Raw genomic sequence first — 57,671 nt, forward strand, 5'->3', positions numbered from 1 at the left:
GGGCGCGAAGAGAGGGAAGGGTGCTTGTCTCGAGAAGAAGGAGCCTCGAGAGCGGATCTGCGCCTGGTTCTCCGCCTGGAGTCGTTCTTCTCGAGTCCGACCACCTAGTTGATCAGCTCAGGCAAGTCATCGCCACACTGAAACTCTCCGAGGGATTCTCGCCGCGATGCACTATTTGCAACGGCGAGCTCGACATCGTCCCGCGAGTCAACGCCGACGGCAGAGTTCCGGAGTTCGTGTACCGGACCCAGAGTGAGTTTGCCTTCTGTCACAACTGTGACAAGTACTACTGGAAGGGAAGTCACTGGAAGAACGTGCACGACGCGTCAAGACCTCTCTTGAGCGAGTAAACCGGCTCGACCGAAGGGAAGTGGAAGACGGGAGAGCGAGGAGGGCGGAACGGCGCGGAGAGAGAGGAAAGGGGGAGGGTTCGCTCCCGTGAACTTGAGAGTGATTTCTGCAAGCCGTCGCATAGACATGGTGGGAACACAACCGCGGAAGCTTGTGGAGACTCTGCGAAGAAAGCATCCACCGTCGGAAGTGCACACTCTAGTGATATGGACCAAGAACCCGGTCGCCCTCCTTCAAAACAAGCTACTCCGTGAAACCGTCGCCGGCTACACCCAACTCTTTGTACATTGTACGATCACCGGGATGGGGAATACGTTACTGGAGCCTGCCTGCCCGCCGATCGAGGAAGCTCTCCATTCACTGCCGGGATTGATCGCGCTCGTCGGTTTGCCGGAGAGAGTGAGATTGAGGTTCGACCCGGTAGTCCATTTCGTATTCCCCGACGGAAGGAAATATTCAAACCTTCAGCATTTCAGAAGAGTCGCGTCCGTTGCAGGCAGTCTGGGCATTCCCGAGGTGATCGTGAGTCGGGTGGAACTCTACCCGAAAGTTGTGAGCAGACTCGAAAGAGAGGGGATAGCGGCGGAGATTCTACCAGAAAAGGACGTGGCGAGAGAACGAGAATACTTGCGGCAGGAGTGTTCTGCGAACCGTCTGAGGTTGCTTGGCTGCTGCGTGCCGGGCCTAACGTCTTCCCGCTGCATTGACGGGGCGCTCTTCAACGGGCTTCACCCCCTCGGGCTCAAGTGTTCCGAGGCGAAAGCCAGGGGGCAAAGGCCGCTCTGCACGTGTACCGACAGTATTGACATCGGCTGGTACACGCCTTGCTCGCACGGGTGTCTTTACTGCTATGCCAATCCCAGCATTAGGGTGTCGCGGGACGGCAAGCCGTGGCCGCGCTAACCGGCTTGAGGGCGGCGGAACGCCGCTCCTACTGCCCCTGTGCCGCCGTCTGTTTCAGGTAATCCTCGATCCCCTTCGCGGCCTTTATGGCAGCCGGCGTTTGCGGGGATGATTTGTCCTGGGCCGCCAGATTGTACTCCTTGAGGGCAAGTTGCCACTGTTCTTTTTTGTGATATATTCTCCCGAGCTCGAAGTGGGCACTTCCGTAGTTCTGCTTAGTCTCGATCGCTTTCTTGTAAGCCGCTATTGCGTCGTTGTCCTTGGCCAGGTTGCTCAACGCCTTCCCTTTCACAAAGTACGCCTGGGCCATGTCGGGTTTTAGGCTCACGGCCGAGTCCGCAGCGGCGACGGCCTGCTCGTTTTGCTTCAATGCCAAGTACATCTTCGCGAGATAGAAATACGCCACGGGGGCGTTGCCGTGCGTGGGACCGAGCTCGAGCGCCTTCTTGTACGCCGCGATCACGTCAGGATAGTCCTTGTCCGAGGCGGCCTTTCGAAATCGGGTGGCCGCGAGTTGGTAGTGAGCGTCAACGTAGCCCGGCTTGATCTGAATTGCCTTCTCCAGTGCAGCCAGGGCACCGTCCAGGTCGTTTGTCTGGTCGAGCGCGGCCCCCAGGCTGAAGTATGCGTCGGCAGACATGGAATCAAGTTCGGTCGCCTTCCTGAGGTGGCTGACGGCGGTCGCGTAGTCCTGCTTCCGCAGGGCAACCGTGCTGAGACCGAAGTGGGCCGCCACGAGGGTAGAGTCAAGGGAGAGTGCGGCGGCGTAGGCGATTCCGGCGGAGTCAACAACGCCAAGCCGTTCGTACGTGAAGCCCAAGTTGTACTGAGCTTCGACAAAATTGGCAGAATCCGACACGGCTGCTCTTAACAGGGGCAAAGCGTCAGAATAGCTGCCCTTCTGCACGTATTCCATGGCGTCGAGATACGCTTTCGCGGCGGAATACTCGGACTGGGAGATCGCACCTCCAGACCAGGTCAAGATCGCCAAAAGCGCAATTGCAAGACAAAACCTTCGCTGCATGCTCTCTCTCCTCCTTGTCGGCCTCAAACGCGTTTGTCCCTACACTACCCTTGCGTCTCTGCTAATTAAGTTACACTGCCCGGCGGAACGTGTCAACCCTTGACTGCCTTCAGGCGCTAACCTATGCTAGTCGTGAATTGCTCTTCCCTTCGTCCCTTGCCGTTCGTTTCCCGTGGCCAAGGAATTCGGAATGGTCGAATGGTATAAAGAAGCCTTTGACGAGTTCTATGCGGAAGTCTATTCGCACAGAGACGAAAAGGAAGCCCAGGAGTTTGCCGCTTTTCTAGGGAAGGTGGTTACCCTGGAGGGCGCCGAAATGCTCGACGTCTGCTGCGGAGGCGGCCGTCACATCAGGGCTTTCGGGGCGGCGGGCGCAACTTGTTTTGGGCTGGACCTCTCGGAGGTCTTGCTCTGTCAGTGCAGGGCCGAAGGCTCGCGGGGCATGTCGAGAGTCGTGAGGGGGGACATGCGGAGTTTCCCTTTCAAGAGTGAGTCCTTTGATGTCTGCATCAACATGTTCACAAGTCTGGGATATTTCGAGGATGTGCAAGAAGAGCTCGAGGTCTTGCGCGAGGTGTACAGAGTGCTCAGACCGCGAGGTCTTTTCATTCTCGACCACGCAAACCTGAATTGGGTCAAGTCCAATTTCGAAGCCCGCACAGTCAGAACGAAGGGAGAGCTTCTCATCGAAGAGACGCGCAACTTGCTTTCCGACGGAAGACTCGTCGAGAAGAGGACTATAATACGATCTGCAGAAGACCCCTCCGTCGCCGTGAGCGATCACACCGAGAGACTGGTTCTTTTCGCCAAGACCGAGCTCGAAGGAATGCTCGTGAACATCGGCTACGATCCAGTCGGTTTCTACGGCGATTATGCCGGCGCTCCGTTTGAAGAGGAAGCTTCTCCTCGACTCCTGATTCTGTCGAGGAAGCGCGGTGGTTGATCAGTCTGAAAGGATGTATCCGTGAGTGAACAGTTTGCCAGGGTAGACCTTCGGACCTTTAAGTTTCCGGAGCTTTATGTGGACTACCTGTCGGAGAGACTGCCCGCCTCCATCGACGCTCCGGAGTTTTTCGGCAAGAAGCAAAGGGAGGAGTTTGAGACAAGAACGGCCGCGGCAGTTGAAGAGCCGTTCTGGAGAGATGTTCTCGAGTACAATGCACGTCTTGGGGCGAGCAAAGCCAGTCTGGAGGGGATAGAGGCGCTTTCTCACGGAAGAGCAATCCCAATCGTGACCGGACAGCAGCCGGGCCTTATGGGAGGGCCGCTCTACACGCTGTACAAGGCGTTGACCGCCGTGTCTCTTGCCGAACTGCTCTCGGAGAGCGGGCCGTCGCCAGCGTCCGCCTCCGGAGGCGAGACATCCGGGACGGGCGCACTCCAGAGCGACAAGCTGCGTGTAGTGCCGGTGTTCTGGAATGCCTCGGACGACAGTGATTTTGCCGAAGTGTCGAGCGCGACATTCTTCGACAGCGATCTCTCCCTCAGAAAACTCTCTGTTGCGGCGTCTCACCACTCGCCCGGAGGCATGGTGGGCGCGATGGGCACACAAGCTCTCAGCCGTCCCGTCGAAGCGCTGATGCGCGGTCTTGAGAAATCCCCTGCGACGACCTTCCTGATGCCCTTGATCGAGGACGGTCTCTCGGTTGCCGGTGACTGGGGCGAGTTTTTCTCGGCTCTTCTCGTTCGCCTGTTCTCCTCTTCAGGGATGGTGGTCGTAGATTCCAGGCTTCCCTCGGTGGGAAAGTACTCGAGGCCCACAATCGACGCCTATCTCAGGGAAGCAAGCTCAGTCGAAAGCCGGATTGCGGAGTGTCTCACTGAGCTGAGGGAACGCGGCTACGGCGAGCCGGTGTCGCCACGCAGCGGAGAAACCTGCGTGTTTCTCAAGGACGGAATGGCGAGAAGAAAAGTCTCGAAGGAGGAGCTTCCGGCAGTTGCAGACTCGTGGAGCAAGGGCGAGATCGAGCTTCTTCCGAACGTTCTGTTGGGTCCCGTGGTGCGGGACAGACTCATGAGGCCCGCGGTGAACGTCGTCGGGCCTTCCGAGGCGTCCTACTACATTGTGGCCCGAACGTTGTATGATGTACTGGGTTTTCCGCAAAGCCCAGTCTTTCCCCGAGTGAGCTTGACGATTGTGCCTCGGCGTTTGACCTCCCTTGTCGGCGAAGACCCAGGCAGGTTCAAGGAGCTGGTCGTTTCCTTTGACAAGGTGGCACGGGATTACTTTGAAAAGCAGGTTCCGCCTGAAGTGATGAGGGAGCTGGAGATTTCGCAGAACGACATGCGTTCCGTCGCGGGGAGAGTGGCCAGACTGGCCGCTGTGTCGGGAAAGAGCACGGAGGAAGTCGCCGCATCTGCTGCCAGGAAGATAGACTTTGAACTCGGGCGAATACGTGAGGGGTTGATCGCTGCTCACAGGAAGAGAATCCTGAGCGAAAATCCCTTTCTTCGAAAGGCCGGAGAATTTCTTCTGCCGTCGGGGGCGCCGCAGGAACGCTCGCTCTGTAGCCTGTCACCTCTCATCTACGGAGGACGATCTCTAATTCAGGCGCTTGGCTCGTTGGCGGGAAGTCACGTTCGTGAAAGTCTTGAACGCCACGTGCATCACTACGTCGCCGGCGTGGCAATTCCCTAGGAGGGATCTATGAAAGTAATGGCAATCGGCGCCCATCCGGACGACGTGGAACTGAGCTGCGGCGGTTTGGTTGCGAAGTTGGTGTCGCTGGGGCACGAAACGGGAATAGCAGACCTCACTGGGGGTGAACTTGGGAGTTCAGGCAGTAAGAAAACCCGGGCCGCGGAGAGCATGAAGGCGGCCAAGATTCTGCGCGTGGCCTGGAGAGAATGCTGCGAACTACCCGACACCGGGCTTGACCACACGAACAGGGGACACATGCGCACCGTCGTGGAGCTTCTCCGCAGGCACAGACCGGCGCTCGTGTTGTCACCCCACGGAGGAGACTCCAGACATCCAGACCACGTGGAGGCAAGGGAAATCGTGAGGAGGGCCGTCTACCTGGCGGGCCTCAGGCAATTCGACGCAGGGGGAAGGCCGTTTTCTTCGGGGAGACTTCTGTACTACATGAGTGACGTCCAGTTTGAGCCGACCCTCATCGTTGACGTGGGGGAATTCTTCGACAGAAAAATGAAAGCCATTCGTGCCTATCGAAGTCAGTTCTCGGGCAACAGATCCGATTCATACCCGACGCGCCTTAACAACCCCGGCTTTCTGGACAGGATTGAAATGAGAGCGAGATTTCTCGGAGCGATGATCGACAAGGCCTATGCAGAGGGCTTCCTGCACGAAGGCCCGCTCCAGGTGGACGATCCCGTGACGCTTCTGGCGAAGCCCTGAGTAACTGCGGCGGCTGCAGCGAGATCGTGCGGCCGACGAGATGTCACAAACGGAGAGAATTGCCATGAAACCATACTGTGTGGCGATCACATGCTATCCCACTTCGGGCGGCAGCGGAATCGTTGCCACCGAGCTCGGGATGGAACTTGCGAGGAAGGGTCACCAAGTGCATTTTGTCACCTACTCCGTTCCCGTGAGACTGAAGAGATTCGAGAAGAACATCTTCTTTCATCAGGTCGACACGCAATTCTACCCTCTCTTTGTTGACGCACCTTACAGCCTGAGTCTTGCTGCCAAGATGTGCGAGGTGGCGGAGCTTCACTCGGTGGAGATACTCCATGTCCACTATGCCATTCCTCATGCCGCGAGTGCATACCTCGCTCGAAGCATGTACAAGTCAAGGAGGCTTCTGACCGTGACCACGTTGCACGGCACCGACATCACGCTCGTCGGCCACCACCCCTCTTTTCACGGGATTACGAAGTTCTGCATCGAGGAGAGCGACGGCGTCACGGCCGTGAGTGAGTACCTGAAGGCCCGCACGCAGGAGAGCTTTCAGATCAAGAAGGACATAGAGGTGATCCCCAATTTCGTGGACAGCTCGAAATTCCGGCCCGACGGCGCGATAGTCCCCAAATCTGACTTCTGTCCGTCGGGGCAGCCGATGATCATTCATATCTCTAATTTCCGACCAGTCAAGAACATACCTGGTGTACTTCAGGTATTTGCTAGGGTGAGGGCCGAGCTTGCCTGCAGGCTCGTTCTCGTGGGTGACGGTCCCGAAGTCGGGCACGCCGAGCGGCTCTCCGAGCAGTTGGGCGTGCAAGATGACGTGCTGTTTCTTGGCAATCAGGAGTGCATTGAATGTCTTTTGCCGCTTGCCGACGTTCTTCTCCTGCCGAGCGAACAGGAGAGTTTCGGGCTCGTTTGCCTTGAGGCCATGAGTTGTGCCGTTCCCGTGGTCTCCACCAACGTGGGCGGCGTCAAGGAAGTTGTTGAGCACGGCAAGACGGGTTTCTTGCACGATCCGTTCGACACCGAAGCCATGGCCGCTTCTATCATCCGGCTATTGCGGAATCGAGACGAGCGGATTGCCATGGGGCAGGAGGGAAGAAGAGTGGCCCTCGACAAGTTTGACATATCAGACGGAGTGAAGAGGTACGTGGAGCTCTACGACAAGGCCAGAAACTCGGTCTCCGTTTGATGCGACCGCCGCCCCTCGGCTTTGCTGCCGGCTGCCGTTCACGCGCGGGGCCGCCTCACTGTGATGCGCCACTGCTCCTGTCCCGGCCGATCTCCAATCCCCCATGCCTTGTGATTGCCATCTGCCTTCCGGCCTTGCCTCTTTGTCCCCTGTGAGAAAAGAACACGTCCTTTCGGCAGCACGTGCATGCAGGGGGCAGGATGATGCTCTCCTCGGGAACACCTTCTTCCAGGGCCTGGGCCGCGTTGGCACTCCATAGATCAAAGAAGATCTTTCCCTCCCTTTCGGTGACGAACGTCTGACGCAACCCGGAGGCTGTGGTGGAATCAATCTCGTAGCAGCAGGGCCCTATGGAAGGACCCAGGGCCACAACCAATTGACCTGGTGGGAGATCGAAGGCTGACTTGACTTGCTCTATCAAGCTCCCGGCAATGCCGGCGTGAGTTCCTTTCCTTCCGGCGTGGGCGAGGCCGACCACGGAGAAATCGCGGTTGAAAACAAAGACGGGCACGCAGTCCGCGACGAGAACCGCCGTCCAAAGTCGAGGGTCTGAGATCACGAGTCCGTCAGCGGCCTTGTATCGGCCGGGAGCACCGGCCAGTAGGACCGTGCCCCCGTGTACCTGCTCCGGCTGAGCAAGCCGATCCTCTCGAAGGCCCAGTTTATTGAACAGGAACTCCCTGTTGTCTCTGACGTCGTCTGTGTCGTCACCAACGTTGAAAGAGAGATTCAGCCCTTGGCACCGGTGGGTGTCGGGCCTGCCCCCGCGAGTTGTGACAATCGCCGGGCTCCGTTTGCCTCCGTGGGCCAAGACTGCGTAGAACGCCGGAGTAGTCCCTTCACTGATTTCTCTGGTGGTTTTGTCAAGGGGGCGCCATGAGAGTTCCATTGCCCGAGGATTCTATGGGTCGTTGCCGGGGGTGTCAAGCGGGCGAATCACTGCCATCTGCTCGGTCCGCACAATCACACACCGAGGTGGTGCCCCAGCCTTGGTGCTTTGTAGTGGACTGTATCTGGTGCCTGTGGCATACTGTCCGGAGGTTTTTGGCATCTCTCAACACAGTTTTCTTAGCCCTTGTACGCGGTGAAGAAGAACAGAATCGTCATACTGGCAGAGGGGTCGTTCGGCCTGCTCGGCTCCAAGACGGCGGCTTGCGTCATCAGATACAGGCAGGACGACGTGGTGGCCGTGATTGACACGGGCAAGGCAGGAATGACGGTAGGTGGAGTCTTGGGCTTCGGTGGCTCCATTCCCATAGTTCGGGGGCTTGCCGATGCGCTCCAATACTCGCCGGATTCCCTCCTCATAGGAATCGCCCCCAAGGGAGGACGCCTGCCCGCCGAATGGAGAGCCGTTCTCATTGAGGCCATCTCACATGGTCTGGACATCTACAGCGGTATGCACACCTTCGTTTCGGAAGACCCTGAACTTGTGAGGCTCGCCTCGGAAAGGGGCGCGCGCCTCACGGACTTGAGAAAGGTCCCGGACGATATCCCGGTTGCGAGATGCCTGGCCGGGAAGGTCGGCGCGTTTGTTGTTCTCACCGTCGGTACCGATTGTGCAACCGGCAAGATGACAGTCGCGCTCGAGATGGCGATCGAGGCCGGAAAAAGGGGAGTGAGAGCGCATTTTGCGGCCACGGGTCAGACGGGCATCTACATCGCCGGCGAAGGGATCGCAGTTGACAGGGTCGTGGGAGATTTCATTGCCGGTGCTGCGGAGAAACTCGTCATTGATGGAGCCAGAGGCAACGACGTCGTCTTACTCGAGGGCCAAGGCTCCGTCTTCCACCCCGGGTACTCCGGCGTGGCGCTTGCACTGTTGCACGGCGCTCTTCCCGACGCCCTCGTCCTCTGCCACCAGCCGAGCAGGCGATTTTTCAGCGATTATGAAGTGCGTGTTCCTTCCGTGTGCGAAGCGATCAGGGTGCACGACGTGTTGTCGGGAGTTCTCAAACCTGCACCGGTGATCGGAATTGCGCTCAATTGCTTCGATTTGAGTGAAGAAGAAACGTTGGCGGAGATTGCAGGGACGGAGAAAGAAACGGGCATTCCCACCACCGACTGCATCAAGTTCGGAGCGGGGAAGCTCGTTGATGCGATGCTCGAACGAATCAAATCGTGAGGGAAAGGAAGATGCGATTTTCATACGAACCTCTGACGTTGAGAACACGTCACGTGTTTGCCATCTCCAGAGGTGCGTCGGACACTTTTGGCGGGGCGATCGTCTCGATAGAGCATGACGGACTGGTTGGGCTGGGGGAGGCTGCGCCTTCGCCTTTCTACGGCGAGAACCAGGCCACGGTCCTCGCCGTCCTCGAAATCCTGAGGCAGGACATTCCTGACGATCCGTTTCTCCTGGAAGAGGTCCAGCAGAAAATGGAGAAGAGGATATGCGGCAATCCCGCGGCAAAGGCCGCCGTTGATATTGCGCTCCACGACCTAGTCTGTAAGAAGCTCGGGATTCCTCTCCACCGTTTCTTTGGCCTTTCAGCAGAGAAGACGCCGTGCACTTCCTTCACGATCGGAATCGACGAAACCGATGTCATGAAGCAGAGAGCTCTTGAGGCGGGCGAGTTTTCGGTTCTCAAGATAAAGGTTGGCACCGACAGGGATGAGTTCGTGCTCGATGCCATAAGGAGCGTGACGGACAAGACTCTGAGAGTAGACGCGAATTGTGCCTGGACACCGCGAGAAGCGGTGGTCAAGATTTCGAGGCTCGAGAAGTTCGGCATCGAGTTCGTGGAACAGCCCATTGCTCCAGGCGACGCCCACGGTCTGAGGTTTGTGAGGGAGAACGTCGCAGTGCCCGTCATTGCGGACGAGAGCGTCAGGACTTCACGTGATATCGAGGCGTTGATAGGTGCCGTGGATGGGATCAACATCAAGTTGATGAAATGCGGCGGGCTCCGCGAAGCACTCAAAATGATACACGTTGCACGGGCGGTGGGAATGAAAGTGATGCTGGGCTGCATGGTGGAATCTTCCGTCGGCATAACGGCGGCTGCTCATCTTTCTCCGGCGGTAGATTATGCAGATCTCGACGGTAATCTCCTTCTGGCGAAGGATCCCTTCAGCGGCGTCGGGGTCAGGCAAGGCAAGCTTGTCCTGCCTTCCGAACCCGGTCTGGGTGTGAGAGCCCAGGGAAAGTAGCCGTTGCGACAGGCCGTGAGGTCGGATTCTTGTGAAGGATAACGGAGGGAAAGCTTGATGGCGCTTCTCAGATTGCAGAAGGCGATCGTGTACGGACCGGTCTCCTCCAGGAGGTTGGGGTGCTCTCTGGGCGTGAACGTCCTTCCTTTCGACTACAAACTCTGTTCGCTCAACTGTGTCTACTGCCAGTACGGCTGGACAGAGGCGTGCGCCGTAGATGCCAGTTCGCACTTGTCTGATTTGCCGAGCGCGGACGACGTGGCTCTTGCACTCAGGGAGTCTCTTCTCAGGCTTAAGGACGAAGGCGTCGGTCCTTCATACATCACCTTCTCCGGCAATGGTGAACCGACCTTGCACCCTCGATTTGGGGAGATAGTCGACGTCGTCAAGAAGACGCGTGATGAGCTTGCTCCCAAGGCGCTGGTTGCGATTCTGTCCAACTCGACGACGGTCGGAGACGAATCGGTGAGGAGAGCGCTCGAGCGGCTTGACGTCAGAGTGATGAAGCTGGATTGCGGGGAAGCCGGTACATTCGGTCTGTTCAACAGGCCGTGCGCCGGGGTGGCCTTCGAGAAGATTGTCGAGGGATTGCTCAAACTTCGCCGGTTCAGCGTGCAGACTCTTTTCACAAATCTGAACTCCGACGAGCGTTGCATACAAAGATGGATCGGAGTAATCAAGACGCTCAAGCCGCTGGATGTCCAGGTCTACACGCTTGATAGATCTGCTCCCTTGGCGGAGCTGCGACCTGTCGGCAAAGACAGGCTCGAGGAGATAGCACGCAGGGTGTTTTCAGAGACGGGCGTCCCGGCCAATGTGTACTGAGCGTCGGGCGCGTGGAGGCCCTAGATGCGTGTAAGCTGCGCTGATGCGACCGACCGCGTCGGCCCATTGAGGAGGTTGCCATAGAGTCTGGATTCTTTCTCTGGAACTGGCCGGGCGCACTCCGATTCTTACTTTGTGCGTCTGCCTTCTTCTACGCCGTGTCTCTTGTTTCTCTGGTGGCCGGCCGCTCGGTCCGGAGCCTTTCACGCCCCGTGGTGTTCGAGAGACTGCTGGGGCTGGCTCTCGTCTGTCACACCGGGTTCACCGTCTGCCGGGCATGGGTGGCGGGCAGGCCTCCGTTTTTCGGAGGAACCGAGCTTCTTTCCTGGTGCGCCCTTTGCTGCGGAGCCCTGTGTTTGTTCGGCAGCAGGAGATTCGGCTCAAGGTTTGTGATTGCATTCGGCGTGTCGTGCGCCTTTGCCGCCACGCTGGCGCTGGGTGTTTCCTACCGGGCGCAGATACTTCCCGGCATGTTCGCGCTGCGCGACGTCAGGGTGTGGTGGTATGGATTCGCGACGCCGTTAAGCTGTGCGGCAGGGATTCTGGCATTCGCCGCTCAGTTCAGAGGGATCCTGGCAGTCCCTCAAGACACGAGATCTCCCGCCATCAACGTATTCCCTGTGAGCGAGGAGACCATGAACTGGCTGGCTCTTTCCCTCGTGAGATTCTGTTATCCTTTGCTTCTGTCGGGTTTTCTTGCTGCTGCGATCAGCTCTCTTGATGCCGTTGGCCGGGCGTGGTTCTGGCAGAGGTCGATAGCCGCGCAGCTTTTCACCCTCGTCGCCTATTGTGTCTACATGCACGTCTGCAGTTCCATGCCGGGACACAGAGGGAGAATCGTTGTCGCTCAGTTTGCGGCGTTCAGCGGCCTGCTCATATCCGTTCTATCATTTGAGCTTCCGCAGGGACTCCTGAGAGGGTTGGGTCTCGATCTTTTCCTGTGAGCCAACGGTTTGTGCGGCGGTCACGGGAGAGTTAACCGGGGAATTGCGCCAGAAAGAGATCGATAAGCGTACTGAGGACGAGACGGGGCAGGACTTTCTATGAGGAAAGGTTTTGACGATACTCGCGTTCGTGAGGCAGGGCTCGGAAGAAACCCGCTTTACAGGACGCTTTCGTCCGTAGAGTTTTCCGTCGTTCTGATGTTGTTGATCGGCATTGCCACCCTGATTGCAGCGTTGTTTCCGCAGGGGATGGACGAGGCGTTCTACGTCGCTCGATTTGGCGAAAGGCTTTATCGTGTCTACGATTCCCTCGGGTTGCTCGCCGCCCTGCGATCTTGGTGGTTCATGCTCCTCTTCGCACTCCTTTTCGCGGCGCTGGTTTTCTGCACTCATTCGCGAGTGCGAGAGGGAAGGCCGAGGGGAACCAAGGGAACGAGGCTCTACGAGACAGAATTTTCCGTTCCCACGTCGACCGAAGAAGTACTACTCATCTTCCCCGTGCTGTTGAGTTCGATGGGATTCACCAAGAAAAGGATCATAACAGGGGAAGGACACTGGGAAATTCTGGCCGAAAAAGGAATCCACCCTTTCCTGAGCTCACTTCTCCTCCACCTCAGTGCGGTCCTTCTTCTGTCGGGAGTTCTCGTGACCTACCTTTTTTCCTGGGGATGCTCTGTGAACCTGGAGCTTGGCAAATCCCTGACGGTTCCACTTCGCGGCGGAGGATCAAGATGGGCAAAGTTCACGGGAGCGCAGATCCTGGAGCAATCACATTCCGGCGAGCAAGAATCTCTCCGCATCGAGCTTGTCAAGCTAACCAGGCATTATGGGCCGGCGTCCGGGGCGCTGCCCGCGGTTCGGGACAGCCTTTTCTCGCCGCCTGGCTCCATACCTGCCCAGGAGCTCTTCGTGCAGAAAGACGGAAGGAGCTTTTTCCTCAAAGGTTGGACGAGTCGCCTATCGATAGCGAGAGGTACACGAAGCCAGACTCTGAACATATCGGCCGGAGAGAGCAAAATAGCGAAGGGGTTACATATTTCGCAAGGTGCCGTCTTGAAGACGGCGCGTATTGTCTTTCCTGCTCTTGGGGAGACTCTCCAGGCATCACTCCCGATGAACTTGACGTTCGGGGCCGCCCAGATTGCTGCAACTCCTTCTGAAACGCAGCCCGCGGGGCGAGTGTTTCGACTGGAGAGCCCCGGTGTTCCGGGACGGAGAGCAGTCAGGATCAAGGTCCTGCCTTCGAGTGCAAACGAAGACACTGCCGGCGCACCTCACGAAAACTCCGTAGACCTTCGAGTCGGGGAAGAGACCCAGCTCGGAGGATTGGACATGAAGGTGATCCAGATATCCGAGTGGAGCTTGATAAGACTGCGCTCGGATCCGGGATGGAGAATTGTGAGGCTGGGGGCGTTTCTCATCTTTCTCTTCACAATGGTAAGGCTATACGTATACTGTTACGTGCTCAGGGCCGAGATTTCGGGAGCCAAAGGGGGACCGTCGCATTTGAGCCTCAGAATAAGAGCGTCGGGTCTCTTTGCGTCTCCCGCCGGAGTTGCCCGGAAGATAGCGGGCCTCCTGGCGAAATGAATTGTTTGCACTGGAAGCGAGGTGTCCGTTTGACGGCAGAGAATAGTCCTCACGGCTGGCTCAGGGTTTCAGTGGGAATACTGGCTTTTCTCGCCTTCCTGTGGGCGTGCTACGCGGCCCAGGACATAATCATACTAGTCGTGGTTGCGATCTTGATCGCGTATGCCCTCAGCCCCGTGGTTGATGTTCTTGAGAAGCTCAGATTGCCCTTTACGCGATTTCGGCTCAGCCGTGGCGTTGCTTCCGGAGTAGTGGTGATCGGGGTGCTGGTCCTGTTCGGCGTTGTGTTGTCCAAAGTGGTCCCCGCCATTGCCACGCAAGCCAACAACGTAATGCGTGACACTCCCTTCTACGTCGCACGGCTCCAGGAGCTGATGGTTCAGGCGCGAGCACGAGTGGGAGAGAATGCTCTGCTGTCTTCGTGGCTCTCCTCTTTCGAACAGGAACTCGGCAGAATCTCGCTCGAGTCGGGGCGGTACGTAGGCAAAGGTTTGTTTACGGCCGTGAATGCGGTCGTCAAACTGGTGGGGCTCGTTCTTCTTCCGATCGCGACCTTCTACGTGCTAAAGGACGGCAAGAAGTTCAGGGATGGCTTCTTGAGAATCGTCCCGAGCGCACGGAAGGAAGGAGCAGAGAGAATCCTCTGCGACGTGGACACGGCCCTTTCCTCTTACGTGAGAGGACTGGCCAGTGTCTGTTTGATCATGGCCACGTCTGTCACCATCGCTCTCGCGGTCATCGGCGTCAACAATCCTCTGGTGCTCGGACTCTTTGCCGGCGCATGTGAAGTCATCCCTTTTGTCGGTTTCATAATGGCGTCAATTGCCATCGTCCTGGTCGGCTTCTTCGAGAGTCCGTGGATGGCACTCAAGGGGTTCTTGGCTTATCTCGCCGTGAATCAGGTCCTCTCTTACGTGATTACCCCGCGCGTGATGGGTGCGCGCATGAAACTCCACCCTCTCACCGCAATGGTTTCGGTGATGATAGGCGCGAGACTCGCGGGGGTAACGGGGGTGGTCTTCGCACTTCCTGCCGTTGCGGTGGGCAAGGTATTACTCTTACATCTCATTGTTGGAGGGAAGGTGACCGATGAAATCACTACCGTTAACCGTTAGGGTCTCATCCTCAGCCAGACTGCACTCTGTGACCAGGCTTCTTACCGTTGCCGGACCGTTCTTTCTTGCTGTCGTGGCAATTCTCGCGTCTCTCACGGGCTGCGCGACCACCGGAGTCAACCGTGGAGATTTCAATCTCATCTCCTCGGCCGAGGAAGTCCAAATGGGTGACAGCCTCGCGGTGGAAGTTGGAATCAAGTACCCGTTGCTCAAGAACGCAACGGTCGGCGCCTACATAAACGAAGTGGGGCAGAGAGTCGCTTCGATCTGCGACAGGCGCGACATCCCTTACTACTTCAGCGTGATCGCGGACAAGGAACAGGTCAATGCCTTCGCGCTTCCGGGCGGGCACATTTACGTGTACGCGGGGCTACTTCTCGAAGCTTCCAACGAAGCCGAGCTTGCGGGCGTGCTTGCTCACGAAGTGGGTCACGTGGTGGCGAGGCACGCCATGGAGCAACTCAGCAAGGAGTACGGCTATGACTTTCTCGTGAGTCTGGTGCTCGGCAGCCAACCCGGCTGGTGGGCGGAGACCGCCGCCAATCTCTTTGGTACGGCAGGTCTTCTCAAGTTCAGTCGCGACGACGAGTACGAAGGCGACAAGTTTGCCGTCCTCTACACAAATGCGGCCGGATACTCACCGGGCGCCGTCGCTGATTTTCTTGGGAAGTTGGAGTCTCTCGAAGCAAGCGAGCCGGGCAAACTCGAAACCCTTCTGATGACTCATCCGCCGACTTCAGAGCGGATGAGTAGAGTGAGGGCCCAGGTAGCTGCCCTTTCGTCTGCGTCTACGGGCTCCTTTGCTGAGAGATATCGCAGCAAGATTTCCTCGATAACGCAATAGGCCCTGATGGAATCTGCTTGCTCTCCGGTAGGCGCACTGTCGGGACTGCTGGTCGCGATAGTGCTGATCGTAATACTGCTCCGTTTCCGCGTAGACCTCGGGCTCTCCCTCTTTGCGGGGGCGGCCCTGATTGGTCTGTTTTCAGGGCTTGGTGCAGAGAGAGTCCTTACGACGCTTCTCCTCGCCTGCGTCAAGACGCCCACGGTTCGATTGGTCTTCGTGATCATCCTGATAATGTTCTTGGCCGAGCTCGCCTCTCACCATGGCTACCTTGAAACCTTCACGAAGGCTCTCGAAAAACTGATCTCGGACAGGCGCATCAACATGTGTCTCATTCCGGCTTTCGGTGGGCTCCTTCCCATGCCGGGCGGCGCCATGTGGTCGGCGCCTCTGGTAAACAGCGTCGCGGGCGACACGGACATCAGCCCGGAAGAACGCACTTTCATCAATTACTGGTTCAGGCACGTGTGGGAGTACGTTCTTCCCGTCTATCCCGGCGTCGTGGTCGCTGCCGCGATCCTCGCATTTCCGATCGAACGAGTCATAGCCGCCCAGGCTCCGCTTTCCGCCGCGGCGATAGTGGGGGGAGCGATCGTCCTTTTTCTGAGAATCAAGAAGGGAAGTCAGCCTGAGGCGAGACGCAGACCTGCGCTACGCGATTTGCTGCAGTTACTTTCTGGAATATGGCCTTTTGCATTTGTGATAGTGCTCGTCGTGGGTTTCAAGGCCGATCTTCTCACGGTACTTGCGGCAACGATCGTCTTGGTAGGTTTGCTCAAGAAGACGGGCGTGCGCAGCATGGCAGGCCTCGCGCGAAAGGCCTTTTCTCCGTCCACGATCTCGCTAGTTTTGGGTGTGATGGCGTTCAAGGAAGTAATGGAAGTCGGTGGAGTGGTGCGCGTGTTCCCCGGACTGCTGGGCTCGATGAGAGTGCCCGACGCGCTGGTACTCTTTCTGGTACCCATGCTCGTGGGCCTTCTTACCGGCATCACCCAGGCGTTTGTTGGCGTGACTTTTCCCGTTGTCATGCCGTTCATCTTGGCCGCGGGCTCGCCGGCCTCTGCGGCCGCGCTGGCGTACGCGGGCGGCTTTCTTGGCGTACTTCTTTCGCCCGTTCATCTGTGTCTGGTCCTCACGTACCAATACTTCAAGGCAAGGCTTAGCGGAGTCTATTACCTGATGATCTTCCCGTCGCTCTTTGTAGCGTTGATTGCTTTTCTGCTGGGCTTGCGCTAAATTGTCCAATGAACCCGATGCATTGTGTCTCAACCCACCACGAGGCAGCCGTCCGCAGTGAGCAAACAGGAAGAAAGAGGCAAAGAACTCGATAGGAACAGGACGCCGCGCGAGGACGAGCAGCGCAGCTTGCTCGAGGAGCGTTTCGCCGCCGTCGCTCCCGCGGGCCTACTTGAGCTTCTTTCGACGTTGAGACGGGGCGGATTCAAGGCGTACATCGTCGGAGGATGTGTGCGCGACATGCTCATCAAGCGACCCGTCACGGACTGGGACGTCTCGACTGACGCGACGCCCGACGAGGTGCGGGCGAGTTTCACCAGGACGGTCCCGACAGGCGTCGCGCATGGCACGGTCACGGTTCTGGCGGGGGAAGACGCCTTTGAGGTGACGACCTTCAGGCAGGACAGCGACTATCCGGACGCGAGGCATCCCGAAAAGGTCTCCTTCACCAGGAACGTGGAAGACGACGTATCTCGGCGCGACTTCACCATCAACGCAATCGCTTACGAGCCTCTGAATCATGAAGTCGCTGCGCCCGAAGGGGGGCTCAAGGACATAGCCGCGAGAATCGTGCGGACCGTAGGAAAGCCGCTGGACAGATTCCGAGAGGACGGCCTTCGTCCCCTGCGGGCGGTGCGATTGGCGTGTCAACTCGACTTCGAGATAGAAAGGAACACCTACGAGGCCATATCTCTTGCCCTGGACAGAGTGGCGCTCGTCTCCATGGAGAGAGTGCGAGACGAGGTCATGAAGATCCTGGAATGCAGGAAGCCATCGAGGGGTTTCGAGCTCATGAGAGAAACAGGGCTGCTCGGGCTTTTTCTGCCCGAACTCGAGCGGAGCAGGGGTGTCACACAAAACGAATTTCATGCGTACGACGTTTTCTGGCACAGCCTACATACTTGTGATGCCGCGCCTCAAGATAAACCGCTCGTGAGACTGGCCGGGCTGCTGCACGATGTGGGGAAGACTTCGACGTGGGAAGAGAGGGAAGGTCGTGTGACCTTCTACAATCACCAGCACGTGGGCGCCGAGATGGCGGCCGACATCATGGGCAGGTTCAAGTTCAGCAATGCCGACAGGGATTACGTGGTCAGGCTGGTAGAGAATCACATGTTCGACTACAAGAGTGCGTGGACTGACGGCGCCTTGAGAAGGTTCATAAAGCGGGTGGGGGTCGACACGATTGCCGACGCCTTTGACCTTCGCATCGCGGACTTCCTCGGAAACGGCCTCAGACAAGGCTTTCCTCATTACCTTGAGGAGATGAGAGACCGAATAGAAGAGCTTCTTGAGAAGGAAGACGCTCTAACCGTGAAGGACCTCGCAATAGACGGAAACGATGTGATGCTGGAACTCGGCATAGGTTCGGACGAGAAGGTGGGGATCGTGCTGCGGGAGCTGCTCGAACTCGTGCTCGATCGCCCCGAGTTGAACACGAGGGACGAACTATTGGGGCGCATCAGGGAGAAGAAGGGCTCCGCACGCGGCTAGATGACGGGCGCCTTGGCCCTGCGCGTGGCCGGCCTTGACGTTCGGCACTTTGCAGTTGACAACGTCCCGTTCCCTGAATAGCATTGCGGCAAGCCGGGGTCACGAAAGAGGTAGCATGTCGAATCAAATGCCGAGCTTGGCGAAGAAGCCTTCGAGAAGCATGGTGAAGCACGTCAGTTTGATTCTTCTTGTCGTGTTCGCGTTCGCATTTCTCTTCTGGGAATTCAAGGAACAGCAAGCCAAGGTCGTAGTCTTACAATCACAAGACTCGTCGTCGGTCGCGGAGACGACGGCGAACGGACTGCGGTCCAAAGTCGACACCCTGGGAGCGGGCACTTCCCTCTACGCATCTTTTCTCCAAAAAGACGTCCCGCTGGATCTCATAACCAGTCTGCTGGAGGAACTCGGCAAGGTCATGGACCTCAAGAAGACTCTCCCGGGAGAATCCTACGAGCTCGTTACCGACGCCCGGGGTGCGCTGAGATCGCTTCGTTATGTCAAGGCGCCGGGCGAGGTTCTTGTCGTGGAGCCGGCCGAGGAAGGTCTCACGGTCTTTCAGGAAAACGTGCCTCTTACAAAGATCGTTCGGAGGATCGAAGGTGAGGTAAAGTCCTCTCTGTACGACGCGGTGCGTGCCTCGGGTGGTGACGCCGAGCTCGCGATGCTCCTGAGCGACATCTTTGCCTGGGACGTCGACTTCTTCACCGATCCGAGGAGCGGCGATCGTTTTTCGGTTCTTGTCGAGCAGTACATGAGGGGCGAGTACAAACGGGGATACGGGGACATTCTTGTGGCACGCTACCAGGGCAAGGAGATTTCGAGAGAGGCTTACTTGTTTAAACTGGCCGGCGGGAACAGCGGCTATTTTGACGGAGAAGGGAAGTCTCTCCGCAGAGCATTTCTCCGCTCGCCGCTCAACTACAGACGAATCAGTTCGTTCTTCACCAACAGCCGCTTTCATCCGATTCTCAAACGATACAGACCACATCACGGCGTAGACTACAGCGCGAAGTACGGCACGCCGGTCGTCACGATAGGAGACGGCACCGTGAAGTACGCGGGGTGGAAGGGCGGTTTCGGCAGATTCGTGACCGTACGCCACAACTCCACGTACATTTCCATGTACGGTCACCTTTCCAGGTTCGGAAAGGGAATCCGGAACGGTGCCAAGGTGAGACAGGGGCAGGTGATCGCCTACGTCGGTTCGAGCGGCCTATCCACGGGACCTCACCTTGACTTCCGAATAACGCGCAACGGTTCATTCATCAATCCTCTCAAGCTCAGCGTCCCCACGCTTGACCCCGTTCCCAACGGGCAGATGACCGCATTCAGGGGCCGCGTGGAGCAACTCGCAAAGGCTCTGGACGGCATGCCGACCTCCGGGTGGATGAGCTCGAGCGAGTTTGGGCTCAAGTTCTTCCCGGATTCGGCCTCGGTTTCGTACGCGTCCGGTCAAGTATACTGAAACGACTCCGACCCCCGGCAGGCCTTTTCGCTTGACACTAGACGGGGCCGGTGTTAGCGTTCTGGAGTGATCCGCACGGAAGCTATTCTGGCCAGTGTTCGCATTTCCCCCGGGTGGTTATCGTAATGGAACTCAAGGGGCCGCAAGGTCCCATAGCAAGAGAGCTAGAGGAAGTCGAAGAGCAGATGAAGGCTGCTCTCTTTTCCAACCGTCCGCTGATCCAGAAGGTGGGAAGTCATCTTCTGGCCACGCACGGGAAGAGATTTCGGCCGACCGTTCTGCTGCTGAGTGCAAAACTCGACGGCAATCTTCCTCCTCTGGCGGTTTGCGCGGCCACAGTGGTCGAACTCATTCACACCGCAACTCTCATCCACGACGATTCGATTGACAAGAGCGAACTGCGGCGCGGTTGTCCGACCGTGAATTCCATGTGGGACGACGACGTCTCCATAGCCATGGGAGATTTCATTTACTCCAAAGCGTTCTCCATACTTGTGAACAACGAGATGTATGACGTGATGCAGGTGCTGGCGGAGGCGTCTCATCGAATGAGCGTGGGAGAACTGCTCGAGCTCGAGAAGCGGAACGACCTCGATATCACAGAAGAAGACTACATGACGATCATTGCCGACAAGACCGCCTCTCTCATGTCCGCTTCGTGCGAAATCGGCACAATGCTCGGGAGTCCCGGAGACGGAACAAGGGAGTGCTTCTCTCGATACGGCCATGCGGTGGGCGTCGCCTTCCAGATCACGGATGATCTTTTTGATTATGTCGGCCACGCAAGAGAGTTAGGCAAGAGCGTGGGCAACGACATCAGAGGCGGCAAGATCACTCTTCCTCTGATTGCGACTCTAAAGAACGCCACCTCGCGAGACAGGGCCAGGATACTGGATATCATCGCGTCGAGTGCCTTTGCCGACGGCAGGTGGGAAGAGCTTCTGACCTTGATGAACGAGTATGACGGCATAGGGTACTCCCGAAAGAGAGCCCTCGCCTACGCGGTTGAAGCGAAGCAAACGATACGGCCCTTTGAAGACTCGCCCTATTACACGCATCTTTGTTCTGCAGTCGATTACACGGTGGAGAGAAGACAGTAGTCTGATGTCTCACACTGTAACCCCTCTTCTTGTCACGAGAGACCGCCTCGAGATTCCTGAACACGACGAAGTAGATGCGGGTCGGACCGCGTCGGGAATCGTGTTTTTCTCTCGCAACGTGGGTGATTCGATGGGAGGTGTGAATCGTGGTTGAGGCCAAGCACTGGACTGTACTGGACGCCGGGAAGGTGCGCTGCGATCTCTGCCCTCACCACTGCACATTGTCGGGCGGGCAGGCCGGTATATGTATGGGCAGAGTGAACGAGAACGGGAAACTCTATTCCAGCAACTTCGGCCAGGTCGTCTCGGCATCGCTCGACCCAATCGAGAAGAAGCCGCTCTATCACTTCTTTCCTGGAAGCCTGATATTCTCCGTCGGCCCGAACGGATGCAACTTCAGGTGCCCGTACTGTCAGAATTGGGAGATCTCTCAGCGGGAGACGCACACTTCGTTCGTGCCTCCTCACGAACTCGTGAGAAACGCCGGGAGGGACGGTTCCGTAGGCATCGCTTACACCTACGCGGAGCCCCTGATTTGGTACGAGTACGTCCTGGAGTGCTCCAAACTGGCCAGGGAGGCGGGTCTCGTCAACGTTCTCGTTACGAACGGCTTCATTGAGAAGGCGCCGCTCGCGGAGTTACTCCCGCTCATCGACGCTCTCAACATCGACGTCAAGTCCGTCCGTGAAGAATTCTACAAGAAATTGTGCAAGGCGTCGCTCGAGCCGGTGTTGCGAACCTGCGAAACTGCCAAGAAGGTGTGCCACGTGGAGATCACGAATCTTCTTATTCCGGGCGAGAATACCGGCAAGGAGGACGTGACCGAACTCGTGCGTTGGATTGCTTCCAAGCTGGGCAAGGACACGCCACTTCATTTTTCGCGTTACTTCCCACATTACAAGTTTGCGGCAGAAGCGACAACCGAATCGACACTCTTCACCGCGTACGAGATCGGCAAGAAGGAGCTCTTCTACTGCTACGTCGGAAACGTCCGTTCGGCGAACGGGGCCAACACGTATTGTCCCAAGTGTGGGAACATGTTGGTTGAAAGGGCGGGTTACTCTATTAGAATCGCCGGCATCGAGGATAGGAAGTGTTCACGTTGCGGTCGGAACGCCGACTTCGTGCTTTGAAGACGGGAGTTGATTGAAAGGAGACATCATTATTAAGGAGAAAGAGAAGACTGCGTTGACGTCGCCCAAATTGGCGCGAGAGGCGGCCGACCTTGCCTTGTCGAAGAAGGCGGAGGACGTGGCCATCCTCGATCTGCGGGGCTTATCCACCGTCACCGATTTCTTTGTAATCTGTAGCGGTTCGTCCGACACTCACGTCAAGGCGATCTCTGACGCCATCGAAAGCGGACTGGAAGCGAAAGGCGTGCGCAAGTGGCACATCGAGGGCTACACGCACAAGCGATGGGTGCTGCTCGATTACGTGGACGTGGTCGTTCACGTGTTCCATCACAAGACTCGCGAATTCTACCTGCTCGAACGACTCTGGGGAGACGCCAAGATTGAGAAAGTGGTGGATTGAGGTGGGCCGCCGAAGTAGACGGAGTCGAAACTTGAACGGGGCTCGTCCAAGTAACTGGATGGCTTAAGAGGGAGAGGCTGGATTGAGAGACTCGATAGCCGACATTCTGCGTAATGCGATAAGGGAGGCCGCTCTCTTGACCGGACTTGTGACCGAGGAATCTCTGCCCTCCGTCGTCGTCGAAGTGCCGAGGGAGCGAGGGCACGGAGATTTCAGCACAAACATTGCGATGCTGATAGCCGGTAGAGCGGGCGCCGGCGCGAAAGACGCAAGCGGCGGTGCCCTCGGCGGAACTCGTGCGACCGACGTTGTGGATGCAGGCGGCGTCGAGCACAAGATCTCTCCCATCGTCGTCGCCGAGGCAATTGCCGGAAAAATAGACAAAGCCGCGGCGAAGCTCGAAGGGGTTCAAGTACAAGCACCCGGTTTCATCAACATGCACTTGAGCCACGACTACCTGGAGGAGAACGTCCGTTGGATACTCACCGAAGGCGAAAGATACGGGACGTCTGACTTCGGCAAGGGAAGCACGGTTCAGGTCGAATTCGTGAGTGCAAACCCGACCGGCCCGCTCAACGTCGTGAGCGCGAGGGCGGCGGCCGTCGGGGATTCGCTCGTGAGACTGTTCAGAGCTTGCGGATACGACGCAAGAAGTGAGTTTTTTGTCAACGATTCGGGCACGCAAGTGGAACTGCTGGGACTCTCTCTCAAGGCGAGAGTCGAGGAGCTTCTGGGAAGGGGGGAGGCCAAGATTCCGGACGAAGGCTATCACGGCCAATACCTGGTAGATCTTGCAAAAGAGATTCCGAGAGAGAAGGCCCTGGAGATGCTCGGCGAATCTGAGGGCAAGGCGGGCGCGAGTGGGCCGGCCGTCGCCGGGAACAAGGCCGCCAGTGGCTTCAGGGAGCTGGCCTTAGAGAGGATGCACGAGGCTCAGAAGAAGGATCTTGCCGAGTTCGGCGTGAAATTCGACCGATGGTTCAGAGAGTCTTCCCTTCACACTTCCGGCCACGTGGAGGAGACCTTCGGCAGGCTGAAGAGCTCCGGATTCGTCTACGAAAAAGACGGCGCAAACTGGTTCAAGTCCAGCGAGCTGGGGGACGACCAGGATCGAGTGGTAAGGAAGAGCCCCTCCGATCCCTCGAAGTCGATTGGCGAACCGACGTATTTTCTCTCGGACATCGCCTATCACAGAGACAAGTTCGAGCGCGGTTTCAACAAAGTGATCGACATATTGGGGCCGGACCACCACAGCCACGTACCCAGGATGAAGGCCGCGGCGCGGGCCCTCGGCTATCCCGAAGACTGGCTCGAGATACTCATTGTGCAATGGGTGAGGTTGATGAGGGGGAAGACGCCGGTGTCCATGTCCAAGCGGGCCGGCGAGTTCATCACGCTTGTCGACCTCATACGTGAGGTGGGCGTGGACTGCGCGCGGTTCTTCTTCTTGATGAGAAGACTAAACAGTCATCTGGACTTCGACCTCGACCTTGCAAAAAAGCAGTCCGAGGAAAATCCGGTGTACTACGTCCAATACGCCCACGCCAGGGTGAGCAGCATCATCGGGTTTGCCACGGAGGGCGGGATAGGTCTTTGCGGACTGGACGAGACCGACCTGTCGCTTCTCAAAGAGCCGGAAGAGCTGGAGTTGCTCAAGCTCATGGTCGGCTACCCCGAGCAAGTGCTCGCGGCCTGCCTGAGCCGCGAGCCGCAGAGAATCACGAACTATCTCACTTCAATCGCCACGGCGCTTCACCAGTTTTATCACAATCATCGCGTCGTGGGCGTGGAACCCGGATTGATGCAGGCCAGGCTGGTTCTCGTTCGAGCAGTGAAAATAGTAATCGGGAACGGGCTCGAGCTGATCGGCGTCTCGGCTCCCGAGAAGATGTAGTTACGAGTGTTTGGACGTTGACCGCGAGGTAAGAAAATGAGCATTCTGGTTGTCGGTTCAGTGGCTCTCGACACGATAGCGACACCTTTCGGTTCGTGCGAGGACGAACTGGGAGGATCGGCATCGTACTTCTCCGTGGCCGCCGGACACTTTGACAAAGTGCAACTGGTGGCCGTGGTGGGAACCGATTTCCCGAAGAAGCACATAGATTTTCTTGGCGGGCGCGGCATCGACGTCACGGGTCTCCAGGTAGCCGAAGGCCTGACTTTCAGGTGGCAGGCCGAGTACGGTTTCGAGCTGGGCGGGGCGAAAACCATCAGCACGTGCGTCAACGTCTTCGAGCATTTTCATCCCGTGATTCCCGATCAGTTCAAGCAGTCGGAATACCTCTTTCTCGCAAACATCGACCCGTGCCTTCAATTGGAAGTCCTGGACAAGGTGAACGGGGCCAAGTTCGTGGCGTGTGACACCATGAACTTCTGGATAACGAGGAGACGCGAAGAACTCCTGCGGACAATCGAGAGGGTCAACGCCCTCATCCTCAACGATGCCGAGGTGCGGCAATTGACCGGGGAGCCCCATCTCATCAAGGCCGCGAAATGGATACTGGACCTCGGCCCAAAGATTGTGATTATCAAGAAGGGCGAGCACGGTGCGCTTCTCATCACCCCCGAATTCAAGTTTGCCGCGCCCGCGTATCCCGTTGAGTCTCTCTACGATCCCACGGGGGCCGGAGATTCCTTTGCGGGCGGCTTCGTGGGCTTTCTCGCCCGCTGCGGCGAATGCTGCGAGGACTCGCTCCGCCTTGCCGTCATGTACGGCACCGTGATGGCCTCCTTTGCCGTCGAACGCTTTGGCGTGCGGAGACTTGCCGAGATAGACACGTTTGCCATCCTCGAGCGGCTCAAGGAACTTAAGAAGCTGTCGGACTTTCAGATAGAGCCGGTGTAAGGCTTCGGCCCTTGGGGAATGGGGCTGCATTTGGAAGGTGCCACGTCTGTGCCTTCTCCAAGCCTTCCGTAACTGTTTCCTTCACATACATAGCCCCATCGCTCGTCTCATCACAGACTGACGACCACATCCCGGCGCGTCCGAAACTGGGCGAGTTGCCACGGTGCTCTGTCAGTAGCCCCGGCGCACGTCACAAACTGACGGTTCAGTCCCAACTTTTTTCGTAGGGTTATGTTTTTCGGTTGACATGGGTGCAATGTGGTGATATCATATTTCTGGTTTCGACAGGAGACTCTTGCTACGTGAACGAGGTCAAGAGTTGCTTTCCTAGCCAAGAGAAGTTCTTTCGGTTCGCCGTGGGCTGTTTCGTCGGTTGTTTCCGGGTGTTTCAGTAGGGTTCAGGCCATTGGTGCGCCTGCTGCGCACATTGGGCCTTGTCGCGTTCAATCGGAAGAGATCCATCTTCCACCAACCGAAAAGGAGGGGGTATGCGGAAGTGGGTTGCAAAGTGTTCAGCGGCGCTTCTTACCGTGACTCTGATCGGACTTGCCGTTACCTGTATGCAGCTCGTCTCGCCGGCTCCGGCGTACTCGCGCCAGATTCCCAGTGGGTTTGAGGATGGCGGAGACCCGGATGGGCTTGATGGGGCTATGAGCGTGACGGACGAGTTTGGGGGGCTGGTATCTACACCTGAAGTTGGAGCTCAGGATGCGGGAGACCGTTCGGAAGTGGAGACAACTCTCGACTCTTCGTCTCGTTTTGTGTTCAGATTGTTTGGTGCGCGTGCGGAACAGAGAACGGTCGTATTGAAACTATGGTTCTCCATATCATCATTTGTTTTCACATTCTAGCGGGGAGGTCTCCATGGTTTTCGAAATTCCCGAGATCCAGAGAATAGAGGAGAGGCTGGAGACCCTTCGCAGTGTCTTCGGCAATCCAGAGTATTTGGAGCGTCTGGAGCTCTTGGCAGATCTGTACTTGAAGGAGGACGGCTACGAGCCGGCACTAGAGTATCTGGAAGAGATCTTGTCGGAAACTCACAGACTCCAGATCTCAGACAAGAAGAGAATGCGCCTGCAAATGAAAGTCATTGACTGTCTCCTGAAGCGCTCGCGTTGCACGGAGGCCCTGGAGAGGTGCAAGGCCATTGCCAACGAGCCGGGGACACTGGAGGATCAAGAGCTCAGAGCACAGCTCAATCTGCTTTTCTCCAAGACGTACTGGAAAACAGGTGACTATCCGAATGCGTTGAAAGCCAGTCAGGATGCGATTCAAATATTCGAGAGTCTTGGAGACGAACGCGGCGTAGCTCAGTGTCAATGCTGGTTTGGCAATAGCTATCTCAGGCTCGGCCAATTCGAAGCAGCGAGAGAGCATTTTGAAGAAGGTCTGGCAGCGTACAGGAGGGTGAAGGACAAGGAAGGAATTGCTATCTGTCATAATAACCTCGGTGTCATGCACAAGAACCGTGGTGAGTGGCAGCTTGCCACAGATCATCTGACAAAAGCGTTGGAGCTGGACAGAGAAACTGGCAACTACGGGAAGACCGCGCTGAGACTACTGAACCTGGGCCTTGTGTACTACAAGACTGCTCAATGGAGAAGAGCTAAGGAATCAATGGAAGAGGCTCTCGCGATTGCGAGACGCATTGGTGACCAGCATACCTGCGCTGCCGCGTCCATCGGACTGGGCAATTGTCTCAGACTGCTCGGTGATTCCGAGGGAGCTGAAAGGTTCTACGTCCAAGCGACTTCTATAGCCGAGAAAGAAAACTTATTGCGCGAGCTCGCTCTGGCCCACGAGTTCTCGGGAGAGAATGAGTTGAGCCGAGGGAATCCACAGGCGGCGCTCAGCAAGTTGGACCGGGCTCTTGCAATTGCAGAGGGAATTGCCCGGGACGGAGACATCGTTGCCGAAGTGGAGCGACGACGGGCCGAAGCGTTCCTCGATCTCGGGGACATCAAGAAAGCGTTGAAGGCATCAATGCGATCCCTGAAGCTCTGTCGCCTGCTCGGTGACAGGTATGAAGAAGGTGCCGTTCTTTCCGTTATCGCCAGACTCAAGGAAAGAGCAGGGCACAGAAGAAGCGCGATGGTTGCGTTCGACGCCTCGGTCAAGTGCCGTGAATCAGTCAGAGACAGATACGGCTTGGCCTCTACGTTGCTTCACCTTGGCCGATTCCTGCGTGGCGAAGTCTGTTCGCAGGACAGGAGCCGAGAGGTGAAGCGTGTTCTCGCAAGGGCTGCGGGACTCCTTGCGGAAGTCGGAGCCGAGACGCTTCTCAGAGAAGCAGAGAGAGAACTGGAGTCCGCCTGGGACGAAAGTGCCAAAGCCTCTGCCCCAGTTGCTGCGAGGCGGGCCGGCCGTCTGACACCTTGTTCAATGCACGGAATCGTGACCTGCGATGCTTCCTTGATCAGCGTGATATGCTATGCGGAGCAATTGTGCAAGAGCGATGCTAGAGTATTGATTCAAGGCGAAACCGGCGCCGGCAAGAACCTTCTAGCATACATCTTCAAGGCGCACGAGGAATCTGAAGGACGACCGTTTGTTGAGCTCAACTGTGCCACCATTCCTGCGGAATTGCTGGAGAGCGAACTATTCGGCTACGCAAAGGGCGCCTTCAGCGGAGCCAATTCCGACAAGAAGGGAATACTCGAAGAGGCAAATGGGGGCACGCTGTTTCTCAACGAAATCGCCGAAATGGACTTGAGGATGCAGGCCAAACTCCTGCAGTTTCTGGACGACGGCTCGTACAGACGCGTAGGTGATACACGTCTACGAAAACTCCACACTCGTATAGTCTGTGCGACGAACAAGGACCTTTGGCAGCAGGTTGAGAAGGGGGCGTACAGGCGCGACCTGTACTTCAGACTTTCGCAAGCCGTGCTGAACATCACCCCGCTGCGTGACAGAAGCGAAGATGTGCCGGTGCTGGCGAGGCACTTTGTGGAGATGTACGGCCGGTTCTGCTCAAAGCAATTGCGCTTAGATCCCCCTGCGATCGAGTTGTTGCAGCGGCACAGTTGGCCCGGCAACGTGCGAGAGTTAAGAAGCAAGATCCAACTCCTTGTGCTGGGGATGCCAACGGGAGCGGTCATCACCGCGGGCGACGTTGAGAAGGTGCTTAGCACCCCCGAAGCAGAAGCCCAGCCTAAGACTCTGGCAGACAAGATCGAACGGCTTAAGAGAACGGAGATAACCCGTGCTCTTACCAAGTTTGGTGGTAACAAGACCAAGGCCGCTCAAGTGCTTGGAATGAGTCGGCGTGGGCTCGTCAAGGTCGTGGAACGGATGGATACCTGTAGCGGGGGAACTGGTCCGGGCGTAGTCGCATAAGTCAAGACAAGAACGGCGTTCAACTGAGAACGTAGGTTACGTTCCGGAGAACGCCGTTCTCGTCAAGAGCCCTATGGAAGACACTCAAGTACAACCATCCTGCGGTTTCCGGGAATTCCGTTCCCATTCGTTTCGCCTACCTCGTCACGAGCACTGCGGGAGGCGGAGGTGTCATCTTGTAACCTCTTCGGATTGCATCGGTTGCGGCGTAACCTTAAAGTGTTGATTTCGACGGTGCGCGGGTACAGTTTCTGCAATGTTGGTCTTCGCCGATGAAGGGTGCCCGGGCGCATGGCACGAGGTCACAGCTCTTGAGCCAGCCTTAAGTGTCTGGCCAGATCGCACAAGCAGGCAGGCGTCGGGCACCCTCCCGGCTGCAAGAATTTTTGCCCTTGCAACTGAACCAGGGAAATGGTATATTTTCTTTCGGCAGGTGTTCGCTTTCACCAGAAGTGAATGGGGGTCAGTTTGGCTAACGTGCTGCAAAAGTGTGCCCTTGCGATTCGTGCGGAGAATGTTCTCCGCGGACTTCGGGACATCTCCGCCGTTTCTGTCCTTGCTGACGATGGACAGATCACCGAGATTCACATCACAACCGCCAGCAACCGTTCTCCGAAGCAGCTCGTCAGGGACGTGGAGTCGGCTCTCGAGGCCGAGCTCGGGCTGCGGGTTGACCACCGGTGTATAAGTATTGCTCAGAAGAAGGAATGCGGGGAAGGCGCCGAGGTCCGGGAGCTGACACTCGCCGATTTTTGCGAGCCGGACAACAAGGAGCCTAGAGTCCGTTTCGGTAGCATCAACGTGAATTTTTCCGAGCTCAAAGGTCATGCCAAGGTAGAGCTTTGCCTTGATACTCTTGAGTCTGCGGGCTTTGCTGACGGTTCATGCGATCAGCATGACGTCAATAGACTGATAGCGAGTGCTACGTTACAGTCCATGGGACAGTTTGTCGCCGAGGAGTGTTCGTTATCCTTGAGCGACGTGGAGGTAATACACCTAGGGCCAGACCAGGTAGTCGTTGCCACGGTCAAGTTCCTGTTGGGTAGGACCGACACAACTCTTGTGGGATCAAGCGTTGTGTCGCAGAATCTGCATCAGAGCGTTGTGTATGCCGTTCTGGATGCGGTCAACAGAGTATTCGGCAACCTGCGTCTTAAGGAACCGGTGGAGTATGAAGTAAGACCGACATCAACTTGAGGCTGGAGCGAAGCGGCGTAACTAGAGCGAAGCGGCCATCCTACCTTTCATTTCGCCGGGCAGTTTCTTGACTGCCTTTAAGGAGGTGGCTGCGGGGTTATGCCAAAAGTAATTCATTCTATTCTCGCCGCCCTGCTCACGTACACGATAAGTGGTGGGCACGCCTGGTGGGCCAATGGTGGGCACGCCTGGTGGATGAGTGGCGGACACGCTTGGTGGTAGTAGTCGTGGCCTCGGTTGATGTCGGTTCTTGATTTTGGGCTTATCTTGGTGGTATGAATGTGTATGCTCGGTAACGTTCTTGAGTCGACGATGAACACCACCCGCTACGTATTGGAGAACGTGACCCCATGAAGTCTGCGGTAGCGACCAAGAGAGCCAGCGGCGGGCACCAACGCATTACTTTCTGGCTTTTCTACGTGTGCGTCGTAGCGGCAGGCATTCTCGCGCTGGCGCTCGCCCCGGTGCCGCCTGGCACTGTCAGTTCGCTCACGTTCTGGCTTTGGATCGCGCTCTTAATCCTAGCTGGCATCGCTCCCATTCCTCTGCCCGCTGGTGGCTCCATGACTGTTTCTTCCGCGATGAACTATGCGGGTATTGTCGTAATGGGGCCTATCCCCACCGCTTGGGCGGGCGTAATCAGTGCGATGTTTCTTCAGCTCGTCATACTCCGCAAGCCGGTAGTAAAGAGTATTTTCAATGCGGCTGTCCTGGCTTTGACCGTGCTTGTGGCTGGGTGGGTGTATCTGGCCCTTGGGGGGACGGTGGGTAAGCTGCACCTACCGGGTGACATGCTTTACCTCTTGATATCCGGCATTGCCTATTTCGTGGTCAATACGGGTTCCATCAGTCTTGTCATCGGCCTTGAACAAAGGCTGAATACTTTTCGTGTCTGGCAAGTCAACTTCATGTGGACGATTCTTCACCTCTTGGCCCTGCTCCCCTTCGGCGCATTGCTTGCTTTGGTATATCTCAGTGCGGGGATGTGGGCCATTCTCCTCTTCTTCGTCCCGCTCCTTCTCGCCAGATACTCCTTCAAGCTCTACGTTGACATGCGGAGAGATCATTTTGATTTTGTGAAGGCACTCACGGGAGTCATCGACGAAATCGACCCATACACGCGGCAGCATTCGCTACGTGTTGCGGAGTACTCTGTTCGTCTCGCGCGGGGGCTCGGATTGCGCGAGAGCGATGTTCGGACCATAGAGTATGCCGCTCTCGTGCACGATCTGGGCAAGGTTGACTTGAGGTACAGGGACATACTGGGGAAGCCGGGCGCGCTCTCGACGGACGAGAGGAAGACGCTGCGGAGGCATCCCGGCATTGGGGCCGACATAGTGACCAAGGTCAAATCCCTCAAGAGAGCTTCCGAGATGGTTCGCTCACATCATGAGAGACCGGACGGGAAGGGGTATCCATACGGCCTTGTCGATCAAGACGTTCCCCTGGGTGCGCGGATCCTAAACGTGGCAGACGCCTTCGACGCGATGACGTCCGACCGTCCGTACAGGCCGGCCCTGACTCTTGAGCAGGCGGTCGCAGAAGTCAAGCGCTGCTGCGATACCCAGTTTGACAAGAGAGTTGCGGGTTGTCTCGTGAGAATGTACGAGGCGGGGCAGTTCGACGTGTACAGAGAAGGGCGTGAGGAAACGCACTCCATGAGGGCCGCGGGCTAGCGCTGACAGAGCGGGTTGGGTTTTGAAGTACAAGGACGCCGGAGTTGACATAGACGCAGCCAACGCTGCCCTGGAACGAATCAAAGCCCTCGTTCGCTCCACCTACACCAAAGGTGTGTCCAGCGAACCTGGGCTTTTTGCCGGCGCCTACTCGTTGGCTTCGGCAGGCATTAGAGATCCGCTTCTCCTCTCCAGCATGGACGGCGTTGGGACGAAGCTCAAGATTGCGTTTGCCGCGCGGAAGTTCAAGTCCGTCGGCACCGACATCGTGTCTCACTGCTGTAACGACGTGCTCGTGCACGCGGCCCAGCCGATCTTTTTCTTAGACTACATCGGGATTGACAAGATAGAAGTCACGGTCCTGGAGGAGTTGGTTTCGGGGATGGCGGAAGAGTGCATCAACTGGGGCTGTGCGCTGATAGGCGGGGAGACGGCGGAAATGCCGGGCTTCTACAACAAAGGCGAGTTCGATGTCGTGGGCTGCGCCGTCGGGGTCGTCGAGAAAAGTGACTTCGTAGACGGCGCCGACATTCGGAGTGGCGACGTCCTGATCGGACTACCATCCACCGGACTTCACACCAATGGCTTTTCGCTGGCAAGGAAGATCCTCTTCGAGAAGAAGAACTTTTCAGTTGAGGACTCACTTCCGGAGCTAGGTTGTACCATCGAAGAGGCTCTTCTTGTTCCTCACCGGTCGTATCTCCGACCCGTTCGCCTTCTTCTTGCAGGGGGATGGGTCAGGGGTATGGCTCACATCACCGGTGGGGGATTCTTCGACAACATCACGCGAATTCTCCCCGACGGGCTTCAGGTTCACATTCGCAAGGGGACGTGGCCCATTCTGCCGGTGTTCGGCCTGCTCAGACGATGGGGGGAGATGGAAGACGAGGAAGCGTTCAGGACTTTCAACATGGGCGTTGGGTTCGTCGTATTTGTGCGTGAGAAAGATGTGAGTTCGGCTGTCAACGAGCTTCTCGCCAACGACGAGAAGGCGTTTGTCATCGGCGAGGTAAGGAGCGGCAAGAAAGGTGTTCACGTAGTTTAGATTTGCTCAACTCCCGAATGGGGAAGAGGAGGGTGTGATGGATGTGTTCCGGGACAAGAGCAGAAAGGAACGTGCCTGCTCCGAACCTTCTGACTCTGAGACAAGACGATCGTTTCCGCTTGGCAATGCTGCTTCCCTGTCCGACGACGCTGCTGTTGCGTCTGAGGACTCCGCCCCTTCAGCCGCTGACGCTCATCCCGGCCTCGATGTTCGCTCGCTCCGCGATATTCATCCTGCGCGCGAGGGCCGGTCAGTCGCAGCGTCCGAGGCCGTTGCGAGTGCCCTGATGAAGCTGGTAGGCCGTAGCAGAGAAATGCTGCACGTCCATGAACTGATCAAGAAGATCGCGCTCTGCGACACGACGGTCCTCATCGAGGGTGAGACCGGCACGGGAAAGGAACTGGTCGCAAAGGCGATCCATCAACTCGGGCGCCGCCGTGGCTCCAACTTTCTTGCTCACAACTGTGGAGCGACCCCCGACACTCTCATCGAAAGCGAGCTCTTCGGCCACGTGAAGGGGGCTTTCACCGGCGCAGTGCAGGACAAGAAGGGGCTGTTCGAGGTGGCCGATGGAGGCACCTTTTTCCTGGATGAGATCGCGGACATAAGCTCGATGATGCAGATCAAGCTCCTGCGCGTTCTCCAGGAGCGCGAGTTCAGAAGGGTGGGGGAGACTCAGGCACGAAGGATCGACGTACGAGTCATTGCGGCCACGAACCGGGATTTGCTCGGCGAAGTCGAGCAAGGGAGATTTCGAAGAGATCTGTATTATCGTCTGGGTGTGATCAAGCTCAGATTGCCCGCGCTGCGAGAAAGAAGAGACGATATACCGGCGCTCGTCGAGCATTTTCTTGCGATACAGGCGCGCAGAATCGGGGCTCGCACCATTGCCGTGCGTGAGAACGCACTGGAGGTCTTGAGAAACTACGATTGGCCGGGAAACGTGCGGGAGCTGGAGAACGAAATGGAAAGGGCGGTCGCGCTCGGCCATCCGGGAACGGAAGTCACCCTCTGGGGATTGTCCGACGCAGTAAGGAGCAACAGTTGCGCAGCGGTGTGCGACCTCGGCCCCGCCGGCACCTTGAAGTACGAGACCGACCGTTTGGAAAGACAGAGAATCCTCGAGGCCCTGGAGTCGAGCATGTGGAACAAGACTCGCGCCGCAAAAGCACTTGGCCTGAGCAGGCAGGGTCTGCTCAAGAAGATGCGGAGGTTCAAGCTGGGAAACGGCCACACGGGGCCCTCGGAGACGACGGGCCGGCCAGGAAGCAGTAAGTGAGCGACCAGCCTGTAGGAAAGGAACGCCCGAGGCGGAGTCGTGACAGCCGACTTCGCTAAGGGCCTCGGCACATAGATACTCTTTCACGCCACCCGACCCCAAGACGGTTCCCTCATGCGTGTAGATTCCCCATTGACAACTAATTGTCCATACGCAATACTGACACGAGAGAGGCGAGGGCATTAACCGCACCGTTCTGTTCGGGAGAAGATCAAGAAGCTCAAGACGATGGGGATCTGTTACCCAGGTGGCGAAAGCGTAGCTATCTCGTACCCACTGAACTGCATTGGCTTTCACAGAGTTGCACCTCTGCCACGCTGACTGGTGACTTTGGTCGCAAAACTGAGTCGGTGGGCGCGGGTCGCGATGAGTGCGGACATCTACTCGGTCACATAACTCGTTGATGGGTGGGTAGGTAGAGATCGGGGTAGTATCACAATATTAGTTACGTTCCGGCACGACTTGTGCGATACAAGAAGATTGGCGCGACCAGGTCACAGTTTGCAAGTCTCAAGATTGAGGTATCAGCTCGGGGGGAACCTACATGTTCAAGGGTGTTGTGGGTCGGACCAGGGTTGGAGGAAGGAGCGAGGGATGAGGAAAATGGGGTCGGTAGTTCTGCCGTTGATGGTTGTTTGCCTAATGGCGTTGTGGGCGCCGTGTGGTGATGGTGAGGCTGGTAGGCGTGGTGAGGGTCTTGGGCTTTGGTGGGCGCCGGACAGTGCGTGTGCGGTGCGTTTAGCTCAGGTGGTTGGCCTCGAGAGGATAGCGAGACTTCTGGAAGGAAGGCCTGAGAAGGTTGTGGGCTGGTTGATGCTTGAGCGCATGGTGGAGGATGAGGGTGAGTGGTTCTGGATCCGGGTGAGGATGAAGAATGTTAAGAGCGTGACATTCACTAAGAGTACGAAGATCGTTGTGACAGAGAGGGACGGGAGGCGTGTAGAGAGTGAGGGAATTTTCTTCTGGCCTGATTATCACCAGACGAGCCTGTATGACTCGAGAGAGATGTGTGTCGTGGTGGGCAGGAGTTCTGTGTGGCAGGGACTTGACGGTCTTGCGCCTACGGGGTGCGTGAAGTTCGCTGCCGGCAGTGTGAGGGTTGGTGATGTGAGGGGTTTCGAAGTCGTGGGAGCGATCGTGGATGTCGGCGGGGGAGAGACTAGGTGAGAGGGGGTGAGTTGGCATGAAGGGTGCTGTTGTGGTGCTTTTGTTGGTGCTGCTCTTGGTGCCCTGTGTTGCGAATGCGGTGGACGCGGTCGGGTGTGATGTGTGGCTGGAGAGTGGGAACGTGGTCATGTGGGCTGCGTGTCACGTTGGTGAGTGGCTCCGGTTCAACGAGGCGACGGATGACCTGCTGTGGGAGGTTGGGTACGTCGGGCCGTAGTGCGGCTGCTGCACCAGGAAGGCCGGCGTGAGCCGGTCTTCCTGGTGCAGCGTGTGTGTGTTTGACGTGTACAGTGATGGCAATCACCTGAGACCTGCCCCTGTGGGTCGACGAGGCTCGCTTCATGGTGTCCTTCCGCAACCAGAGGCCAGGGCGCGCAGGTCACAATCAGGGCGTCCCATTTTGTCCACTTATTTCCTTTAGTCCGAAGTGTGAGTCGTGTAGAATGGGGATGCTCTCGTTCTCGTGCCGTCGGTCAGCGATAGAGAAGCAGAAGACAAGAAAGGTGTTGAAGCGAGCCACGTGTTGCAGCCTGCATTTTTCCTCTTAGTTTTCGCGGTCCTACTTTCCCTCACGTTTTTCCCGTCAGGCCTGGGCTTTCTATCTTTTGTGGCGCTAGTGCCTCTTTTCAAGGCGATTCTCCAGGGCGCGACCGCCGGTGGCGAAGGAAGGTGGAAGGCGCTCAAGCGAGGGTTCTTCCTGGGATGGCTTGGCGGGGTCATGTTCTTCGGCATCACCTTCTATTGGATACCGCTTCTGCCCGGCGAAAACGTGACGGTTCCATTCATCATGTTCCCGGCATACCTGGTCATGGTGGGGTACCTGGCACTCTACCTAGGGGTCTTCGGTGCGCTTCTTAGGCTGACCTACGTGCAGGTCACAAGAAAGGTTGTTCTGCTTGCTCCGTGTCTCTGGGTTCTGGTTGAGCTCTTGCGGGCGAGAGGCGCACTTGGCTTTCCGTGGGCGAGTCTGGGGTACAGTTTGTGGCAATATCCCAGCCTGATTCAAATCGCTTCCGTCGGCTCCGTCTATGCGGTAAGCCTCATACTCGTTGTCGTCAACGCGCTCCTGTACGATGCAGTTGCGAGAAGAATCAAACCCGTTGTGGCAGTCCCCGCCGCACTTGCGATCGTGGTCCTGATGCTGCTCTTTGGTCAGGTCGCAATCCATTCCAATCCGCCCGCGCGAGAACTCACGGTTGGCCTTGTTCAACCGAACATGGCGAGCGGAATAAAGTGGGATCCGAGATTCAGGCAACACAATCTCGACGTTCTTCTTGAGCTCACGGAGCAACTCGCCTCGCAGAATCCGGATTTCATTGTCTGGCCCGAGACGGCGGCTCCTTTTCACCTGAGGTACGAGCCCACCTACATGAACCTGCTGACCCGCACCATCGATCGTGTGCGCGTTCCTCTCTTTCTCGGCTTTCCTGACGCTGTTCCCCAGGAAGACGGCGAGCTGGTCTATTACAATTCGGCCGGATTAATGATGCCCGGACTCGGCCTCGTCAAGAAATACGACAAGGTGCACCTGGTTCCTTTTGGGGAGAGAATACCTTACGACGACGTGTTTGCATTTCTCAAGAGAGTGGACTTCGGAGAGGCAGATTTTGGGGTAGGAAAGGAGAGGACCGTCTTCAGCTTGAACGGCGAGAAATTCAGCGTCCTCATCTGCTTTGAGTCGATATTCCCCGAACTGGTGCGCTCGTTCAAAGCGGAGGGCGCCGATTTTCTCGTCAACATCACGAACGACGAATGGTTCGGCAGGAGCGCGGCTCCCTATCAGCACGCTTACATGGCCGTGTTCAGAGCGGTCGAGACCAGGTCAAGCATCGCGCGCTGCGCAAACACAGGGATCTCGATGCTCATTGATCCTTGGGGAAGGATCACGTTGAGGAGTGGCCTCTTCACCAGGGAAGCTCTCGTGGGCAAGATCAAGATAGTGTCGTCAGAGACTTTCTTTACGAAGCACGGGTTCCTGGTCCTGTGGCCTTTTGTGGGTATCGCAATTCTGGAGTGCGTCCTGGCTCTTGTCGGTGGCCGGAAGCTCAAGGCGAAGAGACTTCCTATTTAGTCGGCGTCTTTCCTCTCACGAATCCTGGTCAGGGCAGCACGAGCCGAGTCTCGGACCTCCGCATCATTGCTAGCGAGGGCTCTCTCTAGGCCGTCAACTACTTCCTTGCCTCCTATCTCCTCGAGTAGCTTGAGGGCAGAAGCTGACAGACGGTGCGGATACTCGGCCACCAGTCTACTTCGCAATGACTCTCGCATATCCGGTCTGTCTAGGACACTTTCCCAATCCTGCTTCTCAAAATCCTTTTTCATGAAAAGATCAAGCAGAGTCGGTAGGACCGTGGTCCTTTCGTTGAAGTCTCTGGCCAGGACGGATGCGGCCGTGAATCTATTGCCTATGTTAGGATCCTCGTTCAATGCCCTCATCAGTACTGGAACCGCTCGTCTGTCACCAAGCGAGCCAAGGTTCATCATGATGTCGCTTCTAACCATGGCAACGGAATCAGACTGCACGGCCTCACATAGCGTTTCGACTGCTCTTAAGTCATGAAGATTCGTCAGAGCCAAGGCATAACTGGATCGCTTGTCCGGGGTCTCTCCCTCTTTTACTGCCTTCAGGTATCGTTGAAACTTCTTCTCGCTAATCTTCCTGACCGCGTTTGCTGCAGTTGCGGGCTTCTTGGCCGCTGAAGTAGTGTCTAACACCAGTGCCGTATCGCGGCCATCAGAACCGGCAGAGGGTCTGGCCTTCTCGGAGGACACAATAGCGAAAGCAAGCAACGTCACAGTGATTAGTGCGGTTGAAACAACTCTCAAGCTCTTCAATGGTATCACCTCAATCCATTTGGGATTAACTTGTCGATTCTGCACAATCCTACCGAATTAAGACGGTTTTTTCCACCCTGCAGTCTCTGCCCCTACACAGATGGCATAGGTATAGCCCCGGTGCCAAGCGTGAACCGCCGTCATCCCTTCCATCCCATATGAGACTCTGCTCGCCTGCCTCCCTCCACTCGTTGGGGAACGTTCGAACGATCCGCCCGCTGACATCAAAGATAGCAATCGAGACTTCGCCTGGAGTACTCATCTCGAATCGGATGTGCGCGGCGTTTGAGAAGGGATTCGGGACCAGACAGGAGCTCAGTATGCCACTCGCTCCGGGTAAGAAGGCCTCGGCAGTTGCTATCGGCCATGTCGTCCCGTCAGTGAACGCAACATCAAGTCGATACGCGTAAGGCATGCCGGGCTTCACACTGCGATCCACATATCTAAAATGCTGTTCGGCGCACGAATCCGCCGCTGTCCCGTTTGCAGGAACCTCGGCCAACCATACGGGCTCCTGTCCTTCAGGGCCTCCATAAAGTCGGAATCCGGTCAGATCTGGCATGAGCTTTGCGACCCAGCTGAGCGTAATCGCGCCACACTCTGGTGTTGCCTCGAAGTCTTGCGCGCAGATTTCTGGGTTGTTGTCGCAGTCTTCGTATGTATCGGTCCTGTAAGAAACGTTATCGTATTCGTTAGTCTCAGCCCAGTACCCGATGTCATCAACGCTCATCTCGATCGTCTGATCCCCAGTCGCAGGTATCAGAATCGCGTAGTCCTCCACGGCGCCCGTCTGGTCGTACAGGAGCGCTCGAATTGGGAGCGGTGGCCCCGCGACAAGGGTCCAGCCCCCGTTTGTGTAATAGTAAAGTCTCACATATATGGTATCCGGGATATCGCAGGCTATATAGTTGCCTATGCGCATATCTGCGTACGTATAGCAGGGAGTGACGTAGAGAGGGGTCTGTGGTGCGCTGCCGGGAGTACTGGATAGGACCAGGGGTTGGTTCAGGGACGGCGCAAGATTTGCCGTAACGCCAGCGTTCGATGGAATATGGTAGCACGTGGCGAAATCAAAACCGTTCAGAATGGAGCCGAAAGCGTGATGGTACCTCTCACTGGTATGCGAATTGATCAGAATTGTAGTGCCGCTCCGGTACGTGACAATAGCAGCGTGTGCGTATTCATCGTATTCATCGCCGGTGCTCTCCTCGTCGGTGCCGAAGACCCCGAAAATAACTACATCGCCAGCGACAATATCGTCAGGCGGGTTAGTAGCGCTGTCTACTCTATGCGGGGTGATTCCCAGTGAGCGTAGAAACGAGTTCAGATTGTCACAATTGTGGATGGAGTGCATGTCCTCGCAAGCTCCCAGGTAGGTGCGAATGTAACCAGCCATCAAGCATTGCGACACGTAGTTGGCGCAGTCACCGCCGGTCTTTGTATAGTCGTGGAAAAATTTGTTACGAATACTCTTGTCTTTCTCGTTTGGGTCTACCCACTTATCTGCATATCGCACCGCCTGATAGCTGTTGTAGTAATCGGCACCCACACTTGTCGCCATCACTGCCGACAATACGAAGAATAGACAAAGTGAGAGCCCTGCGCAAGTCCTTGATCTCTTCCAGGGGGTCACCACAATAAATGTCACAATATTCACCTCCTCGAGACGCGAGTACTACCTGATAAACACAACCTTCTTCGCTGCTTCCTCTTTCCCGAACCTCGTGCGGCAGAGGTAAACACCGCATCTCACTGTGTTACCGGCCTCGTCCCTCCCATCCCATTGGAGGGTTTGGTCGCGTTGTTCTGCATTCCCGTCGAAGATTCGCCGAACGAATCTTCCTGCGCAATCGAATATGTCTACAGTAAGCCTGGCTGTCCGCCCTCTGAGGGAAACCTCCAACTTGGTACTCGCAGCGAAGGGGTTCGGCACACACGAAGTGATTGCCACTGCAGTGTGGACTGCTGCGGTTTGCTCTGCCTGAAGCGTTGCGTAGCCACCGTAGGAAGAGAAAAAGATCTCCCTCACTTGTCCGGGAGACGGTTCCTCGAACGGGAAAGCCAAGGTGAGGGTCTGGCCCGGTCTGAGCTCGACGCAGCGACTATCACAACTGGCAAGCTTAGAGAGCATGCTCATGCCCAACCCGCTCTGCGTCGATTGAGTTGCCTCGCTTGGCTCCAGGGCACGCGACGTGAAAGGAACGACCCTTCGCTTGTACAGCGCGACTTGGTCAATTTCGTGTTTGCCAAGCCATTTGATTCTGAGGCCGAATTTCTCAACCAGAGGTACAGTGGATTCGTCAAGCTCTACCAGGAAGGTGGACGTGTTCTCCCTCGGTCTAACGAGGCCGATAGTGCTCCATCCGCTTCCATCGTATTGTGGAACCTCTACCGTCAATCCTCTCTGTGAAAGTCGATTGCGCCACGTCTGATACTGGAGGGGAAGGGTCACAATCCTCCTCGCACGGAAAAGGTGGCTTTCCGCTCGCGACAAGGAGGATGCCGTCAAATGGTGCCAAACTCTCTTCTCCGTTGCCCGTCACCGCTTCGAGGCTTTCAGCCGCGTATCCTTCAAATCGGACTCTGAGCCAATCGTCTGCGACTCCCTCGCATGTAGCACCGTCATTGGACTGAAGCGTCAGCGAGCTCGTGGCGGAGGAAGAGGCGTCGATTATGAGAGGCGGAGCGTTGAGGGTGTAAAGGAATGGTCCTCCGTCCTCGGCGAGGCCAGCGTGTAGATCCAGAGTCTCGTACGCGCCAAGCACGTAGGCTCCGGGCGGAAGTGTGGTCGGATGATCCACAACCGTCAGCTTGGCCTCATCAATCCTGGAGACTTCGCTCTCGAACTCGGCGATCTTTAGCCAGTACTGACCATCCACGGGTTCAAGGTCACCTTGGATCAGATAGTGATCCTGGCTCATGGCAATCTCTGTTCCTTCGGAGCCGCGAAGTATGCTGTTGTCGAGAACATAGCCGAGCTTGTCCCTGACAAGGAGGAAGGGACATCCTCCTGACGGAAGGGTGATGGATACTCGTCTCCTCTCCGTGTCGCTTCTATTGGTCTGGTCAAGCACTGAGACGGTCAGAGTGTCCCACGTCGGCTGCGTCACGGACGGGGCTGTATACGTGACCCAGTTATCGTGCTCGTCAGAGATCGATCCCTGCCGAGCTCCCCAGGCAAGCTGAAAGAAATCTCTGGCCCCGGGATAACAGTCAAAAGTGCCGTTCCTGTCTGTCCAGTCGACGGACACAGCACAGCTCGCGCCACTCTCCATGCGAACGGGAAGCCCATCAATAGCCGTTATCTCGGGGGAGTAGTTGCGGGCCCATATGAGGGCCGGGTCGCCCAGAAGTACATACTCGCGGATGGGCCAGAGGAGGTACGGATATGCGAGCTCGGCATCGATCTTGGCGCGCCTGAAGGCCTCTCCCACCGGAAGAGACTCGTTGAGAAAGAGCTGATCTAGCAGCTCTCTCATGAGCATGTGGTTCCCCGCCTGATAGGAGGCGCCAGACGCAGGGCCGACCCAGCCTATCGCCCCCTTATTCTGGGCGAACAGGAAGGCGTCAGCCAGGGTAACATCCCGGTCGCCACATCCCGATGTCTGCCGGCCGAAGAAGGAGCCGAGTCCACAAGAAGCTCCGATCACAAGCGGGAAATCCTGGGTGTTTGAAAGCTCCGCAGCATCAAAGCACCAATCATGGCCTTGGCAAGAGCAAGGACCCTCAAGAGATAAGAAATCCACGAAGAGGTTGCTACTGGCTATAGTGCCCATGCCCACAATTAGCGTCTTCCCGTCTGTATTCCTGTTTATCTCCTGAAGCAGAGCGGCTTTTCGTTCGGCCCAAGTGTCGTACTCAGGCTCGGAGGCGTAGAAGGCAAGCTTGTCCCAGAAATAGGAAGAAGGAGTGTGATTCGTCAACAAGTCTTCCACTGCTTGTCTCACATAGGGACCGGATACAAAATTGATGTTGTTGTCTTCCGCCACAAACAGCAAGTTGTCTTTCCAGCGATGTGAACCGTACGCGCCCTCGTATTCAAGAACCTTATTGACGTAGATTGTCACTTCCGTACTGGTTCGGGCCGGCAGGCGGCCTATGGCCATCTTGGGAAGGCTATCGTTTTCGCCCACGGACACAAACCAATCTTCCCAGGCGATCCTCACGGGCGTCCCACTGAAGTCGAAGAAAACATAATGGCTCGGTATGAGGTCCCCAGACTGTGTGGTGTCATAGTTTGCGTCGCCCACGAGAAACACGAATCGAGGGCGTACGGCCCAGTTGTCGTATGCGTACGAGAGGAATTCCTTGATGCCTTCAGCGCCAGGCGAGAATTCAGAGTAAACCTCTGATGTAGCTACAGCGAGTGCCCTGTGACCCCCGCCTCCTCCGCACGGAGAGCTATCCTGCCGGTGTTGCACGAGCGGCATTGCTGCCTGAAGAAGCTCGTCCGGGGCAAGAAGGATGTAGTCGTAGGCATTGGTTGAGTCGCTCAATGCCGCCGAACAGAGGCTACCGAGGGCAAGAAGCAAGAAGCCTGATGCAGAGCCGTAGAATAAGCATACGCGAATGACCCGGAGAATCGTTGGCGTTCGTCGCAGGGTCATCATGCTCACCCCCTTCGACAAGTCCCCCGCAGTGCGAGAGGGAAAAACGACAAATGCAAAGCAGTGAGCCAACGCGTGTTGGCTCGCGCACGTGGATGAGTGATGGAGGGACTAGGGTTGCATCTGCCGTAGCTGACCCAATGACCTCACGCTCCACGCTACTACCTGTCGCAAAATGTGTCAATAGTTGTTTCGTGACCGGCAGCACGGGAGGAGGCCGGACAGCAAGGGACCGTGCGGCTTTGTCTTCGTGGCCGGCTAACTCAAAGTGTTTATTGTCGGTAGCCGGTGGGGGCAGTCTTCACACTTGCGTTTGACACGCCACGGCCGCATTGATATAGTAGCCTGTTACGATCGAGGTCATCATGTCGGCCTGAGTGGGAGTCATCAGTTTCGGCTCGAGTGAAGAAGACTTCTAGCAGGGAGGGGTTTTCAGTTCACGCTCGAGCGTGAAGCGGCGACTTGCCTGGCCGGGCGGAGGATTCCATTGCTGCCGCAGAGTCCCATAGGAAGGTACGTCGACACGGGCTCGATTGTTCACTCACTCGACGCTCGCGCAAAGAGCGTCTGCCTCTTGTTATTGCTGGCGGCCTGTTTTTCGATTCACTCGCTCTGGTCGTTGGGTCTAGTGGTGGCGCTGTTTCTGACTGTCACGATTTTGTCGCGTCTTCCTTTCCGAACGGCCATCGGAAACGGGAGACTCTTGCTCCTGTTCTTGGGCTTGGCCGTGGTATTCAACGCCCTCTTCTGGCAGCCCGCGAGCTCCGTGAGCTTGTTTGTCATGCCCCATCCGCATTTGGCGGGCCTCGTCAGGGGCGCATGGGCAGGCGCAAAGCTTATTGTGATGATGAGCTTCGTGAACCTCTTCTTACTCTGCACTGCACCCGAAGAGTGTACGGAGGCAGTGGCGTTCTTCCTCTCTCCGCTCAAGCGAATCGTCCGTGGTGTTGCCGGCGTGCCCATGGTCGTGACGATCGCTTTGAGGTTTGTGCCACTCGTACTGGCGGAGGGGAACAGGATCATGATTGCCCAGCGCGCGAGGGGAATGCGGGCGGAACGCAGGCTCACTGGAAGAATAAGGGACTTGAGGCCGCTCGTAGTGCCTCTCTTCAGAAGCGTGCTCACGAGGGCGGACCAACTCTCCGTCGCTCTTGAAGTGAGGTGTTTCGATCCCTCCAGGCCGAGGCGAAGCGCCTTCGCGAGGAACTTCAGTCTGAGAGACGCTGGTGCGCTCTTGTGTTGTGTCTGCGTACTCGTCCTGGTGAGAATCCTAGGGTAGCGGGCGAGAGTTTTTGGCTGACCGGTGAAGACTCTTGGGGTAATGGTGACGGCCGTTGGATGAATCGCCGAAGTGTCCTGCTCAGTTACGAAACTTGAAGCTCGTCCTCGAGTACGACGGAAGCGAGTTTCACGGCTGGCAAATTCAGAGACGCGAGCGCACCGTGCAGGGCGTCCTTGAAGAAGCTCTTGCGCGACTGCTGGGTTCACCTCACAGGGTGGTTGCGGCCAGCAGAACGGACGCGGGAGCGCACGCCCGCGGGCAGGTGGCGAGCTTCCACACGAGAAGCGTGATGCCGGCGGGCAGAGTGATGCTGGGGCTGAACGGAATATTCCCCGATGACGTGGTGGTGAGAGAAGCCGGCGAAGTCGGTCTCGACTTTAGCGCCAGGCGCAGCGCAAAGAGCCGCCTTTACAGCTACCGTGTTGTGCTCGGGCCTTCGGCTCTTTGGAGAGGGCATGCATGGTCCGTCCGGCGCCCCCTCAAGCTTTCGGCCATGGAGGAGGCCTGTCGTGGTATCATTGGTCTCAGAGACTTTCGCGCATTCTCGGGAATCCCGGAACAGGGAGACAGTACTCTCTGCACCGTGATCGAGAGCGCCTGGCGGGAATGGTCTGGAGGTTACGTTTTCGAGATCGAAGCTGATAGATTCATCATTCACATGATCAGGACCCTCGCCGGCACGATGGTCAGGTTGGGAGAAGGGAAACTGAGTGTCAATGAATTCGTCGAGGCGTTGCACACGAGAACAAGACCAAAGCTGGGAATGACGGCGCCGGCGAGAGGGCTCTGCCTCGAGGCAGTCAAGTACGATTGAGGGCAGCAGCGCGCTTTTCAAGCAACATGGAGGTGGTCATGAAGTTTTTCGTCGATACTGCAAACGTTGGAGAGATTCGTGAAGCAGCGAGCATGGGCATACTGGATGGTGTCACCACGAATCCGAGTCTTCTCTGCAAGGAGTCGGGCGAGCCTAGAGCCATCCTCAAGGAAATCTGCTCGATAGTGGACGGTCCGGTGAGCGCGGAGGTCGTGGCTCTTGACAGAGAGGGGATGGTGAGGGAAGCGCTGGACCTGAGCAAGCTTCATCCCAACATCGTGATCAAGGTTCCCCTCACAAAAGAGGGCGTCAAGGCAATAAAGGAACTGGGTGAGAAGGGTGTTCGCACAAATGCCACCCTGGTCTTCTCGTCCAACCAGGCGATACTGGCCGCAAAGGCCGGCGCCACGTACGTGAGCCCCTTCATCGGCAGACTGGATGACGCGGGTCACGTGGGCATGGACGTAATTCGCGAAATCGTGACGATCTACGGGAACTACGGCTTCGAGACGGAGGTAATAGTTGCGAGCGTGAGAAGCCCGCTGCAGGTCGTCGACGCCGCTCTCGCGGGGGCGCCGATAGTGACGGCGCCTTTCAAGATAATCGAGTTGATGTTCAACCATCCACTGACCGAGCTCGGGATAAAGAAGTTCCTGGAGGATTGGGACAAGATACAGAAAAGATGCAAGACCTGATGCGCCGTCGCGGCGGCTTTGCTGCCATTGCCAGCCGGGGGCAGCCGCCTGCCAGGCGCGGTCTTGGAAAGGCAAGTAGTCGTGGAAAACAGTAGAAATCGCACGGTAATCGGCCTCGCAATAGGGCTGCTGTCGATCGGCGTTCTCGTCCTGGGGATCGCCATCGGCAGGGCCAACATCGGCAAAGGCGCTGGGGACTCATTGCTGAAAGGAGGTCCAGAGGCTGCGGAACCGTTGAGACTGGTGACGCGGTCCAGTGACGACACCCCCGCAGGCAGCATGAGCACTCTCGACATTTCGCGTGATGTGGATGATTCGAGGGACAACGCGATAGTGCGCGCTTCGAGAATCGCGGGCCCTTCCGTGGTCAGCGTCAGCGTCATTCAGACCTTGGTCGCAAGAGGGGGACCCTTCTTCGGTCAGTCGGGGGACGATTTCTTTGAACAGTTTTTCGGCGACGTTTTTCCTCCTCGAGTGTACCGCGAGCGCATACCCAGCCTGGGTTCCGGCTTTGTCATAAGCGACAACGGCTACGTTCTTACGAACGAGCACGTCGTTCACAGCGCCGAGCAGATAAAGGTGACACTCCCTGACGGGAGGCAGTTCGACGGCAAGCTTGTGGGCTCGGACTCCAGCTTCGATCTCGCAGTGTTGAAGATCGACGCGAAGGGATTACCGGTCGCCGTTCTCGGCAACTCGGACGACATAGTGGTGGGCGAGTGGGCGATCGCCATAGGTAACCCCTTCGGCTTTCTCTTGAATGACCCGAGCCCGTCTGTCACTGCCGGTGTGATAAGCGCCCTCAAGCGGGACGTGAAGTCCACCGGTCTTCAGGGAGGCATCTACAAGGACATGATTCAGACGGACGCGGCGATAAATCCCGGCAACAGCGGCGGCCCACTCGTGAACGGCAAGGGCCAAGTCATCGGTGTGAACACGTTCATTTTTACGCAGAGCGGCGGGTCGCTGGGAATGGGGTTTGCGATACCCGTGAACATCGCCAAGAGAGTCGTCGAAGAGATAATCAAATTTGGAGCGGTGAGGGGTGTCTGGGTTGGAATATCGGTTCAGGACATCACTCCCTACGTCGCCTCGCATCTCGGCATCACCGACACGCACGGAGTGATAGTGGCGCGCCTGGAGCAGGGTAGTCCTGCGGACAAAGCGGGTGTCAAAGCGGGAGACATAATCAGGAAGGTCCAGGGGCAGCAAGTGAACAACTCGACCGATGCACAGAGAAGCATCTTCGGAGCAGGTGTGGGCGACGTAGTCGTTCTCACGATAGAGCGCGATGACAAGAGATGGGACGTCAAGCTTAAGCTAGAGGAGGTGCCGAAAAAGAGCTAGCTTCAGGCAGGGGCTGGCCCACGAAATGATAGAAAGATACACGCGCCCCGCAATGGGTGCCCTCTGGAGCGAGGAGAAAAAGCTCTCCACGTGGCTCGAAGTAGAAATCGTGATATGCGAGCAGATGGAGGCTCTGGGCCTTTGTCCCGCTGGTACGGGGGCGAGAATAAGAAAACGCGCGCGCTTTGACGCCTCGAAGATCAAGGATCTAGAGCTTCTCGTCAAGCACGACGTGATCGCGTTCGTTTCTAACGTTGCTGAGAACCTGGGCGATGAGTCCAGGTTTTTCCATTACGGGCTGACCTCTTCCGACCTTCTCGACACGTCGGAGGCCTTGCTGTTGCGAGACGCCTGTCTCATCATCGAGTCAGACTTGGAGGAACTCAAGAGCGTCCTCAGGGAACTGGCCCTGAGGCACAAGGGAACAGTAATGGCGGGGCGCACCCACGGAGTGCACGCCGAGCCCATAACGTTTGGGCTCAAGGTCCTGGTCTGGTTTGAGGAAGCGGGGCGCAATCTGTCCCGCGTGAAGACTGCCCGCGACAACGTGTCCGTGGGGAAGGTTTCGGGAGCCGTGGGAACTTTCTCTCACCTGCCGCCCGAGCTTGAGGAACTTGTCTGCAAACGACTGGGTCTGCAGCCTGAGCCCGCGTCTACTCAGATAGTGCAGAGAGACAGGCACGCCGAGCTCCTCTGCGCTCTTGCCGTCACGGCGGCCTCACTCGAGAAGTTCGCAACCGAGATAAGACATCTTCAGCGAACCGAAGTGCGAGAAGTGGAGGAGTGCTTTGCGGAGGGACAGAAGGGTTCCTCCGCCATGCCTCACAAGAGAAACCCCATTCTCTGCGAAAGAATCTGCGGCCTCGCGAGGGTCGTGAGGAGCAATGCGACGGCCGGAATGGAAGACGTCGCCCTCTGGCACGAGCGGGACATCAGTCACTCTTCCGTGGAGAGAATCATAGTTCCCGACTCGTTCATACTCGTTGATTACATGCTTGCCACGTTTACGGACGTCATGAGAACGCTTCGCGTGTATCCGGAAAGGATGAAGGAAAATGTTGGGAAATCAGGCGAGGTCGTGTTCTCGCAGCGCGTTCTTCTCGAACTGGTGAAGCGCGGGATGCGTCGCGACGAAGCCTACGGTCTGGTGCAGTCCATTGCCGGCCTTTCGTGGAGCGGAACGGCAAGCTTCAGGGACGCAGTATTGAAGAACGAGAGGCTGCGAGCTCTCCTCGACGAGAAGACTCTCGAAGAGTGTTTTGACATTTCCTACCTCCTCAGAAACGTAGACAGAATCTACCAGAGAGTGCTCGGTGAATAGCAGGACGACGACAGAGGTAAGAACCTTCCCCATCAAGGATTCGCCTGACGGGGAGGTTCGGGCCGGACTTCGTTCTCTCGGGCTAAAGCTCACCGTTTCAGAGGCGCGGCACCTGGTGGAACTTCTCGGCCGCGATCCCAGCAACGTCGAAGTCACCATTTTCGATATCATGTGGAGTGAACACTGCTCTTACAAGAGTAGCAAGGAGTTGTTGAAGAAATACCTGCCCACAAGCGCGCCCAACGTGGTGCTGGGACCGGGCGAGGACGCCGGGATCATCAGACTGTGCAGCCACGAGGGAGAGAGCTTCTGTCTCGTAATGGCGCACGAGAGTCACAATCATCCGTCCCAGGTCTTGCCGTTCGAGGGGGCGGCGACCGGGATAGGTGGGATAGTGAGGGACGTTTACTGCATGGGAGCGGACGTGCTGGCCGTGATGGACGGTCTGAGATTCGGCGACCCGCACGGTATAAGGAAGAACAAGGTGAGGGAGGTCGCCTCGGGCGTGGTGTCGGGTATATGGCAATACGGGAACGCGCTGGGCGTGGCGAACCTTGGCGGCGACGTTTACTTCGACGAGTCGTACGACGAGAACTGTGTCGTGAACGTCATTGCCGTGGGTGTGGTCAGGGAGGGCGAAATCGTGAGGAGCGCCGTCCCAAAGGAAGCCGAGGCGGAAGCTTACGACTTGATTCTCGTGGGCAAGCCGACCGACGCGAGTGGTTTTGGCGGAGCCTCTTTTGCTTCGGACGTGCTGGATTCGCAGGAGTGGGCCGGATCCAGGTCCGCCGTGCAGGTCCCCGACCCATTCCTCAAGAGGATTCTTGCCGAGGCCAACAAGAGCATGCTCAGACTCGTGCATTCTCGCGGTCTCAGGATAGGGTTCAAGGACCTGGGAGCCGGAGGGATGGCTTGTGCGACGTCCGAACTGGTAGCCGCTCAAGGCCTGGGGGCGCGCATCGAACTCGACAGCGTCCCCCTGGACTCTGGATGTCTGCCTCCCGAGGTCGTTGCATGCTCCGAGACTCAGGAGAGGTTTGTGCTCGCCGTGCCCTCTCGCATCTCCGGCGAAGTACTGCGCATATACAATGACGAGTTCGAGCTTCCGTTTGTCTATCGCGGTGCAGGGGCGACGGTCATCGGTCGTGTCACCAAGGAACCGGATTACGTCCTGTACAGCCGCGGGATGCGCGTCTGTGACGTTAAGGCGGCGGCCATCACTTCGGGAATCTCGGCGACCAGAAATTCGGCGGTGCGCGAGTTCACGGAAACGGAGCCTCAGTTCTGCCCGCCGCACGATATCGAAGGATTCTTTCTCGATTTTCTCGGGTCGGTCAACGTCGCATCGCGAAAACCGGTCTTCGGATATTACGATTGTGGGGTCGGGGGAAACACGGTGGTGAGCCCGGGAGATGCCGATGCAGGCGTGTTCGCCCCGATACATGGAAGCCCCGTGGGGGTGGCAGTGTCGCTGGACGGAGTTCCCTCGTACGGGAAGATATCTCCGTACTGGGGCGGGGCGCAGGCCGTGGCAGAGGCCATGCGGAACGTTGCGTGTGTTGGCGCCTCGCCGAGGGCCCTGAGCGACTGCCTCAACTTCGGCAATCCCGAGGACCCGGAAATCTTTTGTCAGTTTGAGGAGGCGCTCAAGGGAATCGGTGACTGTGCGCGCGGAATCTGGCAGAAGGATTCGCCCGGGGTGCCCGTTCCAGTTGTGACCGGCAACGTAAGCTTTTACAACCAGAGCGCGACCGGCAAAGCGATCGCGCCGTCCCCGATGGTTGCCTGCTTTGGATTGATGGACGACTATAGCAAGACCGTCACGGCGAGCGTGAAGCTGCCCGGCTCGCACGTCATTCTCATCGGCGCACGCCGGGACGAGTTGGGCGGTTCCCTCTATTATCGTGAGCTACTTGGTTGTCTCGGCAGAAATGTACCCAACGTCCGATTCGAGGAGGAAAGAGCGGCGATGCACCTCGTGATCGAAGCGATCGACCTGGGTTTGTTGGAGGCGTGTCACGATATTTCCTCCGGGGGACTGGTCACAACCCTGGCCGAGATGTCGATGGCGTCGCCGAGGGCGCTCGGCATGACGATCGACGTCGGACCCTTGGGCGACTCTCTGAGGTACGACAGGAGGCTTTTCAGCGAATCCGGCGGCTTCGTGATCGAAATCACGCCCTGGAAGCTGGATGCATTCCTGACTCTCGGCGAGCAGAGACACGTGCAGACATTCAGGTTGGGCGAGGTGTGGGCCGAGCCGGTATTTCTTGTGCGTGACGGCGAGCGCCGTCTCCTGGAGCTTTCAGTGAGCGAGATGAAGGCTCGTTGGGAAAAGGCTTTGGATCGTTCGCTCGCGTAGGGATCGAGTCTCATGGGAGTGGGACAGGAGATGAGGATTTGAAACCCAGAGCGGCCGTGATCCAATTTCCGGGAGTGAATTGCGAGTACGAGACGGCGAGAGCGCTGCTTGCTTCGGGCCTCGAAGCAGAGATCTTCAGGTGGAATCTTGACATTTCGCGTCTGGCGAGTTTCGACGCTTTCGTTCTGCCCGGCGGCTTTTCCTATCAGGATAGGATAAGGGCCGGTGCAATTGCCGCCAAGGACGCCATCGTGGAAGAGATTGCAAATCAGGCCCGGAAGGGAAAGCCCGTTCTGGGAATATGCAACGGTGCCCAGGTTCTCGTCGAGGCGGGTCTTGTTCCCGGGCTTTTGGAGGGTCGTGTCGAAATGGCCCTCGGCCCCAACAGGGCCGGCGGCAGGAGCGGATACCTGTGCGACTGGGTGTACGTCAAAGTCGCGGAGCCTTCTCGTACGGCATTCACGTGCGTGATGAATGAGGGGGAGACGCTTCCGCTTCCGATTGCTCACGCAGAAGGCAGGTTTCTCTCCGCGTCATCCGCGATCACGGACACCCTGAAGAGAGAGGGACTGGCTCGATTGTTCTATTGTGACCAACTCGGCAGGACGAGAGAAGAATTTCCTTGGAATCCGAATGGTTCGGTATTCTCGTCCGCGGCCATCTCCAACAGAAGAGGCAACGTCATGGCCATGATGCCGCACCCCGAGAGGGCGGCGTGGCTCAAGCAAGTGCCTGCCGAGGTGCACGGGGAATGGGGGGAGAGTAAGCGGGAGGCGAGAGGACGATTCGAGCGGATGGAGGAGCCGGGTCCGGGGCGAAGAATTTTTGATTCACTCAGGCAATACCTTGGCTAAACGGATCGGAAGGAAACCCGTGAATATCGTGAGGATCGTGAGTCACAGCCGGCCGAGGAGGACGCAAGGCCGATCGAAGAAGAGTGATTTATGTCCGTGACCGCAGTGTGCGTGAGACCGCTTGGGACCGATCTGGTCGCCCTGAGTGCCTTTGACACTCTTGTCCGCAAGATGGGTTACGCGGACTCGCTCGTCTCTCTCTCTCGGGAGGAGGTGTGGCTTCTGGGTCTTGATCTGGATGACGAGAAGGCGAGTGGAGTCACGAAGATGCTTGTGGAAGAGACCGGCATTTTCGTGAATCCGAACACTCACACGCACACGATCGTGCGTCCTGACGAAATGCTGCCTCGCGGCAGGCAGTGTGGTGGAGAGGAATTGGAGATCGCCGTGTGGTCGCGGGAAGATCCGCAGGCCGGGCCTGTGGCGACAGCGGTGAGAGAGAGAATGCGGATTCTGAGCTTACTCGAGCTGAGGCGGCTCAGCCTGTGGCGGCCGCGCTTTCAGGCGGACGAGGGGGAGGAAGGCAAGGGCGAAAGAGACGGAAGCGACGGGAGAAAAGGGAGAAATGTCAGGGAGATCGCTTCGTCCATGGTGGCCACCCGTTCCAGAAAGGAAGGCCTTCTCGCCAACCCTCATTGCCAGTGTTGGATCATTGTTGAAGGCGCCCTCAAGCCTCACGAGCTATTGAGGACCGTCTGTGAGGTTGAAGAACCGTGGCCGCGGAATTCTTGTTGAGGAAAAGGGACAAATTGACTGGAAGCATCGACCCTGTCCGAGAGAGATATCTTCAAGGGGAGCGCCTCAGAGAGGAGTGCGGCGTGTTCGGAGTGAGCGGAGTCGAACAAGCGGCGGAGCTTGTGTTTTTCGGCCTCTACTCTCTTCAGCATCGAGGTCAGGAGAGCGCTGGAATTGTGTCTTCCGACGGAAAATGCGTGTACGCTCACAAGGGGCTCGGTCTGGTGAGCGACGTTCTCACCGCGGATGCACTCAAGGGCCTTCCCGGCCAGCTCGCGATCGGACACAATCGCTATTCCACCACCGGGCGTACGACCCTGGAGAACGCGCAGCCGCTGGTCGTGACCTATCAGGGTGGAAGACTTGCAATCGCACACAACGGAAACCTGGTGAACGCCAGAGAGCTCAAAGCGAAGATGGAGACTCAGGGTTCGATCTTTCAGACGACGATGGACAGCGAGGTGATCGTCCATCTCGTGGCACGTTCCGAGGCGGCCACTCTGGAGGAAAAGCTCACGGATGCGCTCTCGCAGCTCAAAGGAGCGTATGCTCTCATAGTGATGACGGAGACCAAGTTGATCGGCGTTTCCGACCCCTTTGGCTTCAGACCTCTCAGTATTGGAAGGCTCGGGTCGGGTCACTGCCTCGCATCTGAGACCTGCGCTTTTGACATAATAGGCGGCACGTATGTGAGGCCGGTGGAAGCCGGCGAGATGGTGGTGGTGGAGGGAGGGGGCATGAGGAATCTGGACGCTCTCGGAGGCACGAGAAAAGCGCACTGCATATTCGAACTGATCTATTTCTCTCGTCCGGACAGCATGGTGTTTTCCGAGAGCGTGGATAGGGTTAGACGGAATCTCGGTCGAACGCTTGCCGGAGAAGCACCCGCCGACGCCGATATTGTGATTGCCGTTCCGGACTCGAGTAACTCGGCGGCGCTGGGTTTTGCGGAGGGTTCCGGGCTTCCGTTTGAACTGGGACTCATCCGTAACCACTACGTCGGACGCACCTTCATAGATCCAATTCAGCACGTGAGAGATCAGGCCGTGAAGGCGAAGTTCAATCCCGTCAGGGAGATCCTCTCGGGGAAGAAGGTGGTCGTCGTGGACGACTCAATCGTGAGAGGCACGACGAGCAGAAAACTCATCCGTCTCATCCGTAACGCAGGCGCGAAGGCGGTCCATTTCAGGGTGGGTTCTCCACCGATACAGAATCCGTGTTTCTATGGGATAGACACTCCGAGCAAGGGAGAGCTCATCGCGTCCAGTCACACCGTGGAAGAGATCGCTCAATTCCTGGGAGTGGACAGTCTCGCGTATCTATCCATGAGAGGCTTGAGGTCGTGTGTGAGAAGGCCCGACGATTTCTGCTACGCGTGCTTCAACGGTAGCTATCCCGTTCCGGTGGAGGCCCGAGGAGACAAACTGGCGCTCGAGAGGGACTCGGTGAGAACCCCTGGCGACGGCAGCCCGGCGGCCGAAGCTCGTGACAGCGGTTGTCCCCAGGAGACGCGTGGGGATGGCCTTTTGCCTTGACAGTGCGGGGCACAGTGATATTATCCTTCGGAAACACTTCGAGTTAGAAGGGTGGGCGCCCTCGCTCCTGCGCGAGCGATTGAGTCAGAGGGCTCGAGGATTTTCACCATTTCTGGAGGCACTTCCGTGACACACGGAGTCAACGCGGAACGAGTTGCCAAGCTGGAGCTTCTCAAAGAGAAGGGGATACGGCCTTATCCCTCGAGATTCCCGGTTACTCACGGATCCTCCGCCGTGCTGGACTCGTTTGAGGCCCTGGAGCGCGAGCAGAACCGTGTGTCGGTAGCCGGCAGGCTCATTGCGAAGAGGACGCACGGCAAGGCCAGCTTCGGGCACCTCCTGGACGGGGCAGGCAAGCTTCAGGTCTACTTCAGGGAAGACGTACTCGGCGCCGATGCCTACGAGCTTTTCTCTATGGTCGACGTCGGTGACATACTCGGTGTCACGGGCCCGGTATTCAAGACACGCACGGGTGAGATAACCGTGAAGGCAGAATCCATGGAGTTGCTCTGTAAGTCCCTCAGGCCTCTTCCCGAGAAGTGGCACGGGTTGAAGGACGTGGAGACGCGCTACAGGCAACGATATGTGGACCTCATCGTCAACACGGACGTGAGGAGGCTTTTCAAGGGACGTTCGAGAATCGTGGCCACAATCAGGAACTTTCTAGATGAGCGAGGCTTCGTCGAAGTGGAGACGCCGGTGCTTCAGCCTCTTTACGGCGGCGCCTTTGCCAGGCCCTTTGTGACGCACCACCAGGCGCTCGACATGAATCTCTATCTCAGAATAGCCGACGAGCTCTACCTGAAGAGGCTGGTGGTAGGCGGTCTTGAGAGAGTCTACGAGATCGGGAAGGATTTCCGGAACGAGGGAATCGACAGAACGCACAGTCCCGAGTTCACGCAGTTGGAGCTCTACCAGGCCTACGCCGACTATACGGACATGATGGATCTCCTCGAACAGATGGTCTGCAGGGTCGTCACGGAGCTCCACGGCGGACTCACGTGCACGTACGGAGAACATCAGTTGGATTTCTCGAGGCCCTGGAAGAAGATGAGCTATTTTGAGGCGCTGAAGGAACACCTGGGCGTGGACGTCCGGAACGTAACAGAGCAGGAACTGCGCGCGCTGTGTCTCAAGCTGGGCGTGGAGATCGACGGACACGCCCAAGACGCGACGCCCGGCGCACCCGCGCAAGCGTTTCAGGGCGCACCGCCGCAAGGACCTCGGAGCGGAACGCCCCTCACGACAATAGAGTTGATCGACGAGCTCTTCTCAGAAAAAGTGCAGCCGAACCTGATTCAGCCGACGCTTGTCTACGACTATCCGAAGGAAATATCGCCTCTGGCGAAGGAGAAGCCGGGCTCGCCGGGAATAGCCGAGAGGTTTGAACCCGTTGTCGCGGGAATCGAGCTCGGAAACGCTTTCTCCGAGCAGAACGACCCCTTGGAACAAGCGCGGCAGTTTGACGTGCAGGCCGAGTTGAGAGCCAAGGGGAACCAGGAGGCTCAGCCCAAGGACTCGGATTTCTTGAGAGCGCTCGAGTACGGTATGCCCCCCACCGGTGGGATGGGGGTGGGAATTGACAGGCTCACCATGATCCTCACGAACGCTCGCTCGATGAGGGAGGTGATCCTGTTCCCGCACCTCAGACCCGAAGCCCTGTTGGACGAGGACGACGGTGGTGGGACGGATCTGCCGACGGGGGGCACGACGGGACAGAAAGACGAACAGGGCGACCGGAGGGAGAAAGAGAATGAGGTTTGAGTTTTTTGTGGCCGGTCGCTATCTCAGGGCGAAGAGGCGGCTCAGCTTCATTTCCATAATCAGCGGTATCTCCGTCGGCGGGGTCTTGGTCGGCGTGGCGGCGCTCACGATTGTCCTCTCCGTGATGAATGGATTTGAGGACGAGGTTCAGAGGCGTATCGTGGGAACCAACGCCCACGTCATCGTGCTAAGTCATGACGAGAGGGGAGTCAAGGCGGACGACGAATTGCTGAAGCGTATCGAGGCGGTTCCCGGCGTGGTCGGCGCCGCTCCCTTTGTATACAGCAAGGGTATGATAAGCGCGGGCGGTTTCTCGGACGCCGTCGTGATCAAGGGAGTAAACCTGTCTCTCGAGAAACAGGTCACGGACGTGTATCGGAACATATCTCCTCCAATCGCATCCATCGATTCCCCGGACGGTACGAACGGGATCGTTCTAGGGCAATATCTTGCAAACTCTCTCGGAGTGTCCGCCGGCGACGACGTGATCTTGACCTCGCCTCTTCAAGGGCGTGTCACAATATTCGGCATGATTCCCAGGGTCAAGAAATTCAAGGTCGTGGGAATCTTCGCGTCCGGAATGTACGATTACGACTCCAGCCTGGGCTACATTTCGATACCTGCCGCTCAGAGTTTTCTGGGGCTCGGGGACTACGTGACGGGCGTCGAAATCAAGGTCGAGGACATGTACAAGGCTCCCCAGATTGCAGATTCTGTCATCAGGGGTCTGGGAGGTTTTCCGTTCACCGCAAGCAACTGGATAGAACTGAACAGGAACCTGTTTTCCTGGATGAAAATGGAGAAGGTCGTGATGTTTGTCATCCTGATGCTCATAGTCGCGGTGGCCGCCTTCAACATTATCAGCACCCTCATAATGGTGGTCATGGAAAAGCGAAGAGACATCGGAATACTCAAGTCAATGGGCGCAACCTCGAAGAGCGTCATGCGGATCTTCATTGCCGAGGGCGTGGCCGTCGGTTTGATCGGAACGGTTCTCGGGTGCCTCACTGGGTTTGTCGGATGCTACCTGCTTCAAAAATACAAGTTCATTACTCTGCCTGGTGATGTATACTTTATAGATAAATTACCGGTTAAGATGGAAGCCGGAGACTTCCTGATGGTTGCGCTCGCTGCCGTCGGAGTTTGCTTTGCCGCAACTCTCTACCCTTCCTGGAAAGCTTCCAGATTGGTTCCGGTCGAGGCAATCAGGTACGAATAGGAATGGTGCGATATACTTCTGAAATGCCGCACGTGCCCGAGCGGTTGTGCAAATCCCTTGGAATGTAACAGACGTATCCGGTGTTAAATGGAGGAGAAGTCGACATGACGGAGCCCATTCTGAGTGCGAAGGACGTGCACAAGGGCTTCAGAATGGGCCGGCACGTGCTGAGCGTGCTCAAGGGGGTGGATCTGGAGATAGCCGAAGGGCAGATTCTGGCACTCGTGGGAGCATCCGGTGTCGGCAAGAGCACTCTGCTTCACATTCTTGGCGCTCTTGACAGGCCCGACAGAGGCTCTGTAAGACTGGACTCGCAGGAGGTCTTCAGTATGGACGACGAGAGCCTCGCCGGTTTTCGCAATCACACGGTGGGCTTCGTGTTTCAGTTCCATCACCTCTTGCCCGAGTTCACCGCCCTCGAGAACGTCATGCTGCCGGCGCTCATTGCAGGAGAACCGGTCGAGCGTTGTAAGATCAGGGCCAGGAAGTTGCTCGAAGAAGTTCGTCTCATCGATAGGGAAGAGCACAAACCTGGCGAGCTTTCCGGAGGAGAGCAACAACGCACCGCGGTTGCCAGGGCACTGATGAATGATCCACGCATAGTCCTTGCGGACGAGCCGTCGGGGAATCTTGACAGGACGAGCGGGGACGAACTTCACGCCCTTCTTCGCGAACTCAGCCGGACTCGGAGACAGACGTTCGTGATAGCAACGCACAACGAGAAACTCGCCGAGGCGGCCGATAGAGTGGTGAAACTTGAAGAAGGGAAGGCGCACACGGTCCGCTAGAGCGGCCGAGAAGACGGGGGGACCCGGCCTTCCCGTGAAGCGTATTTGCAGAGGGACGCAGATTCGCTCTGTTTGAATGGAGGACTACGATGCAGTGCCAAATTTGCGGAAAGGCTCCGGCCTGCGTGCACTACACCGAGATCGTGAACGACAAGATGACGGAGCTTCACGTGTGCGAGAAGTGCGCTGAGGAAAGGGGCCTCCACGGCGTGCTGGGGAAGGACAAGCTGTCGATTTCCGGGCCTCTGGTATGGATGATGGACAGCATGACGTCCACGGAGGAAGACAAGCTGGGTAACGTGCAGTGCCCCGTGTGCGGCATGAGGTATTCTACTTTCAAGGAAACGGCCAGGCTCGGCTGCGCTTCGTGCTACGAGGCCTTTCATTCCCATCTTCGGCCCGTCTTGAGAAGGGTGCACGGGAGCACCAGACATTGTGGAAAGAGTCCCACCAGGGACAGCGCCAAGTACGCGCGCAGAAGAGAGATTCAAGAGCTCCAGGACGAGCTCGAAAAAGCAATTCAGCGCGAGGAGTTTGAACTCGCCGCAGAACTGAGAGACAAGATCAAAAAGATGGAGACTTCGTTCAGCAGGAGACGCAAGGGTACTCCGAAGCCTTGACGGCAAATGCAGCCCCCGCCTCCGCGGGAAGCGGCGGGCAGGAGACCGGAGGGCGTCGCGAACACAGTGGTGACTTGGTCCGGAGGTAGACGTGGCTTCTTTTCAGGAAATGGTCAGGCGACCGGGTAGCTGGCTTGATGGAAGCGGTCCTCACGCCGACAAGATTCTGAGCACGCGGCTCAGGCTTGCAAGAAATCTGAGGAGCG

General features: G+C 57.3%; 52 protein-coding genes (2 of these 52 only partly in view). 46 read left to right on the plus strand and 6 right to left on the minus strand.

What is annotated here, in order from left to right; translation table 11 throughout:
• Both NTX17_04500 and NTX17_04505 read left to right on the plus strand, forming a co-directional pair.
• On the plus strand, positions 1 to 350 hold the 3' portion of the coding sequence (locus NTX17_04500) for a hypothetical protein (GenBank protein MCX5800627.1). Its footprint begins 112 nt before the window's first position; only the last 350 of its 462 coding nucleotides appear in the window; its start codon lies off the left edge, out of view; its stop codon occupies positions 348 to 350.
• 88 nt (positions 351 to 438) lie between these two features.
• Positions 439 to 1,254: a DUF1848 family protein gene (locus NTX17_04505; GenBank protein ID MCX5800628.1), complete on the plus strand. Its 816-nt coding sequence runs from the start codon at positions 439 to 441 to the stop codon at positions 1,252 to 1,254.
• Between the two features lie 28 nt (positions 1,255 to 1,282).
• Here the strand turns inward: NTX17_04505 and NTX17_04510 are convergent, their stop codons facing one another.
• Entirely contained in the window at positions 1,283 to 2,278 is a 996-nt protein-coding gene (locus tag NTX17_04510; GenBank protein ID MCX5800629.1) for a tetratricopeptide repeat protein, read from the minus strand.
• A gap of 190 nt (positions 2,279 to 2,468) precedes the next feature.
• Here NTX17_04510 and NTX17_04515 point away from each other — a divergent pair, with 190 nt between their 5' ends.
• The 4 genes from NTX17_04515 to bshA all read left to right on the plus strand — a co-directional run bounded on the left by NTX17_04515 (position 2,469) and on the right by bshA (position 6,840).
• On the plus strand, positions 2,469 to 3,221 hold the full coding sequence (locus tag NTX17_04515; protein ID MCX5800630.1) for a class I SAM-dependent methyltransferase: 753 nt from the start codon (positions 2,469 to 2,471) through the stop codon (positions 3,219 to 3,221).
• Positions 3,222 to 3,242: 21 nt separating this feature from the next.
• Complete coding sequence (gene bshC, locus NTX17_04520; GenBank protein ID MCX5800631.1) at positions 3,243 to 4,916, plus strand: bacillithiol biosynthesis BshC; 1,674 nt, start codon at positions 3,243 to 3,245, stop codon at positions 4,914 to 4,916.
• 9 nt (positions 4,917 to 4,925) lie between these two features.
• Positions 4,926 to 5,636, plus strand: coding sequence for a bacillithiol biosynthesis deacetylase BshB1 (gene bshB1, locus NTX17_04525; protein ID MCX5800632.1), 711 nt, complete (start codon positions 4,926 to 4,928; stop codon positions 5,634 to 5,636).
• A 64-nt stretch (positions 5,637 to 5,700) separates the two neighbouring features.
• Positions 5,701 to 6,840, plus strand: a complete 1,140-nt coding sequence (bshA, locus tag NTX17_04530) for an N-acetyl-alpha-D-glucosaminyl L-malate synthase BshA (GenBank protein ID MCX5800633.1) — start codon at positions 5,701 to 5,703, stop codon at positions 6,838 to 6,840.
• 55 nt (positions 6,841 to 6,895) lie between these two features.
• Here bshA and NTX17_04535 read toward each other — a convergent pair whose 3' ends face one another.
• Positions 6,896 to 7,729 (minus strand): polyphenol oxidase family protein, encoded by an 834-nt coding sequence (locus tag NTX17_04535; GenBank protein ID MCX5800634.1) that lies wholly within the window; start codon positions 7,727 to 7,729, stop codon positions 6,896 to 6,898.
• A gap of 195 nt (positions 7,730 to 7,924) precedes the next feature.
• Between NTX17_04535 and NTX17_04540 the strand changes: the two genes are divergently transcribed.
• The 26 genes from NTX17_04540 (at position 7,925) to lnt (ending at position 36,758) form a co-directional block, all read left to right on the plus strand.
• Positions 7,925 to 8,965 (plus strand): DUF1611 domain-containing protein, encoded by a 1,041-nt coding sequence (locus NTX17_04540; GenBank protein MCX5800635.1) that lies wholly within the window; start codon positions 7,925 to 7,927, stop codon positions 8,963 to 8,965.
• Between the two features lie 11 nt (positions 8,966 to 8,976).
• Positions 8,977 to 9,993, plus strand: coding sequence for a dipeptide epimerase (locus NTX17_04545; protein ID MCX5800636.1), 1,017 nt, complete (start codon positions 8,977 to 8,979; stop codon positions 9,991 to 9,993).
• A 57-nt stretch (positions 9,994 to 10,050) separates the two neighbouring features.
• The gene (locus NTX17_04550; protein ID MCX5800637.1) at positions 10,051 to 10,818 is read left to right on the plus strand and encodes a radical SAM protein; all 768 of its coding nucleotides are present in this window, start codon (positions 10,051 to 10,053) and stop codon (positions 10,816 to 10,818) included.
• A 212-nt stretch (positions 10,819 to 11,030) separates the two neighbouring features.
• Entirely contained in the window at positions 11,031 to 11,762 is a 732-nt protein-coding gene (locus NTX17_04555; GenBank protein MCX5800638.1) for a hypothetical protein, read from the plus strand.
• A gap of 99 nt (positions 11,763 to 11,861) precedes the next feature.
• Positions 11,862 to 13,352 carry a cytochrome c biogenesis protein ResB gene (locus tag NTX17_04560; GenBank protein MCX5800639.1) on the plus strand — a complete coding sequence of 497 codons (1,491 nt, stop codon included), beginning with the start codon at positions 11,862 to 11,864 and terminating at the stop codon, positions 13,350 to 13,352.
• A gap of 29 nt (positions 13,353 to 13,381) precedes the next feature.
• Complete coding sequence (locus NTX17_04565; GenBank protein ID MCX5800640.1) at positions 13,382 to 14,467, plus strand: AI-2E family transporter; 1,086 nt, start codon at positions 13,382 to 13,384, stop codon at positions 14,465 to 14,467.
• Positions 14,442 to 15,311, plus strand: a complete 870-nt coding sequence (locus tag NTX17_04570; protein ID MCX5800641.1) for a M48 family metallopeptidase — start codon at positions 14,442 to 14,444, stop codon at positions 15,309 to 15,311. Before NTX17_04565 ends, NTX17_04570 begins: the two co-directional genes overlap by 26 nt.
• A 6-nt stretch (positions 15,312 to 15,317) precedes the next feature.
• Positions 15,318 to 16,547: a DUF401 family protein gene (locus NTX17_04575; protein MCX5800642.1), complete on the plus strand. Its 1,230-nt coding sequence runs from the start codon at positions 15,318 to 15,320 to the stop codon at positions 16,545 to 16,547.
• A gap of 57 nt (positions 16,548 to 16,604) precedes the next feature.
• Entirely contained in the window at positions 16,605 to 18,041 is a 1,437-nt protein-coding gene (locus NTX17_04580) for an HDIG domain-containing protein (GenBank protein ID MCX5800643.1), read from the plus strand.
• 115 nt (positions 18,042 to 18,156) lie between these two features.
• Entirely contained in the window at positions 18,157 to 19,506 is a 1,350-nt protein-coding gene (locus NTX17_04585; GenBank protein MCX5800644.1) for a M23 family metallopeptidase, read from the plus strand.
• A gap of 125 nt (positions 19,507 to 19,631) precedes the next feature.
• A complete protein-coding gene (locus tag NTX17_04590; GenBank protein ID MCX5800645.1) occupies positions 19,632 to 20,606 on the plus strand; it encodes a polyprenyl synthetase family protein in 975 nt (324 codons plus the stop codon).
• 4 nt (positions 20,607 to 20,610) lie between these two features.
• Positions 20,611 to 20,760 carry a hypothetical protein gene (locus tag NTX17_04595; GenBank protein ID MCX5800646.1) on the plus strand — a complete coding sequence of 50 codons (150 nt, stop codon included), beginning with the start codon at positions 20,611 to 20,613 and terminating at the stop codon, positions 20,758 to 20,760.
• On the plus strand, positions 20,753 to 21,739 hold the full coding sequence (gene amrS / locus NTX17_04600) for an AmmeMemoRadiSam system radical SAM enzyme (GenBank protein ID MCX5800647.1): 987 nt from the start codon (positions 20,753 to 20,755) through the stop codon (positions 21,737 to 21,739). Before NTX17_04595 ends, amrS begins: the two co-directional genes overlap by 8 nt.
• Positions 21,740 to 21,752: 13 nt before the next feature.
• Positions 21,753 to 22,139, plus strand: coding sequence for a ribosome silencing factor (gene rsfS, locus NTX17_04605; GenBank protein MCX5800648.1), 387 nt, complete (start codon positions 21,753 to 21,755; stop codon positions 22,137 to 22,139).
• Between the two features lie 82 nt (positions 22,140 to 22,221).
• The gene (gene argS, locus NTX17_04610; GenBank protein ID MCX5800649.1) at positions 22,222 to 24,033 is read left to right on the plus strand and encodes an arginine--tRNA ligase; all 1,812 of its coding nucleotides are present in this window, start codon (positions 22,222 to 22,224) and stop codon (positions 24,031 to 24,033) included.
• Positions 24,034 to 24,069: 36 nt separating this feature from the next.
• Complete coding sequence (locus NTX17_04615; protein MCX5800650.1) at positions 24,070 to 24,984, plus strand: PfkB family carbohydrate kinase; 915 nt, start codon at positions 24,070 to 24,072, stop codon at positions 24,982 to 24,984.
• Between the two features lie 488 nt (positions 24,985 to 25,472).
• A complete protein-coding gene (locus NTX17_04620) occupies positions 25,473 to 25,835 on the plus strand; it encodes a hypothetical protein (GenBank protein MCX5800651.1) in 363 nt (120 codons plus the stop codon).
• Positions 25,836 to 25,848: 13 nt separating this feature from the next.
• Positions 25,849 to 28,323: a sigma 54-interacting transcriptional regulator gene (locus NTX17_04625; GenBank protein MCX5800652.1), complete on the plus strand. Its 2,475-nt coding sequence runs from the start codon at positions 25,849 to 25,851 to the stop codon at positions 28,321 to 28,323.
• A 468-nt stretch (positions 28,324 to 28,791) separates the two neighbouring features.
• Positions 28,792 to 29,520 (plus strand): hypothetical protein, encoded by a 729-nt coding sequence (locus NTX17_04630; protein MCX5800653.1) that lies wholly within the window; start codon positions 28,792 to 28,794, stop codon positions 29,518 to 29,520.
• A 99-nt stretch (positions 29,521 to 29,619) separates the two neighbouring features.
• The gene (locus tag NTX17_04635; protein MCX5800654.1) at positions 29,620 to 29,742 is read left to right on the plus strand and encodes a hypothetical protein; all 123 of its coding nucleotides are present in this window, start codon (positions 29,620 to 29,622) and stop codon (positions 29,740 to 29,742) included.
• 128 nt (positions 29,743 to 29,870) lie between these two features.
• A complete protein-coding gene (locus tag NTX17_04640) occupies positions 29,871 to 31,196 on the plus strand; it encodes an HD domain-containing protein (protein ID MCX5800655.1) in 1,326 nt (441 codons plus the stop codon).
• A 22-nt stretch (positions 31,197 to 31,218) separates the two neighbouring features.
• Positions 31,219 to 32,241: a phosphoribosylformylglycinamidine cyclo-ligase gene (gene purM, locus NTX17_04645; GenBank protein ID MCX5800656.1), complete on the plus strand. Its 1,023-nt coding sequence runs from the start codon at positions 31,219 to 31,221 to the stop codon at positions 32,239 to 32,241.
• A gap of 37 nt (positions 32,242 to 32,278) precedes the next feature.
• Complete coding sequence (locus NTX17_04650; GenBank protein ID MCX5800657.1) at positions 32,279 to 33,520, plus strand: sigma 54-interacting transcriptional regulator; 1,242 nt, start codon at positions 32,279 to 32,281, stop codon at positions 33,518 to 33,520.
• 594 nt (positions 33,521 to 34,114) lie between these two features.
• Entirely contained in the window at positions 34,115 to 34,687 is a 573-nt protein-coding gene (locus NTX17_04655; protein MCX5800658.1) for a hypothetical protein, read from the plus strand.
• Positions 34,688 to 34,703: 16 nt separating this feature from the next.
• On the plus strand, positions 34,704 to 34,904 hold the full coding sequence (locus NTX17_04660; protein ID MCX5800659.1) for a hypothetical protein: 201 nt from the start codon (positions 34,704 to 34,706) through the stop codon (positions 34,902 to 34,904).
• Positions 34,905 to 35,207: 303 nt separating this feature from the next.
• Positions 35,208 to 36,758 carry an apolipoprotein N-acyltransferase gene (gene lnt / locus NTX17_04665; GenBank protein ID MCX5800660.1) on the plus strand — a complete coding sequence of 517 codons (1,551 nt, stop codon included), beginning with the start codon at positions 35,208 to 35,210 and terminating at the stop codon, positions 36,756 to 36,758.
• On the opposite strand, the gene NTX17_04670 is transcribed toward lnt, so the two are convergent.
• The 4 genes from NTX17_04670 to NTX17_04685 are packed head-to-tail and all read right to left on the minus strand — an operon-like array spanning position 36,755 to position 42,132.
• Complete coding sequence (locus tag NTX17_04670; protein ID MCX5800661.1) at positions 36,755 to 37,522, minus strand: HEAT repeat domain-containing protein; 768 nt, start codon at positions 37,520 to 37,522, stop codon at positions 36,755 to 36,757. The genes lnt and NTX17_04670 overlap by 4 nt on opposite strands.
• A gap of 49 nt (positions 37,523 to 37,571) precedes the next feature.
• The gene (locus NTX17_04675) at positions 37,572 to 39,170 is read right to left on the minus strand and encodes an amidase domain-containing protein (GenBank protein MCX5800662.1); all 1,599 of its coding nucleotides are present in this window, start codon (positions 39,168 to 39,170) and stop codon (positions 37,572 to 37,574) included.
• A gap of 27 nt (positions 39,171 to 39,197) precedes the next feature.
• A complete protein-coding gene (locus NTX17_04680) occupies positions 39,198 to 39,920 on the minus strand; it encodes a hypothetical protein (protein MCX5800663.1) in 723 nt (240 codons plus the stop codon).
• Positions 39,862 to 42,132 carry a C25 family cysteine peptidase gene (locus NTX17_04685; GenBank protein MCX5800664.1) on the minus strand — a complete coding sequence of 757 codons (2,271 nt, stop codon included), beginning with the start codon at positions 42,130 to 42,132 and terminating at the stop codon, positions 39,862 to 39,864. The genes NTX17_04680 and NTX17_04685 overlap by 59 nt, the downstream gene beginning before the upstream one ends.
• Before the next feature lie 484 nt (positions 42,133 to 42,616).
• Between NTX17_04685 and NTX17_04690 the strand changes: the two genes are divergently transcribed.
• From NTX17_04690 to NTX17_04755, 14 genes are all read left to right on the plus strand, one after another.
• Positions 42,617 to 43,408 (plus strand): energy-coupling factor transporter transmembrane protein EcfT, encoded by a 792-nt coding sequence (locus NTX17_04690; protein ID MCX5800665.1) that lies wholly within the window; start codon positions 42,617 to 42,619, stop codon positions 43,406 to 43,408.
• A 55-nt stretch (positions 43,409 to 43,463) separates the two neighbouring features.
• Positions 43,464 to 44,225 (plus strand): tRNA pseudouridine(38-40) synthase TruA, encoded by a 762-nt coding sequence (gene truA / locus NTX17_04695; GenBank protein ID MCX5800666.1) that lies wholly within the window; start codon positions 43,464 to 43,466, stop codon positions 44,223 to 44,225.
• Positions 44,226 to 44,263: 38 nt separating this feature from the next.
• Entirely contained in the window at positions 44,264 to 44,920 is a 657-nt protein-coding gene (fsa, locus tag NTX17_04700; protein ID MCX5800667.1) for a fructose-6-phosphate aldolase, read from the plus strand.
• A 63-nt stretch (positions 44,921 to 44,983) separates the two neighbouring features.
• Positions 44,984 to 46,267 (plus strand): trypsin-like peptidase domain-containing protein, encoded by a 1,284-nt coding sequence (locus NTX17_04705; protein ID MCX5800668.1) that lies wholly within the window; start codon positions 44,984 to 44,986, stop codon positions 46,265 to 46,267.
• 25 nt (positions 46,268 to 46,292) lie between these two features.
• Positions 46,293 to 47,588, plus strand: a complete 1,296-nt coding sequence (gene purB / locus NTX17_04710; protein ID MCX5800669.1) for an adenylosuccinate lyase — start codon at positions 46,293 to 46,295, stop codon at positions 47,586 to 47,588.
• Complete coding sequence (gene purL / locus NTX17_04715) at positions 47,581 to 49,950, plus strand: phosphoribosylformylglycinamidine synthase subunit PurL (protein MCX5800670.1); 2,370 nt, start codon at positions 47,581 to 47,583, stop codon at positions 49,948 to 49,950. Before purB ends, purL begins: the two co-directional genes overlap by 8 nt.
• Before the next feature lie 38 nt (positions 49,951 to 49,988).
• Entirely contained in the window at positions 49,989 to 50,804 is an 816-nt protein-coding gene (gene purQ / locus NTX17_04720; protein ID MCX5800671.1) for a phosphoribosylformylglycinamidine synthase I, read from the plus strand.
• A 90-nt stretch (positions 50,805 to 50,894) separates the two neighbouring features.
• Complete coding sequence (locus tag NTX17_04725; protein ID MCX5800672.1) at positions 50,895 to 51,539, plus strand: hypothetical protein; 645 nt, start codon at positions 50,895 to 50,897, stop codon at positions 51,537 to 51,539.
• Complete coding sequence (gene purF, locus NTX17_04730) at positions 51,518 to 53,074, plus strand: amidophosphoribosyltransferase (protein MCX5800673.1); 1,557 nt, start codon at positions 51,518 to 51,520, stop codon at positions 53,072 to 53,074. Before NTX17_04725 ends, purF begins: the two co-directional genes overlap by 22 nt.
• Positions 53,075 to 53,200: 126 nt before the next feature.
• A complete protein-coding gene (gene lysS, locus NTX17_04735) occupies positions 53,201 to 54,838 on the plus strand; it encodes a lysine--tRNA ligase (protein ID MCX5800674.1) in 1,638 nt (545 codons plus the stop codon).
• The gene (locus NTX17_04740; GenBank protein MCX5800675.1) at positions 54,828 to 56,057 is read left to right on the plus strand and encodes a lipoprotein-releasing ABC transporter permease subunit; all 1,230 of its coding nucleotides are present in this window, start codon (positions 54,828 to 54,830) and stop codon (positions 56,055 to 56,057) included. The genes lysS and NTX17_04740 overlap by 11 nt, the downstream gene beginning before the upstream one ends.
• Before the next feature lie 152 nt (positions 56,058 to 56,209).
• The gene (locus tag NTX17_04745) at positions 56,210 to 56,845 is read left to right on the plus strand and encodes an ABC transporter ATP-binding protein (protein MCX5800676.1); all 636 of its coding nucleotides are present in this window, start codon (positions 56,210 to 56,212) and stop codon (positions 56,843 to 56,845) included.
• Positions 56,846 to 56,934: 89 nt separating this feature from the next.
• Positions 56,935 to 57,465 (plus strand): UvrB/UvrC motif-containing protein, encoded by a 531-nt coding sequence (locus NTX17_04750; GenBank protein ID MCX5800677.1) that lies wholly within the window; start codon positions 56,935 to 56,937, stop codon positions 57,463 to 57,465.
• A gap of 91 nt (positions 57,466 to 57,556) precedes the next feature.
• Positions 57,557 to 57,671, plus strand: partial view of a protein arginine kinase gene (locus NTX17_04755; protein ID MCX5800678.1) — the 5' end (the start) only. Its footprint extends 944 nt past the window's final position; the window shows 115 of its 1,059 coding nt (coding positions 1–115); it begins with the start codon at positions 57,557 to 57,559; its stop codon lies off the right edge, out of view.

This window comes from Candidatus Eisenbacteria bacterium (genome assembly GCA_026388185.1).
Taxonomy (GTDB): Bacteria; Eisenbacteria; RBG-16-71-46; order JAFGJU01; family JAFGJU01; genus JAPLKG01.

Excerpts from the sequence above, each read along its gene's own strand:
- NTX17_04595 (MCX5800646.1), top strand. The coding sequence starts at position 20,611 with ATGTCTCACACTGTAACCCCTCTTCTTGTCACGAGAGACCGCCTCGAG.
- NTX17_04550 (MCX5800637.1), top strand. The coding sequence starts at position 10,051 with ATGGCGCTTCTCAGATTGCAGAAGGCGATCGTGTACGGACCGGTCTCC.
- NTX17_04615 (MCX5800650.1), top strand. The coding sequence starts at position 24,070 with ATGAGCATTCTGGTTGTCGGTTCAGTGGCTCTCGACACGATAGCGACA.
- NTX17_04660 (MCX5800659.1), top strand. The coding sequence starts at position 34,704 with ATGAAGGGTGCTGTTGTGGTGCTTTTGTTGGTGCTGCTCTTGGTGCCC.
- NTX17_04620 (MCX5800651.1), top strand. The coding sequence starts at position 25,473 with ATGCGGAAGTGGGTTGCAAAGTGTTCAGCGGCGCTTCTTACCGTGACT.
- NTX17_04725 (MCX5800672.1), top strand. The coding sequence starts at position 50,895 with ATGTCCGTGACCGCAGTGTGCGTGAGACCGCTTGGGACCGATCTGGTC.
- NTX17_04745 (MCX5800676.1), top strand. The coding sequence starts at position 56,210 with ATGGGCCGGCACGTGCTGAGCGTGCTCAAGGGGGTGGATCTGGAGATA.
- NTX17_04590 (MCX5800645.1), top strand. The coding sequence starts at position 19,632 with ATGGAACTCAAGGGGCCGCAAGGTCCCATAGCAAGAGAGCTAGAGGAA.
- NTX17_04510 (MCX5800629.1), bottom strand. The coding sequence starts at position 2,278 with ATGCAGCGAAGGTTTTGTCTTGCAATTGCGCTTTTGGCGATCTTGACC.
- NTX17_04655 (MCX5800658.1), top strand. The coding sequence starts at position 34,115 with ATGAGGAAAATGGGGTCGGTAGTTCTGCCGTTGATGGTTGTTTGCCTA.
- NTX17_04535 (MCX5800634.1), bottom strand. The coding sequence starts at position 7,729 with ATGGAACTCTCATGGCGCCCCCTTGACAAAACCACCAGAGAAATCAGT.
- NTX17_04740 (MCX5800675.1), top strand. The coding sequence starts at position 54,828 with ATGAGGTTTGAGTTTTTTGTGGCCGGTCGCTATCTCAGGGCGAAGAGG.
- NTX17_04585 (MCX5800644.1), top strand. The coding sequence starts at position 18,157 with ATGTCGAATCAAATGCCGAGCTTGGCGAAGAAGCCTTCGAGAAGCATG.
- NTX17_04545 (MCX5800636.1), top strand. The coding sequence starts at position 8,977 with ATGCGATTTTCATACGAACCTCTGACGTTGAGAACACGTCACGTGTTT.
- NTX17_04650 (MCX5800657.1), top strand. The coding sequence starts at position 32,279 with ATGGATGTGTTCCGGGACAAGAGCAGAAAGGAACGTGCCTGCTCCGAA.
- NTX17_04635 (MCX5800654.1), top strand. The coding sequence starts at position 29,620 with ATGCCAAAAGTAATTCATTCTATTCTCGCCGCCCTGCTCACGTACACG.
- NTX17_04575 (MCX5800642.1), top strand. The coding sequence starts at position 15,318 with ATGGAATCTGCTTGCTCTCCGGTAGGCGCACTGTCGGGACTGCTGGTC.
- fsa (MCX5800667.1), top strand. The coding sequence starts at position 44,264 with ATGAAGTTTTTCGTCGATACTGCAAACGTTGGAGAGATTCGTGAAGCA.
- purB (MCX5800669.1), top strand. The coding sequence starts at position 46,293 with ATGATAGAAAGATACACGCGCCCCGCAATGGGTGCCCTCTGGAGCGAG.
- NTX17_04625 (MCX5800652.1), top strand. The coding sequence starts at position 25,849 with ATGGTTTTCGAAATTCCCGAGATCCAGAGAATAGAGGAGAGGCTGGAG.
- NTX17_04685 (MCX5800664.1), bottom strand. The coding sequence starts at position 42,132 with ATGATGACCCTGCGACGAACGCCAACGATTCTCCGGGTCATTCGCGTA.
- NTX17_04750 (MCX5800677.1), top strand. The coding sequence starts at position 56,935 with ATGCAGTGCCAAATTTGCGGAAAGGCTCCGGCCTGCGTGCACTACACC.
- NTX17_04640 (MCX5800655.1), top strand. The coding sequence starts at position 29,871 with ATGAAGTCTGCGGTAGCGACCAAGAGAGCCAGCGGCGGGCACCAACGC.
- NTX17_04570 (MCX5800641.1), top strand. The coding sequence starts at position 14,442 with ATGAAATCACTACCGTTAACCGTTAGGGTCTCATCCTCAGCCAGACTG.
- bshA (MCX5800633.1), top strand. The coding sequence starts at position 5,701 with ATGAAACCATACTGTGTGGCGATCACATGCTATCCCACTTCGGGCGGC.
- NTX17_04515 (MCX5800630.1), top strand. The coding sequence starts at position 2,469 with ATGGTCGAATGGTATAAAGAAGCCTTTGACGAGTTCTATGCGGAAGTC.
- NTX17_04560 (MCX5800639.1), top strand. The coding sequence starts at position 11,862 with ATGAGGAAAGGTTTTGACGATACTCGCGTTCGTGAGGCAGGGCTCGGA.
- bshB1 (MCX5800632.1), top strand. The coding sequence starts at position 4,926 with ATGAAAGTAATGGCAATCGGCGCCCATCCGGACGACGTGGAACTGAGC.